General features: G+C 68.2%; 48 protein-coding genes and 1 riboswitch (2 of these 49 running past the window's edge). Of the genes, 26 read left to right on the forward strand and 22 right to left on the reverse strand.

Annotated features, from left to right (window positions below; all coding sequences use genetic code 11):
- From V5F59_RS05305 to V5F59_RS05320, 4 genes are all read left to right on the forward strand, one after another.
- Window positions 1–140: the end of a heavy metal translocating P-type ATPase gene (locus V5F59_RS05305; RefSeq protein WP_393979826.1), read on the forward strand. It extends 2080 nt beyond the left edge of the window; 140 of the gene's 2220 nt are visible here — the last part of the coding sequence; its start codon lies beyond the left edge, outside the window; the stop codon is at window positions 138–140.
- Window positions 137–316 carry a cbb3-type cytochrome oxidase assembly protein CcoS gene (gene ccoS / locus V5F59_RS05310; RefSeq protein ID WP_393979824.1) on the forward strand — a complete coding sequence of 60 codons (180 nt, stop codon included), beginning with the start codon at window positions 137–139 and terminating at the stop codon, window positions 314–316. The genes V5F59_RS05305 and ccoS overlap by 4 nt, the downstream gene beginning before the upstream one ends.
- Window positions 317–351: 35 nt before the next feature.
- Window positions 352–1437, forward strand: coding sequence for an MFS transporter (locus V5F59_RS05315; protein ID WP_393979822.1), 1086 nt, complete (start codon window positions 352–354; stop codon window positions 1435–1437).
- 86 nt (window positions 1438–1523) lie between these two features.
- Window positions 1524–2279 (forward strand): SDR family oxidoreductase, encoded by a 756-nt coding sequence (locus V5F59_RS05320; RefSeq protein WP_393979820.1) that lies wholly within the window; start codon window positions 1524–1526, stop codon window positions 2277–2279.
- A gap of 69 nt (window positions 2280–2348) precedes the next feature.
- Here the strand turns inward: V5F59_RS05320 and V5F59_RS05325 are convergent, their stop codons facing one another.
- The 3 genes from V5F59_RS05325 to V5F59_RS05335 form a co-directional block, all read right to left on the reverse strand.
- Entirely contained in the window at window positions 2349–3842 is a 1494-nt protein-coding gene (locus tag V5F59_RS05325; RefSeq protein WP_393979818.1) for a TrkH family potassium uptake protein, read from the reverse strand.
- Between the two features lie 23 nt (window positions 3843–3865).
- A complete protein-coding gene (gene apaG / locus V5F59_RS05330; RefSeq protein ID WP_393979816.1) occupies window positions 3866–4258 on the reverse strand; it encodes a Co2+/Mg2+ efflux facilitator ApaG/CorD in 393 nt (130 codons plus the stop codon).
- A gap of 111 nt (window positions 4259–4369) precedes the next feature.
- The gene (locus V5F59_RS05335) at window positions 4370–5605 is read right to left on the reverse strand and encodes an O-succinylhomoserine sulfhydrylase (protein ID WP_393979814.1); all 1236 of its coding nucleotides are present in this window, start codon (window positions 5603–5605) and stop codon (window positions 4370–4372) included.
- 76 nt (window positions 5606–5681) lie between these two features.
- Window positions 5682–5762, reverse strand: a riboswitch (SAM riboswitch).
- Between the two features lie 75 nt (window positions 5763–5837).
- Between V5F59_RS05335 and V5F59_RS05340 the strand changes: the two genes are divergently transcribed.
- The gene (locus V5F59_RS05340) at window positions 5838–6965 is read left to right on the forward strand and encodes a 2'-deoxycytidine 5'-triphosphate deaminase (RefSeq protein WP_393979812.1); all 1128 of its coding nucleotides are present in this window, start codon (window positions 5838–5840) and stop codon (window positions 6963–6965) included.
- Between the two features lie 46 nt (window positions 6966–7011).
- Here V5F59_RS05340 and V5F59_RS05345 read toward each other — a convergent pair whose 3' ends face one another.
- Window positions 7012–9246 (reverse strand): FUSC family protein, encoded by a 2235-nt coding sequence (locus tag V5F59_RS05345; protein ID WP_393979810.1) that lies wholly within the window; start codon window positions 9244–9246, stop codon window positions 7012–7014.
- A gap of 274 nt (window positions 9247–9520) precedes the next feature.
- Here V5F59_RS05345 and zapE point away from each other — a divergent pair, with 274 nt between their 5' ends.
- Complete coding sequence (gene zapE, locus V5F59_RS05350; protein WP_393979808.1) at window positions 9521–10708, forward strand: cell division protein ZapE; 1188 nt, start codon at window positions 9521–9523, stop codon at window positions 10706–10708.
- Between the two features lie 55 nt (window positions 10709–10763).
- On the opposite strand, the gene V5F59_RS05355 is transcribed toward zapE, so the two are convergent.
- Together V5F59_RS05355 and gltB are read right to left on the reverse strand one after the other, a co-directional pair.
- Window positions 10764–12185 carry a glutamate synthase subunit beta gene (locus tag V5F59_RS05355; RefSeq protein ID WP_393979806.1) on the reverse strand — a complete coding sequence of 474 codons (1422 nt, stop codon included), beginning with the start codon at window positions 12183–12185 and terminating at the stop codon, window positions 10764–10766.
- Between the two features lie 203 nt (window positions 12186–12388).
- On the reverse strand, window positions 12389–17092 hold the full coding sequence (gene gltB / locus V5F59_RS05360) for a glutamate synthase large subunit (RefSeq protein ID WP_393979804.1): 4704 nt from the start codon (window positions 17090–17092) through the stop codon (window positions 12389–12391).
- 559 nt (window positions 17093–17651) lie between these two features.
- On the opposite strand from gltB, the gene V5F59_RS05365 reads away from it, so the two are divergent.
- On the forward strand, window positions 17652–18530 hold the full coding sequence (locus tag V5F59_RS05365) for a hypothetical protein (RefSeq protein ID WP_393979802.1): 879 nt from the start codon (window positions 17652–17654) through the stop codon (window positions 18528–18530).
- 39 nt (window positions 18531–18569) lie between these two features.
- Here V5F59_RS05365 and V5F59_RS05370 read toward each other — a convergent pair whose 3' ends face one another.
- Window positions 18570–19151 carry a YqaA family protein gene (locus tag V5F59_RS05370; protein WP_393979800.1) on the reverse strand — a complete coding sequence of 194 codons (582 nt, stop codon included), beginning with the start codon at window positions 19149–19151 and terminating at the stop codon, window positions 18570–18572.
- Between the two features lie 437 nt (window positions 19152–19588).
- Here V5F59_RS05370 and V5F59_RS05375 point away from each other — a divergent pair, with 437 nt between their 5' ends.
- Window positions 19589–19720, forward strand: a complete 132-nt coding sequence (locus tag V5F59_RS05375; protein ID WP_393979798.1) for a hypothetical protein — start codon at window positions 19589–19591, stop codon at window positions 19718–19720.
- 151 nt (window positions 19721–19871) lie between these two features.
- Here V5F59_RS05375 and V5F59_RS05380 read toward each other — a convergent pair whose 3' ends face one another.
- Window positions 19872–20912 (reverse strand): 2-dehydropantoate 2-reductase, encoded by a 1041-nt coding sequence (locus tag V5F59_RS05380; RefSeq protein ID WP_393979796.1) that lies wholly within the window; start codon window positions 20910–20912, stop codon window positions 19872–19874.
- 212 nt (window positions 20913–21124) lie between these two features.
- Here V5F59_RS05380 and V5F59_RS05385 point away from each other — a divergent pair, with 212 nt between their 5' ends.
- From V5F59_RS05385 to V5F59_RS05445, 13 genes are all read left to right on the forward strand, one after another.
- Window positions 21125–21979: an IclR family transcriptional regulator gene (locus V5F59_RS05385; protein ID WP_393979794.1), complete on the forward strand. Its 855-nt coding sequence runs from the start codon at window positions 21125–21127 to the stop codon at window positions 21977–21979.
- Window positions 21980–22353: 374 nt separating this feature from the next.
- Complete coding sequence (locus V5F59_RS05390) at window positions 22354–23367, forward strand: Bug family tripartite tricarboxylate transporter substrate binding protein (RefSeq protein ID WP_393979792.1); 1014 nt, start codon at window positions 22354–22356, stop codon at window positions 23365–23367.
- A gap of 99 nt (window positions 23368–23466) precedes the next feature.
- Window positions 23467–23991 (forward strand): tripartite tricarboxylate transporter TctB family protein, encoded by a 525-nt coding sequence (locus V5F59_RS05395; protein WP_393979790.1) that lies wholly within the window; start codon window positions 23467–23469, stop codon window positions 23989–23991.
- A 359-nt stretch (window positions 23992–24350) separates the two neighbouring features.
- On the forward strand, window positions 24351–25862 hold the full coding sequence (locus V5F59_RS05400) for a tripartite tricarboxylate transporter permease (RefSeq protein WP_393979788.1): 1512 nt from the start codon (window positions 24351–24353) through the stop codon (window positions 25860–25862).
- 280 nt (window positions 25863–26142) lie between these two features.
- Window positions 26143–26844, forward strand: coding sequence for a GntR family transcriptional regulator (locus tag V5F59_RS05405; protein WP_393980422.1), 702 nt, complete (start codon window positions 26143–26145; stop codon window positions 26842–26844).
- A gap of 46 nt (window positions 26845–26890) precedes the next feature.
- A complete protein-coding gene (gene oxc, locus V5F59_RS05410) occupies window positions 26891–28654 on the forward strand; it encodes an oxalyl-CoA decarboxylase (RefSeq protein WP_393979786.1) in 1764 nt (587 codons plus the stop codon).
- Window positions 28655–28786: 132 nt separating this feature from the next.
- Window positions 28787–30064 carry a formyl-CoA transferase gene (frc, locus tag V5F59_RS05415; RefSeq protein WP_393979784.1) on the forward strand — a complete coding sequence of 426 codons (1278 nt, stop codon included), beginning with the start codon at window positions 28787–28789 and terminating at the stop codon, window positions 30062–30064.
- Between the two features lie 98 nt (window positions 30065–30162).
- Window positions 30163–30609, forward strand: a complete 447-nt coding sequence (locus V5F59_RS05420; RefSeq protein WP_393979782.1) for a PAS domain S-box protein — start codon at window positions 30163–30165, stop codon at window positions 30607–30609.
- 130 nt (window positions 30610–30739) lie between these two features.
- Window positions 30740–31993, forward strand: a complete 1254-nt coding sequence (gene frc, locus V5F59_RS05425) for a formyl-CoA transferase (protein WP_393979780.1) — start codon at window positions 30740–30742, stop codon at window positions 31991–31993.
- Between the two features lie 564 nt (window positions 31994–32557).
- Window positions 32558–33760, forward strand: a complete 1203-nt coding sequence (gene sucC / locus V5F59_RS05430; protein ID WP_509211189.1) for an ADP-forming succinate--CoA ligase subunit beta — start codon at window positions 32558–32560, stop codon at window positions 33758–33760.
- The gene (gene sucD, locus V5F59_RS05435) at window positions 33760–34644 is read left to right on the forward strand and encodes a succinate--CoA ligase subunit alpha (RefSeq protein WP_509211125.1); all 885 of its coding nucleotides are present in this window, start codon (window positions 33760–33762) and stop codon (window positions 34642–34644) included. Before sucC ends, sucD begins: the two co-directional genes overlap by 1 nt.
- 242 nt (window positions 34645–34886) lie before the next feature.
- Window positions 34887–35660, forward strand: a complete 774-nt coding sequence (locus tag V5F59_RS05440; RefSeq protein ID WP_393983113.1) for a fumarylacetoacetate hydrolase family protein — start codon at window positions 34887–34889, stop codon at window positions 35658–35660.
- Window positions 35661–35806: 146 nt separating this feature from the next.
- Window positions 35807–36247: a hypothetical protein gene (locus tag V5F59_RS05445; protein ID WP_393983114.1), complete on the forward strand. Its 441-nt coding sequence runs from the start codon at window positions 35807–35809 to the stop codon at window positions 36245–36247.
- 272 nt (window positions 36248–36519) lie between these two features.
- On the opposite strand, the gene V5F59_RS05450 is transcribed toward V5F59_RS05445, so the two are convergent.
- From V5F59_RS05450 to V5F59_RS05460, 3 genes are all read right to left on the reverse strand, one after another.
- Window positions 36520–36771 (reverse strand): GlsB/YeaQ/YmgE family stress response membrane protein, encoded by a 252-nt coding sequence (locus V5F59_RS05450; protein ID WP_393983115.1) that lies wholly within the window; start codon window positions 36769–36771, stop codon window positions 36520–36522.
- 216 nt (window positions 36772–36987) lie between these two features.
- On the reverse strand, window positions 36988–39648 hold the full coding sequence (ppdK, locus tag V5F59_RS05455; protein WP_393983116.1) for a pyruvate, phosphate dikinase: 2661 nt from the start codon (window positions 39646–39648) through the stop codon (window positions 36988–36990).
- A 129-nt stretch (window positions 39649–39777) separates the two neighbouring features.
- Complete coding sequence (locus V5F59_RS05460) at window positions 39778–39918, reverse strand: DUF3096 domain-containing protein (protein ID WP_393983117.1); 141 nt, start codon at window positions 39916–39918, stop codon at window positions 39778–39780.
- A gap of 211 nt (window positions 39919–40129) precedes the next feature.
- On the opposite strand from V5F59_RS05460, the gene V5F59_RS05465 reads away from it, so the two are divergent.
- Window positions 40130–40996, forward strand: a complete 867-nt coding sequence (locus tag V5F59_RS05465) for an MBL fold metallo-hydrolase (protein WP_393983118.1) — start codon at window positions 40130–40132, stop codon at window positions 40994–40996.
- Window positions 40997–41009: 13 nt separating this feature from the next.
- Here the strand turns inward: V5F59_RS05465 and V5F59_RS05470 are convergent, their stop codons facing one another.
- From V5F59_RS05470 to V5F59_RS05490, 5 genes are all read right to left on the reverse strand, one after another.
- The gene (locus V5F59_RS05470; protein WP_393983119.1) at window positions 41010–41513 is read right to left on the reverse strand and encodes a TIGR00645 family protein; all 504 of its coding nucleotides are present in this window, start codon (window positions 41511–41513) and stop codon (window positions 41010–41012) included.
- Window positions 41514–41654: 141 nt separating this feature from the next.
- Window positions 41655–42545, reverse strand: coding sequence for a carbohydrate ABC transporter permease (locus V5F59_RS05475; protein ID WP_393983120.1), 891 nt, complete (start codon window positions 42543–42545; stop codon window positions 41655–41657).
- Between the two features lie 48 nt (window positions 42546–42593).
- Window positions 42594–43535 (reverse strand): carbohydrate ABC transporter permease, encoded by a 942-nt coding sequence (locus tag V5F59_RS05480; protein WP_393983121.1) that lies wholly within the window; start codon window positions 43533–43535, stop codon window positions 42594–42596.
- A gap of 159 nt (window positions 43536–43694) precedes the next feature.
- Window positions 43695–45008 (reverse strand): ABC transporter substrate-binding protein, encoded by a 1314-nt coding sequence (locus tag V5F59_RS05485; RefSeq protein WP_393983122.1) that lies wholly within the window; start codon window positions 45006–45008, stop codon window positions 43695–43697.
- Window positions 45009–45121: 113 nt separating this feature from the next.
- Entirely contained in the window at window positions 45122–46198 is a 1077-nt protein-coding gene (locus V5F59_RS05490) for an ABC transporter ATP-binding protein (RefSeq protein ID WP_393983123.1), read from the reverse strand.
- A gap of 330 nt (window positions 46199–46528) precedes the next feature.
- Here V5F59_RS05490 and V5F59_RS05495 point away from each other — a divergent pair, with 330 nt between their 5' ends.
- The 3 genes from V5F59_RS05495 to V5F59_RS05505 all read left to right on the forward strand — a co-directional run bounded on the left by V5F59_RS05495 (window position 46529) and on the right by V5F59_RS05505 (window position 49611).
- Window positions 46529–47485: a 2-hydroxyacid dehydrogenase gene (locus tag V5F59_RS05495; RefSeq protein WP_393983124.1), complete on the forward strand. Its 957-nt coding sequence runs from the start codon at window positions 46529–46531 to the stop codon at window positions 47483–47485.
- 97 nt (window positions 47486–47582) lie between these two features.
- Window positions 47583–48368 (forward strand): protease inhibitor Inh/omp19 family protein, encoded by a 786-nt coding sequence (locus V5F59_RS05500; protein ID WP_393983125.1) that lies wholly within the window; start codon window positions 47583–47585, stop codon window positions 48366–48368.
- A 316-nt stretch (window positions 48369–48684) separates the two neighbouring features.
- Complete coding sequence (locus tag V5F59_RS05505) at window positions 48685–49611, forward strand: TorF family putative porin (RefSeq protein WP_393983126.1); 927 nt, start codon at window positions 48685–48687, stop codon at window positions 49609–49611.
- A gap of 247 nt (window positions 49612–49858) precedes the next feature.
- Here V5F59_RS05505 and radC read toward each other — a convergent pair whose 3' ends face one another.
- Complete coding sequence (radC, locus tag V5F59_RS05510) at window positions 49859–50563, reverse strand: RadC family protein (protein WP_393983127.1); 705 nt, start codon at window positions 50561–50563, stop codon at window positions 49859–49861.
- Window positions 50564–50579: 16 nt separating this feature from the next.
- Window positions 50580–51407, reverse strand: a complete 828-nt coding sequence (gene map / locus V5F59_RS05515) for a type I methionyl aminopeptidase (RefSeq protein WP_393983128.1) — start codon at window positions 51405–51407, stop codon at window positions 50580–50582.
- A 174-nt stretch (window positions 51408–51581) separates the two neighbouring features.
- Between map and mutL the strand changes: the two genes are divergently transcribed.
- A complete protein-coding gene (gene mutL, locus V5F59_RS05520; protein WP_393983129.1) occupies window positions 51582–53432 on the forward strand; it encodes a DNA mismatch repair endonuclease MutL in 1851 nt (616 codons plus the stop codon).
- Window positions 53433–53442: 10 nt separating this feature from the next.
- Here the strand turns inward: mutL and V5F59_RS05525 are convergent, their stop codons facing one another.
- The 4 genes from V5F59_RS05525 to V5F59_RS05540 form a co-directional block, all read right to left on the reverse strand.
- Window positions 53443–54231 carry an inositol monophosphatase family protein gene (locus tag V5F59_RS05525; protein WP_393983130.1) on the reverse strand — a complete coding sequence of 263 codons (789 nt, stop codon included), beginning with the start codon at window positions 54229–54231 and terminating at the stop codon, window positions 53443–53445.
- 124 nt (window positions 54232–54355) lie between these two features.
- Entirely contained in the window at window positions 54356–55453 is a 1098-nt protein-coding gene (locus tag V5F59_RS05530; RefSeq protein WP_393983131.1) for a tetratricopeptide repeat protein, read from the reverse strand.
- Window positions 55450–56079, reverse strand: coding sequence for a thiamine phosphate synthase (locus V5F59_RS05535; RefSeq protein WP_393983132.1), 630 nt, complete (start codon window positions 56077–56079; stop codon window positions 55450–55452). The genes V5F59_RS05530 and V5F59_RS05535 overlap by 4 nt, the downstream gene beginning before the upstream one ends.
- A 266-nt stretch (window positions 56080–56345) precedes the next feature.
- Window positions 56346–56797, reverse strand: partial view of a class I fructose-bisphosphate aldolase gene (locus V5F59_RS05540; protein ID WP_393983133.1) — the end only. It continues 574 nt past the right edge of the window; 452 of the gene's 1026 nt are visible here — the last part of the coding sequence; its start codon lies off the right edge, out of view; its stop codon occupies window positions 56346–56348.

The raw sequence follows: 56797 nt of genomic DNA on the forward strand, positions 1-56797 counted from the left end.
CGCTGATCGCTGCGCTGGCCATGTCCGGCTCTTCCATTCTTGTGACCGTGAACGCCTTGCGCGCCGCGCGCCCGGGGCGCATGGATGAGGCGGCTGACGCCGGCAGCTCGGTCCAAACCCTGGAGGAGGCGGTCGCGTGAACGTCCTCGTCTATCTTCTTCCGCTTGCGCTCATGCTCGGGCTCGGCGGGCTCCTAGCCTTTCTGTGGAGCCTGAAGAGCGGGCAATATGACGACCTCGACGGTGCCGCGGTGCGCGTGCTGTCCGACGATGACCTGCCCCCGGACCCCGCCCCGAAAGGTCCCGCCAAGTCATGAGACGCGCCGTGCCCGCCCCGGAGCCGCGCGCAGGCATGCTCGTTTGCGTGTGCGACCCGCAGCTCGACGCGCCGGCCAATGACAACGGAGCCCGTCCGGTCTCCACCTTCGGCTTGGCCATGGGCTTCGCCTTCGCCGTGCTGGCGCAGACGGTGGCCTCGGCCGCATTGCCGCTGGCCGGCGCGCAGCTCGCGCCGCGGCCGGACCTCGTCACCTGGCCGTTCGCGGCCATGCTGCTCGGCGCGGCACTTTCCTCTTTCCCGGCTTCGTTCCTGCGGGATGCCTTCGGACGCCGCACGGGCTTCGCGCTCGGGGCCTCGCTCGGCATCGCCGGCGGGGCGCTGCTGGCGGCGGCGCTGATCCAGCGGCAGTTCGCCTGGGCCTGCCTCGGCGCGCTGTGGCTGGGGATGGCGCAGGGCTTCTCCTTCTTCTACCGGCATGAGGCTGCGGCCGCGAGCGGGCGCCCCGCAGCCGCCACCGCCGGAGTGCTGGCGGGCGGCGTGCTCGCAGCGCTTGCCGGGCCGACGCTGGCGAGCTTTGCGGAGCAGCTGGTGGCGCCCTTCTTCCTGGTGGGCGCGGCGCTGCTGGCGGCGCTGGCCCACACCTGCTCGCTCGGGGTCGCGGTGACGCTGGCGGCCGATCCCACCACGCAGTTCCGTCCCCGGGCCACGGCGCCCCTCTCCGCCATCCTGTGGCCGACGCTGGTGGGCGGCGCGGCCTGGTTCGGGATGAACGCGGTCATGTCCGGCGCACCGCTGGCGCTGGTGGGCTGCGGCATCGGCGGGGCGGCGGTATTCGGCTTCATTGCCCTGCATGTGGCGGCCATGTATGCGCCTGCCGTGCCCCTCGCTTTCATCGGGGACAAGGTGCCCGCGGTGGCCATTGCCGTGTCCGGCGCCCTGCTGGTGGCGCTGGGCGTTCCGCTGCAGCGCCTCGGCACGCCGGAGACCATCACCGCTGCGCTCATCTGCGTGGGTGCCGGCTGGTCCATCGCCACCGTGGGCGCCACCGCCTGGATCTATCGGGCGGGCACGCCGAGCCGCGTTGCCCTCGCGCTCCACGACGGCGGGCTATTCCTCGGCGCCATCTGCGGCGCGCTGCTGGGTTATCTCCTGGCCTGACCTCGGCCCGGCTTGTCCTGCCCCTTGGCCTCGCGGCCAGTCCGGAGGTAGGGAAGGGGCCTTCGCGTCGTCCGGAGGCCTGTAGCGTGATCCATCCCTTTTCGCTGGAGGGCCAGACGGCCCTCGTCACCGGCTCGGTGGCCGGCCTCGGCTTCGAGATCGCCGCCGGGCTGGCGGTGGCGGGCGCGCATGTGCTGGTGAACGGGCGCGACGCGGGTCGCCTCGGCAAGGCGGTCACCGCCATTCATCACCGGGGCGGAAAGGCCGAGCCTTTTGTGCTCGACGTGTTCGATGCCGAGGCAGTGACCCGGGCCATCGCCGCCGCGCCGCCCATCCATATCCTCGTGAACAATGCCGGCGCGCGGGACCGGCGCGGCTTCCTCGACATGGAGGACGCCGATTTCCGCCGGCTGCTCGAGCTGGATCTCCTCGCGCCCGCGCATCTCACGCGGGCGGTGGCGCGGGGCATGGTGGGGCGCGGGGCGGGCGGGCGCATCATCAACATCACCTCCATCGCCGGGCCGCTGTCCCGGGCGGGGGATGCCGCCTACACGACGGCCAAGGGCGGGCTGGAGGCGCTGACCCGGGCTCTCGCCGCCGACCTCGGGCCGCACGGCATCACCGTGAATGCCATCGCCCCCGGCTATTTCCTCACCGAACCCAATGCGGAGCTCTCCCGCGACCAGGCGGTGGGCGAGTGGCTGTCGCGCCGCACCTCCCTCGGCCGCTGGGGGCGGCCGGACGAGGTCGCCGGGGCGGCGGTGTTCCTGGCCTCGCCAGCGGCGTCCTATGTCACCGGCCACGTGCTGGCCGTGGACGGCGGGTACATGGCGCACTTTTGATGGGTCTTGCTCTGGCGCCGCGCGGGCCCGGGCGTGGACTTGGCCTGCAGCGGGCCCGAGGCGCGCGCCTCAGCGCCTCCAGAAGCGCGGCAGGAACAGCACCAGCACGGTGAGGATCTCCAGCCGCCCCAGCAGCATGGTGGCGGTGAGCAGCCACAAGGCGGCGTCCGGCAGGCCGGCGTAATTGGACGCGGGTCCGATGATCGGACCGAGGCCGGGCCCGATGTTGGCGAGGCAGGCGATGGCTGCGGAGAAGGCGGTGCGCAAGTCCAGCCCCATCACGCTCAGCGCCGCGCCGACGATGAGGAAGGTGAGGATGAAGATGTAGACGAACGACAGCACCGAGGTGACCACGTCATCCGGGACCGGCGCGCCGCCATAGCGCAGGGGGAACATCCCGGACCGGAACGAGATGCGCTTCAGGTGCTGGCGGATCGCCTTGCCGGTGATGGCGATGCGCAGCGCCTTGATGCCGCCGGAGGTGGAGCCAGTGCAGCCGCCCACGAACATCAGCACGAAGAACAGCGTGTCGGAAAAGGCGCCCCAGTTGGTGTAGTCCGCCGCCATGAAGCCGGTGGTGGAGATGATGGAGGCCACCGTGAACAGCGCCCAGCGGAACGCCGTCTCGCCGGAGGCGACCCCCTGCAGGGTGAGCTGGAGGAAGGACAGCGCCGTGAACACCGCCACGATGGCGAGGAACAGGCGGACCTCCGGATTGGTGAACAGCCGCCGCGCATCCCCGCCCATGGCCCGCACATAGAGGGGAAATGGCAGGGCGGCGACCAGCATGAAGACGGTGGCGACATAGTCCACCGCCGGCTTGGAGAAGACGGTGATCGACTGGTCCGAATTGGCAAAGCCGCCGCTGGACAGGGTCGACATGGCGATGGTCACCGCGTCGAACGGGCCGAGCCCGGCAGCGATGAAGGCGAGGGCGCACGCCAAGGTGAGCCCCACATAGGCGATGAGCAGCCTTTTCGCGATTGCCCCCGCCCGCGGCAGGAACTTCTCCGACTTGTCGGAGGATTCGGTGCGGAACAGCTGCATGCCGCCCACCGAGAGCACCGGCATGACCGCGATGGCGATGGCGATGATGCCGATGCCGCCGAACCAATGCAGCAGCGCCCGCCACAGGAGGATGCCGGGGGACATGGCGTCCAGCCCCGACATGACGCTCGCCCCGGTGGTGGTGAGGCCGGACATGCTCTCGAACATGGCGCCGGTGAAGGACAGGCGCGCGTGCCCCCACATCAGCGGCAGAGCGGCGAAGATGGAGAGCACCACCCAGGCGGAGGTGGTGAGCAGGAAGGCCTGCCGCAGGTCCAGCTTGCCCATGGTGGCGCCGCGGCCGGACATCCACAGGAGCACGCCCACGAAGATGGTGATGGCCGCTCCGCCGACGAAGGCGCCCTGGCCGCCGGAGCGGGCGGCGAAATCCACCGCCGCCGGCGCCAGCATGGCGGCGCCGAGAATGGAGAGGAGGATGCCGAGCGTCGTCGCCACCGGGCGCAGGCTGAGCACCGAAACGGCCTCTGCCTCCACCTTGGGAATGCGCGCGTGCATGGCTCCTCCTCTCATGCGGGGGGTCAGTTCAGCACGCGCCGCGCATCCGGCACGTCGAGCGAGAAGGCCGGGATCTCGATGGAGAAGGTCTCGCCCTGTTCGGTCTTCATCTCATAGTGGCCGCACATGATTCCCGTGGCGGTGTTGAGCGGGACGCCGCTCGTATATTCGAACCTGCCGCCCGGGGGTAGGAGGGGCTCCTCCCCCACCACGCCGGCGCCGTACACCTCCTCGGTGCGGCCGTTGGCGTCGGTGATGATCCAGTGGCGGCCCTTCAGCTGCACGGTCTCCTGGCCCAAATTGGCCACTTCGATGGTATATGCCCAAAAATAACGGCCCTGGTCGGGCTCCGACCGCTCGGCCACGTAACGCGGCGTCGCGGTCACCTGAATATTCCGTGTGATGGCGCGGTACATACCCGCTCGAGCTCCCCTCACCGCGGGAGAAAATGCTCCCACGGCACTAGTGAACCCGCGTTGCCGCCCGCGCGCAACAGGCCCTGCCGTCGCGCGTGCGGAAGCCTTGCCTCACAAGGCTTCCGCACCGGCCGCAAGGTCCGCGATCAGGTCGTCGGGGTGTTCGAGGCCGACCGAAAGGCGAAGCAGCCCGTCGGAAATGCCCATCTCCGCCCGCGCCTCGGGGGTGAAGCGCTGGTGCGTCGTGGTGGCCGGATGGGTCAGCAGGCTCTTGGCGTCGCCGAGATTGTTGGAGATGCGGATGAGCCCCAGCGCGTTGGCGAAGCGGAAGGCCCCCTCCTTGCCGCCCTCCACCACGAAGGTCACCAGCGTGCCGCCGCCCTTCATCTGCCGGCGGGCGAGCTCGGCCTGGGGATGGTCGTCGCGGCCGGGGTAGATCACCTTCTCCACCTTGCCGAAGGCGGCGAGGGCGTCCGCCACCCTGGCGGCGCTCGCCTGCATGCGCTCCACGCGCAGGGCCAGCGTCTCCAGCCCCTTCAGCATGATCCAGGCGTTGAAGGGGGAGATGGAGGGGCCGGTCTGCCGCAGGAAGGTCTGCAGGTGGTCGGTGACGAACTGCTGGGAGGAGAGGATGGCGCCGCCGAGGCAGCGGCCCTGACCGTCCACGTGCTTGGTGGTGGAATAGACCACCACGTCCGCGCCCAGCTCGAAGGGGTGCTGGAGGAGGGGGGTGGCGAACACGTTGTCCACCACGAGGCGCGCCCCCGCCGCATGGGCGATCTGCGCCACCGCGGCGATGTCGATCAGCTCAAGCGTCGGGTTGGTGGGGCTCTCCAGGAAGAAGATCTTGGTGTTCGGCCGCGCCGCGGCCTGCCAGGCGGAAAGGTCCTTGCCGTCCACCAGCGTCGTCTCGACGCCGAAGCGGGGCAGGAAGTCCTCCAGGATCCAGCGGCAGGAGCCGAACAGGGCCCGCGCCGCGACCACATGGTCGCCGGCCGAGAGCTGGCAGAGCAGAGCGGCATTCACCGCCGCCATGCCGGAGGCGGTGGCGCGGGCAGCCTCCGCCCCTTCGAGCAGCGCCATGCGCTCCTCGAACATGGCGGTGGTGGGGTTGGAATAGCGGGAATAGACGAAGCCCGGATCCTCGCCCTTGAAGCGTGCCTCGCACGATTCGGCATTGTCGTAGACGAAGCCCTGGGTGAGATAGAGCGCCTCGGACGTCTCCCCGAACGGCGAGCGCGTGGTCCCGCCATGGACTAGGCGCGTCTCCGGGTGGAGTGTAAGGGGGTCCTTCGGGACGAAGCGGGAGGGAGAAGGGCTGGAGGCAGGCTTGGATGCCGCGGACATGACGGTCTCCGGAGGAGGCCGAGGGGATCAGGCGTGTGGATGCCTACAGCCGCCGTCCGGCGCGTGCGGGCTCCCCGTCTCATCGTCCCCGGCCTTTTAGCATGGTTCTTTAACGTGGCTGCAAGCCGGCCGGCTCAAATTCACCACAGGCACAAGGCAGTTAACTCCCGGCCTCCCCTTGGCGTCAAGGGTTTCGTCCGGTAAAGCGAACAAAAAGGACGGGAAAGCGGATATGTCGGTGCGTGCGAGCGAGCATCTGAAGCCCGGGATCCTGCCCGCCGAGGCCATCGCGGCGCTGAAGGCGTCGGGAGCCATTTCCTGCCGCAAGGCGCTGGACGACGACCAGATCCAGCCCGCGAGCCTGGACCTGAGGCTGGGCAAGACCGCGTGGCGCATTCGCGCGAGCTTCCTGCCGGGCGCGGGCGTGTCGGTCAAGGACCGGCTCGAAGACCTGGCGCTGCACGATTTCGATCTCACCAAGGGCGCGGTTCTGGAGACTGGCTGCGTCTATCTGGTGGAGCTGTTCGAGCGCATGAAGCTGCCGGCGGACCTCGCCGCCGCGGCCAACCCCAAGAGCTCCACCGGCCGGCTCGACGTGTTCGTGCGCGTCATCACCGATGGGGCGCGGGCGTTCGACACCATTCCCGCCGGCTACAACGGCCCTCTCTATCTGGAAATCTCGCCGCGCACCTTTCCGATCCTGGTGCGCACCGGCTCGCGTCTGTCGCAGGCGCGGTTCCGCCGCGGCGTCGCCCGCCTGTCGGACCTGGAACTGCTCACCCTCCAGTCCGCCGAATGCCTGGTGGATGCGTCGAGCCCGGACGTGGCGGCAGGGGGCATCGCCCTGGGCGTCGATCTGGCGGGGGATGCGCTGGGCGGCCTCCTCGGCTTCCGCGCCAAGAAGCATACGGGTGTCGTCGACGTGGACGAGGTGGGCGCCCTCGACGTGGAGGACTTCTGGGAGCCCATCCGCGTCCGGGAGGGCCGCGCCGCGCGGCTCGTGCTCGATCCGGATGCCTTCTACATCCTCGCCTCGCGGGAGGCGGTGCACGTTCCGCCGGACTATGCGGCGGAGATGGTGCCGTTCGATCCGCTGGTGGGCGAGTTCCGGGTGCATTACGCCGGCTTCTTCGATCCCGGCTTCGGCGATGCCGCCGCCGGCGGACGCGGTGCCCGCGCCGTGCTGGAGGTGCGCTCGCGGGAGGTGCCCTTCATCCTGGAGCACGGGCAGATGGTGGGCCGGCTCGTCTATGAGCGGATGGCCGGGCGCCCCACTACCCTCTACGGCGCCGACATGCGCTCCCATTACCAAGGGCAGGGGCTGAAGCTCTCCAAGCATTTCAGGCCGCTGGCCATCTGAGGTCCTGCGGCCCCGTCTCCGGCCGGCGCCGGGCGGGTGATGCGTCTCAGCCCTTGCGGCCGGACGGCGCGACGGCGCCGGCGGCGATGACATCCTCCTTGCGCCACGGCGTATTGTCCTTGAGCGCCTGCCGCAGCTCGCGCAGCGGCCGCAGCACCGCGTCCGAATAGGCGAGATAGTCGGCCACCAGCGGCAACACCTCCTTCACCGCCGTGTCGTCCGCGAGACCGAGGACGGTGGAGACGGCGGCATCCACCGCCGGCGTGGCGGCATCCGCGCTGCCCGCGCCCGCTTCACCCAGCACAACCTCGAAACCGGTGAGGGTGCGCGAGCGCGCCGCCTCCACCACCGCCATCACCTCCTCCTTCCCCCCCGCGGCGGCGAGGCGGTGGGAGACGTCTTCCATGAGGGCGAGATAGGTGATGAGCACGTCGAGGGTGGAGACGATGTTGGCCACGTCCCCCGCCGAATGGCCGAAGACGGATTCGGCGCCGAGCTGCGGCAGGCGCGCCCCCAGCAGCCGCACGTCCTGCACCAGTGGCGCGACGGAGGAGCGCTCCCCGGAATGGGGCCACCAGGAGGAAAAGGCGGTTCGGCAGCGCGTCAGCAGGCGCCGCACCTCCGGCCGCACCTGCTCGGTGAGATAGACCGGCAGCACCACGTAGGACACCACCAGGGCGATGCCGGCGCCGATGGCGGTCTCGTAGATGCGCGCCACCATGCCCTCCGGGCCGAGGCCGGAGATGATGTGCAGTCCCAGCACCACCGAGAGGCCCACGGCTGCGGAGGCCACGTCGTAGCGGTCCTTCTGCGTCACCAGGGCGACCATCTGCGCGCCCATGCAGAAGGCGGCGAGCAGCCAGATGTGCTCGCCCAGCGCCAGGAACATGCCGATGCCCACCCCCACGCCGATGAGCGTGCCCACCGTGCGGTAGCGCACCCGCATGTAGGTTTCGCCCACGCTGTTGCCGATGACGAACATGACCGTCATCGTCGCCCAGTAGGCATGGTCGAGCTGCACCACCAGGTCCAGGGCGGTGGTGGCGGCCGTGGCGACGGCGCCCTGCAGCGCCACCTTGAGCGGAGCGGAGAGCATGGGCTTGCCGTCCGGCCCCGGCACCCGGAAGGGGATGGTGCGCGGCGGCGGCGGGGGGGCCTCCTCGCTGTCCGCATGCGGGGGCGGGAAGGGCGCGAGCTCGGCGGCGGCGATGCCGGTGACGAGCAGGGACAGCCGGTCGAAGGCGGTCAGCGCCCGCAGCAGGGCGAAACGCGCCGAGGCGGGAAGCTCCGGCGCGAAGGCCACCTCCCGCAGCCGCGCCACCGCGCGCTCGAACCGTTCTTCCGCATGCACGTCGGAGACGTCCACCGATTCCAGCCGGCGGGCAATGTGGTCGGCTGCGGCGGCGAAGGGGTGGCGCCAGTCCGGTGTGTTGGGCGCGCCCTGGGGCACGCAGCCCGCCAGCAGCTGCACCGCCACGCGCAGGCGATAGAAGCGCACCCGCAGCAGCTCGAAATCCGCATGGGCGCCGGGGTCCTCGGCGGTGGCATTGGCGAGGGCGCTCCAGATGCGCCCGCGCAGGGCCTCCAGCTGGTCGGCGGTCTCCTCAGGGAAGGCCTGGCCCTGCCGCACCGCCTCCGACAGCTCGCGCAGGAAGCCCGCCACCGCAGTTTGCAGGTCGAGGGTGGTTTCCACGAAGGCATGGACGGCGGAGGGCCGCCAGGGCGACAGCCGCACCGCCGCCGCCACCATGGCGCCCTGGCAGAAGGCGAGCAGCAGCAGGGCGGCCTCGATCCGCGTCGGGCGGATGATGGTGCCCACCGTCGCCACCACGATGAGGGCGAGGCCCGCCCGCTGCCCGTCCATGCCGTAGCGGCGCAGCACCAGGGCGGTGAAGGACAGGGGGATGAGGAGCAGCTTCTGCACCATGTTGTTGGCCGCCCCCTCGCCGGGGCCCACTGCGGTGAGCAGGGCGAGGAAGACAACCGAAAGGCCGAACAGGCGCGCCATGGTGCGTGCCTCGACCTTCACGCTCGCGGCGGGGTTGAAGCTGATCATCACCAGCGCGGCGCAGCCCGCCATCATGGGGAAGGTGACATCCATGCCCAGCCGGAAGCCGGAGGAGGTGGCATAGCCCGCAAGGATGACGATGACGAACGACACGCCGAGGTGCAGCGCCCGCGTGGTGTCGACGCCCCCGGGGTCGTGGTCGGCGAGCCAGGCCTTGATCCGCCCGGCAAGGGGCACAGGACGGCGTACAGGGATGGGGGAGGGGGGCTCCATCGACGGGGTCAACCTTCCTTGGCCTCGCTGCAAGCCTGATCTTATGGTTCCGCGCTCTTGTCCAGCACGCAATGGCGCCGCGACGGCTGCCCTTCGGATCCGCGGCGCGCCCATCCGCGCTCCGATTTGGGCGAGGGGAAGGCGATGCCCGCCGATCGCGCGGGCCATCCCCCGCCCCCCAGCGGGCGTGGCAACGCTTCAACTTTGCGCGGATCTGATCTAAGCGGTGCAGCATCAAGGCCGGCGCCACGCCGGATCGAGCGGGGACCGTTTGATGGTGGGTGAGACGACGGCGCGGGTCACGGAACTTTATGCGGCCAAGCTCGCGGCAGGCGAGATTTCGGAAGACCCGGCGCAGGCGGCCGTGGTGGAGGAGTTCGCCCGCCTGGAGATGGAGCTGCGGCAACGGGCGCTGGCGCAGAAATCCTCGGCGCTGGGCTGGCTGTTCCAGCGCCGCGCGCCGGTGGCGCCCAGGGGCATGTATGTCTACGGCAGGGTGGGCCGGGGCAAGACCATGCTCATGGACCTCTTCTATGACGCGCTGCCGCCCAAGGGGAAGCGGCGCGCCCACTTCCACGAATTCATGGGCGATGTCCACGAACGCATCTTCCGCGAGCGGCAGGCCCAGAAGGAGGGAAGCCGAAAGGCCGCCGATCCGATCGCCCCGGTGGCGGCGGCGCTCGCCGACGAAGCGAAGCTCCTGTGTTTCGACGAATTCCACGTGACCGACATCGCCGATGCGATGATCCTCGGCCGGCTGTTCGAGAAGCTGTTCGCCGACGGCGTGGTGGTGGTGGCGACCTCCAACGTGGCGCCGCAGGACCTCTATGCCGGCGGCCTCAACCGCGCGCTCTTCCTGCCGTTCATCGGCATGATCGAGGGGCGGATGCAGGTGATGACGCTGGATTCCCGCACCGACTACCGCATGGAGAAGCTGGAAGGCGTCTCCACCTGGCACACCCCCCTCGGTCCGGCGGCCGACGAGGCGGTGAACGTGGCGTGGCGGCGGCTTGCCGGGCCGGGCGGCGGGATGCCCAGCGAGATCCTGCTGAAGGGCCGCAGGCTCGCCATTCCCGCCATGGCCAACGGTGCGGCGCGCTTCTCCTTCGCCAACCTGTGCGAGGCGGCGCTGGGGCCGAACCCGGACTACCTCAGCCTCGCCCGCATGTTCCACACCATCATCGTGGAACACATCCCCATCCTGGGGCCGGACCAGCGCAACGAGGCCAAGCGCTTCATTTCGCTGATCGACACGCTCTACGATGCCAACGTGAAGCTGGTGGCCTCCGCTGCCGCGGAGCCGGACCGGCTCTATCTCGGCACGGACGGGGCGGAGGCGTTCGAGTTCGCCCGCACCGTCTCCCGCATCCACGAGATGCGCTCCGGCGAATATCTGGCGAAGCCTCACGGCCGCGTGGATTCCGCGGCTTCCGGCGACACCACGGGTCTCGTCGAGACGTAAAAAAGGCGGCCCGCAGGGGCCGCCCTTCTGTCTCAGCGCAGCGACGCGACCGCGGTCAGCGCGGCAGCGTGGTCGCGCCCATCAGGTCCTTGTCGATGGCATGGGCGGCCTGGCGGCCCTCGCGGATCGCCCAGACCACCAGGGACTGGCCGCGCCGCATGTCGCCCGCCGCATAGAGCTTCGGCACCGAGGTGGCGTAGGCAAGGTCGTCCGCCTGCACGTTACCGCGCTTGTCCAGCGCCGCGCCGGATTGCTCCACGAGACCCTGGAAGAGCGGGTGGGCGAAGCCGATGGCGAGGAACACGAGATCGGCCCGCAGCACGAACTCGGTGCCCTGGATGGGCTGGCGCTTCTGGTCCACGCGGGCGCACTTCACGCCGGTGACGTGGCCGTTGCGGCCCTCGATGCCCAGGGTGGCGCAGGCGAACTCGCGCTCGGCGCCCTCGGCCTGGGAGGAAGAGGTGCGGAACTTGGTGGGCCAATAGGGCCACACCGCCAGCTTGTCCTCCTTCATGGGAGGCACCGGGCGGATGTCGAGCTGGGTGACGGAAAGCGCCCCCTGCCGGAAGGCGGTGCCGACGCAGTCGGACGCAGTATCGCCGCCGCCCACCACCACCACATGCTTGCCACCGGAGAGGACCGGAACCTCGTGGATCTGCTCGTCGCCCTCGCGGCGGTTGGATTGCACGAGATAGGGCATGGCGAAGTGCACGCCTTCCATCTCCTGGCCGGGCAGCTGGGGATCCCGCGGGGCCTCGGAGCCGCCGGCGAGCAGCACCGCGTCGTGGCCGTCCAGCAGCTCCTGGATCGGGCGGGTGACGCCGATGTTCTCGCCGTAATGGAACGTCACACCTTCCGCCTCCATCTGCTTCACGCGGCGGTCGATGTGGTGCTTCTCCATCTTGAAGTCGGGGATGCCATAGCGCAGCAGGCCGCCGGCCTTGGGCTCGCGCTCGTAGACATGCACGTCATGGCCGGCGCGGGCGAGCTGCTGGGCGGCGGCGAGGCCCGCCGGCCCGGAGCCGACGACGGCCACCTTCTTGCCGGTCTTCACGGCGGCCGGCTCGGGCTTGATCCAGCCCTTCTTCCACGCCTTGTCGGCGATGGCCTGCTCCACTGTCTTGATGGTGACCGGCATGTCCTCGAGGTTCAGGGTGCAGGCCTCCTCGCACGGGGCGGGGCACACGCGGCCGGTGAACTCCGGGAAATTGTTGGTGGAATGGAGGTTGCGCGCAGCTTCCTCCCACTCGTCGCGATAGACGAGGTCGTTCCAGTCGGGGATCTGGTTGTGGACCGGGCAGCCATTCGGCCCATGGCAGAAGGGGACGCCGCAATCCATGCAGCGCGCCGCCTGGTTGGTCACCTCGGCGTCGGGGAGCGGCAGCGTGAACTCGCGGAAATGACGAATGCGGTCGGAAGCGGGCTGATACTTCTGCTCCCGCCGGTCGATCTCCAGAAAACCCGTGACCTTGCCCATAAAAAAACCTCGTAGGCGAACCTGTTGAGGGAACCGCCGCGCGCACCGCCTCATTCCGCGTGCCGCACCACGTGCTCCATTACAAGAATTGTTCCAGCTTGAGGACTCGGAATTCGCGCGCCTGACCTGCGCGCCCGTCCGAGCCGGGCATGCCATCCGGGCGCCCTCTCCCGCAGGCGGGGGAGGGCGCCGCCGGGATGTGTCTACTCCGCCGCCTGGAGGCCGCGGCGCTTCTCCATGTCGCGAAGCGCCCGGCGGTATTCCACCGGCATCACCTTCACGAATTTGGAGCGATACTCGGCCCAGTTGTCGAGGATCATCTGCGCCCGCGCCGAGCCTGTGTGGTGCAGGTGCTTGGCGATGAGCTGGTGCAAGCGCTCCTCGTCGTGCCGGGACATGTCGCCCTGCACGTCGATGCGGCCCTTGAACTCCAGGTCGCCGCCGTGGTGGTGGAGGCGCTCCAGCAGGTCCTCCTCCTCCTCCACGGGTTCCAGGTCCACCATGGACAGGTTGCAGCGCTTGGCGAAGCTCTTGTCCTCGTCGAGCACATAGGCGACGCCGCCGGACATGCCGGCCGCGAAATTGCGCCCCGTGGGGCCGATCACCACCACGATGCCGCCTGTCATGTACTCGCAGCCGTGGTCGCCGGTGCCTTCCACGACGGCGATTGCCCCTGAATTGCGCACCGCGAAGCGCTCGCCGGCGATGCCCCGGAAGTAGCATTCGCCCTCGGTGGCCCCGTACATCACCGTGTTGCCGACGATGATGGAGTTCTCCGGCACGATGGCCGAATGGGCCGGCGGCCGCACGATGATGCGCCCGCCCGACAGGCCCTTGCCCACATAGTCGTTGGCTTCGCCCACGAGGTCGAAGGTGACGCCGGTCGCGAGGAAGGCGCCGAACGCCTGGCCGGCGGTGCCCGAAAGGGTGACGTGGATGGTGTCGTCAGGCAGGCCGGCGCCGCCGTAGCGCTTGGCCACCGCGCCGGAGAGCATGGCGCCGGCAGAGCGGTCCACCGAGCGGATCGGCGTCTCGATGACCACCTTCTCGCCGCGCTCCAGGGCCGGCGCCGCCTTCTCGATGAGGGTGCGGTCGAGCACCTTCTCGATGGGGTGGTGCTGGCGCTCGGTGTGGCGGATGCCCACGTCGGCCGGAACCTGCGGCACGGCGAAGATGCGCGAGAAGTCGAGCCCCTTGGCCTTCCAGTGGTCGATGGCGGCCTTCTGGTCGAGCACGTCGGCGCGACCCACCATCTCCTCCAGCTTGCGGAAGCCGAGGGAAGCCATGATCTCCCGCACCTCTTCGGCGATGAAGAAGAAGTAGTTGATCACGTGCTCGGGCGTGCCCTTGAAGCGCTTGCGCAGCACCGGATCCTGGGTGGCGACCCCCACCGGGCAGGTGTTGAGGTGGCACTTGCGCATCATGATGCAGCCGGCCGCGATCAGCGGCGCGGTGGAGAAGGCGAACTCGTCCGCCCCGAGCAGGGCGCCGATGATCACGTCCCGGCCGGTGCGCAGGCCGCCGTCCACCTGGAGGGCGACGCGCGAGCGCAGGCGGTTCGCAACCAGCGTCTGCTGGGTCTCGGCGAGGCCCATCTCCCACGGCGAGCCGGCATGCTTGATGGAGGTGAGCGGGGATGCGCCCGTGCCGCCCTCGAAGCCGGAGATGGTGATGTGGTCGGCGCGCGCCTTGGCGACGCCGGCCGCCACCGTGCCCACGCCCACCTCGGAGACGAGCTTCACCGACACGTCCGCGTCCGGGTTCACGTTCTTGAGGTCGTAGATGAGCTGCGCCAGATCCTCGATGGAATAGATGTCATGGTGCGGCGGCGGGGAAATGAGGCCGACCCCCGGGGTGGAGTGGCGCACCTTGGCGATCACCGCGTCCACCTTGTGGCCGGGCAGCTGCCCGCCCTCGCCGGGCTTGGCGCCCTGCGCGACCTTGATCTGCATCACGTCGGAGTTGACGAGGTACTCCGCCGTCACGCCGAAGCGGCCGGAGGCCACCTGCTTGATGGCCGAGCGCATGCTGTCGCCGTTGGGCAGGGGCTTGAAGCGCTCCGGCTCCTCGCCGCCCTCGCCGGTGTTCGACTTGCCGCCGATCCGGTTCATGGCGATGGCGAGGGTGGTGTGCGCCTCCCGCGAGATGGAGCCAAACGACATGGCGCCGGTGACGAAGCGCTTCACGATCTCCGTGGCGGGCTCCACCTGCGCGAGGTCAACGCTGGCCTGGCCGATCTCCTGCGCATCCTTGATCCGGAACAGCGAGCGCACCGTGAGCAGGCGCCTGTCCTCGTTGTTGATCATGGAGGCGAAGGCCCGGTACTTGTCCCGGGCGTTGCCGCGCACGGCGTGCTGGAGCTCGGCCACCGTCTCCGGCGACCAGGCATGGTCCTCGCCGCGCATGCGGTAGGCATACTCGCCGCCCACGTCGAGCGCCATGCGGAAGATGGGGTTGTCCGAGAAGGCCATGGTGTGACGGCGCACCGTCTCCTCGGCGATCTCGGAAAGTCCCACGCCCTCGATGGTGGTGGCGGTGCCGAAGAAGTACTTGCTGACCAGCTCCGAGGAGAGGCCGACCGCATCGAAGATCTGCGCGCCGCAATAGGACTGGTAGGTGGAGATGCCCATCTTGGACATCACCTTCAGCAGCCCCTTGTCGATGGACTTGATGAAGCGCTTGACGATCTCCTTGTCGTCCACCTCCTCCGGGATCTCGTCCTTCATGGAGAGCAGGGTCTCGAAGGCGAGATAGGGGTTGATGGCCTCGGCGCCATAGCCCGCGAGGCAGGCGAAGTGGTGCACCTCGCGCGCCTCGCCGGTCTCCACCACCAGGCCCACCGAGGTCCTGAGGCCCTTGCGGATGAGGTGGTGGTGCACGGCCGCGGTGGCGAGCAGCGCCGGGATCGGGATGCGGTCCGGGCCGATCATGCGGTCGGACAGGATGATGATGTTGTAGCCGCCGTGCACGGCCGCCTCGGCGCGCTCGCACAGCCGCTCGACGGCATCCTCCAGGCCCGCCGCGCCCTTGTCGGAGGGGTAGGTGATGTCGAGGGTGCGGGTGTCGAACCGCTCCTCCATGAAGCCGATGGAGCGGATCTTCTCCAGGTCCTCGTTGGTGAGGATGGGCTGGCGCACCTCAAGGCGCTTCCTGCGGGCGGTGCCCTCCAGGTCGAAGATGTTCGGCCGCGGCCCGATGAAGGAGACGAGGCTCATCACCAGCTCCTCGCGGATCGGGTCGATGGGCGGGTTCGTCACCTGGGCGAAGTTCTGCTGGAAGTAGGTGAACAGCGACTTCGACTTGTTGGACAGCACGGAGATGGGCGTGTCGGTGCCCATGGAGCCCACGGCCTCCTGGCCGGTGATGGCCATGGGGGCCATGAGGAGCTTCAGGTCCTCCTGGCTGTAGCCGAAGGCCTGCTGGCGATCGAGCAGTGACACGTCGGTGCGCACCTCGCGCGCCTCCACGGGGCGCAGGTCCTCCAGCACCAGCTGGGTGTGCTTCAGCCATTCCTTGTAGGGATTGGCGCGGGCGAGGGTGGTCTTGATCTCCTCGTCGGGGACGAGGCGGCCTTCCTCAAGGTCCACCAGCAGCATCTTGCCGGGCTGGAGGCGCCACTTGGTGACGATCTTCTCCTCCGGCAGCGTGAGCACGCCCATTTCCGAGGCGAGCACGATGGTGTCGTCGCTCGTCACCATATAGCGGGCGGGGCGCAGGCCGTTGCGGTCCAGCGTCGCGACGATCTGGCGGCCGTCGGTGGCGACGATGGCGGCGGGACCGTCCCACGGCTCCATGAGGGAGGCGTGGTACTCGTAGAAGGCGCGCCGCTCCTCATCCATGAGCGGATTGCCCGCCCAGGCCTCGGGCACCAGCATCATGGCCGCGTGGGGCAGCGCGTAGCCGCCCTGCACCAGGAATTCGAGCGCGTTGTCGAAGCAGGCGGTGTCCGACTGGCCCTCGTAGGAGATGGGCCAGAGCTTGGAGATGTCGGCGCCGAACAGCTCGGAATCCACCGAGGCCTGCCGGGCCGCCATCCAGTTGACGTTGCCGCGCAGGGTGTTGATCTCGCCGTTGTGCGCCACCATCCGGTAGGGGTGGGCCAGCGGCCAGGCGGGGAAGGTGTTGGTGGAGAAGCGCTGGTGCACCAGGGCGAGCGCGCTCTCGAAGTCCGGATCGTGCAGGTCCGGATAATAGGCGCCCAGCTGGTCGGCCAGGAACATGCCCTTGTAGACCAGCGTGCGGCAGGACAGCGACACCGGATAGTAGCCGGCGGTGCGCGGGTCCTTCGCATTATAGACGGTGTTGGAGATCACCTTGCGCAGCACGAACAGGCGACGCTCGAAGCCATCCTCGTCGCCCGCGAAATCGCCGCGGCCGATGAAAATCTGCACGTGCTTGGGCTCGGTCGGCAGCACGCTGACGCCGAGGGAGGAATTGTCGGTGGGCACGTCGCGCCAGCCGATCAGGGAAAGGCCTTCCTCCGCCACAACGCGCTCGTAAGTGGCGCGCACCATCTGCTCACCTTCCGCGTCGCGCGGCATGAAGATGTGGCCGACGGAATACTGCCCCGGCTCGGGCAGCTCGAAGCCGAGGCGCGCGGCCTCCTTCGCGAAGAACTTGTGCGGGATCTGCACCAGCATGCCCGCGCCGTCGCCGGCGCGCGGGTCCGCGCCCACGGCGCCGCGATGCTCGAGGTTGAGCAGGATGTTGATGCCGTCCTGGATGATGCGGTGGGACTTGCGGCCCTTGATGTCGGCGATGAAGCCGACGCCGCAGGCGTCCCGCTCGTGCGCCGGGTCGAACAGGCCGGACGGTTCCGGACGGCCGACGATCGCCGTGTCTTTCACGGCGGCGGTGCTCAGGGCCTCGCGTCCGTTCAAGCCATCCTTGCGATCATGCGCTGCCATCTTCCAGTTCCTTCTCTAGCCAGTCGGCGGCGGTCGAGGACCTGCCACCCTTTCCCGTTCTCACGCGCGCTCCGTCGCGGCGGAGCACACGTCTCCCTTGCCCGCTGTAGCGGAGCCGCCCCCGGCGCTGCAACTTTTGCACCACACGTCCCGCCTCGCATGGCGCGCTTGCTCTGCGCGCGCGGGTCGTCGCTCAACCGGTCGATCCGGAAGGCGGCCACGCGTGCGCGCACCCTGGGCCATCGATGCAGGAGATAGGGAAGCACGGTTTCCCTATCTCTGGGAAGATGCCAGAAAAGAGGCAGCCTCACAAGCGTCTCAATGGCGCGGATGTGGTCAACGTGATGAAAAGTTGCGTCCAGCCGGCAATGGACGCAAGAACGGTACGGCTCCGGGCCTTTATGCGCAATGGCGTTTCGGCGCCGCAGCCCCGGCCGGCAGGGGCGGGCGGGCTCCAGCGGTCGTGGGGCGGACCGAATGCGGTCCCACCGCCGCCGCATTGGCGGGCTCTAGTGCGGCAGACTCACCCGCACGCGCACCGATCGCCCGAGACGTGACCATGTCGCACATCCTCGCCCGGCCCCTTCGCCTCGCCGTTTCTGCCCTTTTTCTGGGCGCTGTCCTCATCCCTGCGGCAGCCTCGGCCCAGGTTCTCATCTATGAGGAGCCCTACGGCCCGCCGCCGGGCTATTACGGTGGCCAGGTGCCCTCCCGGGTGCCGCGCTATCCCATCCTCGCGCCGCGCGAGATCATGAACATCGTGCGCGGCATGGGCTATTGGCGGGTCTCGGTCCCCCGTCTCGCGGGGGGCACCTACGTGGTGGCCGCGGCGGACGAGGAGGGGCCCGTCATGCTCCGCATCAACGCGGCCACGGGCCGGGTGCTGAGTGCCCGCAGCGTCAATGGCGGCCCGACCATCGCGGTGCCTTCGCCGCAGCCGCACCGGCAGGCACCGCCCTCAGCTCAGCCTCGCAGCGCGGCGCCTCCGGTGGCGCGCCTTGCGCCTAACCCTGCACCAGGCGCGCCGATGCCGCCGTCCCGCCCGCCCGAAGCGTCGGTGGCGGCGGTGACGCCGGCACCCGGCGATGTGCCGGCGCCCGGTGCGGTCCCGGCTGCGCCCGGAACACCGCCCGCGGCCTCGCCCTCTGCCGTGTCACCTTCGGCCTCTCCGGCCGCGCCTCAGGCGACCGCGCCGGCCAGCGCTGCCCCCTCCGCGCAGACTCCCTCGGTTGCCGCGCCGCCCGCCGCGACAACGAGCGCGCCCGCGTCCCCGGTCGATGCGTCGGCCAAGCCGGTGGTCTCGCAGGAGGCGCAGGCCAATCCTGCACCGACAGCCTCCCGGGGGCCGGTCAACCGCAAGGCGGGCACCGGGACGACCCCAGGCTCCGCCTCCGCCGGGACGGCATCCGTCTTGTCCAAGCCCAAGACCGCGAACTGAGGATGCAAGGGTCCGCCGCCCCAAGGGGCGGCGGACGGCTCAGACGAGGTAGACGGCGGCCATCAGGCCCAGCACCACCACCGCCAGCAGCCCGAGGGTGACGAGGCCCAGCCGCTTCTCGATGAACTCGCGCGCGGATGAGCCGAAATGGTGCAGCAACGCCGCGAGCAGGAAGAAGCGCGCGCCGCGGGTGATGATCGAGAGCACCACGAACCAGAACAGATTGTATTGGGCGAAGCCCGAGGTGATCGTCACCAGCTTGTAGGGGATGGGCGTGAGGCCCTTCAGCAGGATCACCCAGTGGCCGTAATGGGCGTAGGCGGCCCGGAACTGGTCCACCTTCGCGCCGTAGCCGTAGAGGTCGATCAGGAACTTGCCCACGCTCTCATAAAGCAGCGCGCCGATGGCGTAGCCCACCAGGCCGCCCAGCACCGAGGCGACGGTGGCGATGAGCGCATAGCGCCAGGCCTTGTCGGGGCGCGCCAGCGTCATGGGCACCTGCAGCACGTCCGGCGGCACCGGGAACACCGAGCTCTCCGCGAACGACACGAGGGCCAGGGCCCACGGCGCGGACGGCTTCGCGGAATAGGCGATGATCCAGTCGTAGAGCTTGCGGAGCATGGGGACCTTGTGCTTTGCGAAGAAGGGGGCTGCCAGGGGCGGGGATGCCGGCGCTTCCAGCTTCGGCGAGGGTTCAGGGCGGTCTTCTGCGCTTCCCGGACGATGCCGTCCATACTCTGTTTACCGCACTGCCCACATGGCCGTGCCGTGTGACTCGCCGGACACAGACACACCGTTCTGGCGGGTGTAATACCTGCATCGCTGCAGCCGAGTCGCGCGGGGCGACGCCCCGGTTGCAGAACGGCCGGGGCCTCTGGCGCCGCCCCACCTTCGGGCGGGGAACGCACGGAAATCCGTTCCGTTCAGCCTTTATGAACCGATGCTGACTATTGCATTCAGCCTTGATGCGGCGCGGAAGGTGTAGAACCCCGCCTGCGTTCTGAAAGGGTGCTGGGTCCGTTCCGGTTCGTGCCGCGACGCGATGTCAGGGGATGAGTATGTTCAAGAGAATCGCTGTGTTTGCTGCCCTGGTTCTCGGCTATGTGCTGACCGGGATGGCGCTGAACGCCAGCCAGCCGGATGCGTCCACCTCGCCGCTCGCCGCGCGGGCGCTGGAGCAGGCGGACTGAGCACGCCTCGCGGCCGGGTGCCTGTGAGAGGCGCCGCAGGCACCATGAAGGTTCAGACAACGAAACGGCCGGGCATGTCCCGGCCGTTTCGTTTTTGCATATGGCTAATGAAGCGTAACGGCCCTCCCGCAGGAGGGCCTATGGGCGAATCTCAGTTCGCCGCGCGCTTCTTCTGGGGCTCCAGGTCGGCCGCGGTCACCGGCGGCACGGAGAGGATTTCGCCAAGGCCGGCCGTGGCGGCCCGCTGGCGCACCAGGGCCAGCACCACGTCGAGGGTGGGGGTCGGCAGGTCGAGCATGCGGCCCATTTCCTGGACGACACTCACCAGCGGGTCGATCTCCATGGGGCGGTCGCGCTCGAGGTCCTGGAGCATGGAGGTCTTGTGCGCGCCCACGGCGCCGGCGCCATTGATGCGGCGCTCCACGTCCACGCGGAACTTCACCCCCAGCTTCTCGGCGATGGCCTGAGCCTCCAGCATCATGGACCGGGCCACGGCGCGGGTGCCGGGATCGGCGGCGATCACCTCCAGGGTGGCGTGGGTGAGGGCGCTGATGGGGTTGAAGCAGAGGTTGCCCCACAGCTTCAGCCACAGCTCGTCGCGGATGTTGGTCATCACCGGCGCGCGCAGGCCGCCCTTCTCCATCAGCTGGCTGAGCGCGGTGACGCGCGGGGTGATCTCGCCCGAGGGCTCGCCGATGGGGAACTTGTCACCATACATGTGCTGGATGACACCCGGCGCCACCACCTCGGTGGCGGGATAGACGATGCAGCCGATGGCGCGTTCCGGTCCGAACACCTCCCACTGCTTGCCGTTCGGATCGATGGTGGCCAGCGTCCGGTTCTCCAGGGCGCCGCCGTGCTTGTAGAAATACCAGTAGGGCACGCCGTTCACGGCGGTGACGATGGAGGTGTTGTCGCCGATGAGGGGGCGCATCTTGTCCACCACGCCCGGCACGGAATGGGCCTTGAGGGCGATGAACACATAGTCCTGCGGGCCCAGCTCCTGGGGGTTGTCGGTGGCGCGCACCCTGGCCACGCGCTCCTCGCCGTTGATGAGGAGCTTCACGCCATTGGTCTGCATCGCCTCCAGATGGCCGCCCCGGGCCACCAGGCTCACCTCGGCCCCGGCTTGCGCCAGTGCGACGCCGAGATAGCCACCGATCGCCCCGGCCCCGTAGATGCAAACCTTCATGGCAGATCCTCCTGTGTTTTCGATTGCGTATTATGTATGCCAGATTGGCGGACGCAACCGAGGTCATGCATGAAACATGGCGCCAATCCTATTGTTGGAAATTAATTCCATAAAGCGGAAAATTTGTCACAGGCTGGACGCCGCCTGCCGGACGGCTAACGTGGACCGGCCGGTGCCCCTGCGGTGAGGGGCCCCGCGGACAGGAGCTGCAGATGCCAGAGACCGAAGTCGCGCCCCGGCGCCGGGGGCGTCCCGCTTCCGGTGCCGCCTCGGAGGGCGGGACGGAAGTTCAGTCGCTCGACCGCGCCATCGCCCTGCTCCGGGTGGTGGCGGATGCGGACGGGATGGCCCTGGCCGAGATCGCGCGCCGTGCCGAGCTGCCGGTTTCCACGGTGCACCGGCTCCTGACCACGCTGGAGAAACGCCAGCTGGTGAACCACGACCAATCCACCGGCCTCTGGACCGTGGGGCTGGGCCTGTTCCGCATCGGCTCCGCTTATCTGCGCATCCGCAAGCTGCCGGACATCGGCCGCCCGGTGATTCGCCGCCTGCTCCACGAGACCGACGAGACCATCAACCTCGCCATGTTCGACGCCATGGAGCTGGTGGTGGTGGCCCAGGCGGAGGCGCATGCCCCCGTGCGCGCTTTCTTCCGCCTGGGCGCGCGGCTTCCCCTGCATGCGACGGCGGCGGGCAAGGCGGTGCTGGCGGCGGCGAGCCCCTCGTTCCGCGGGGCGTGCCTCGCGCAGGTCCGCTACGAGCCCTTCACCACCGCCACCCACCGGGAGGAGCGGGCGCTGATGGATGATGTGGCGGGCATCCTGGAGCGCGGCTTCGCGGTGGATCGAGAGGAGCATGCCCCGGGCATGCGGGCGGTGGCGGCAGCGATCCTCAACGAATGGCGCGAGCCGGTGGGTGCGGTGTCTGTTTCCGCTCCCGCCGTGCGCATGAGCGAGGACCGCATCCAGCGGCTGGGCCGGCGCGTCGCCGCTGCGGCCGAGCAGATGACCCGGCTTTATTGCGGTGCGGACGAAACGCTGCCGCAGGACTACGCGCCCTACCGATAGCGCGGGAAGCGCCCGGCGCGGCCGGGTCTTGCCTCTCCATCGTCCGAGCCGCCTTCCGTAACAAGAGCTTGTCCGCCGCGGGCTGTTCCGGCGGATTGGGCCGGCCGTCCCACACCTGCCTCCGGATTTTCCGCCCGACAGGCGCGCCTGCGTCTGAAGGATGGTGCGCTGCGGTAGTATTGGCATACATAATACAATAATATGGAATGCAAAGCACGTAATGCGGAATTGAAAATTCCATTGACAGCTTTGGCATGCGTTATACTCTTTCCGAGCCGCCGTAACGTAAGCGGAAAAAGTGCCAAATAAAGCAATAAGTTAGGTCACGATCCGCAAAAACAATCAATGCGGACGATCCCGGGAGGACGCCGACCATGCATTTGGCAATCGCCAGGATTTTCAGGAGAAGTGTGGCTGCGCTCGCCGTCGCGGCTGCCCTGTCGCCGATGGGGGCCCAGGCTTGGGAACCCACGAAGACCGTAGAGTTCATCGTCCCCGCCGGCACCGGCGGTGGCGCCGACCAGATGGCGCGAATGATTCAGGGCATCGTTCAGAAGAACAACCTGATGGCCCAGCCGCTCGTCGTCATCAACAAGTCCGGTGGTGCCGGCGCCGAAGGCTTCCTCGACGTGAAGGGATCGAATCGGAACCCTCACAAGATCATCATTTCTCTTTCCAACCTCTTCACCACCCCGCTCGCCACCGGCGTGCCCTTCTCCTGGAAGGACATGACGCCGGTGTCCATGCTGGCGCTCGACGAGTTCGTCCTGTGGGTGAACGCCAAGGCGCCCTATGACGACGTGAAGGGCTTCCTTGCGGCCCTCAAGGCCGCCTCAGGCGACCAGCTGTTCAAGATGGGCGGCACCGGCTCCAAGCAGGAAGACCAGATCATCACCGCCGCCATCGAGCAGAAGACCGGCGCGAAGTTCATCTACGTTCCCTACAAGGGCGGCGGCGACGTGGCCGCGCAGCTGGTGGGCGGGCATGTCACCGCCTCCGTCAACAACCCCATCGAGGCGGTGTCCCAGTGGCGGGCGGGCGAACTGAAGCCGCTGTGCGTCTTCGATGACAAGCGCCTGCCCTACAAGGAGCCCGTCACCAACGGCAAGTCGTGGGGCGACATTCCCACCTGCAAGGAAGCCGGCCTCGACATCGAATACCTGATGCTGCGCGGCATCTTCATGCCGCCGGGCGCCTCGAAGGATCAGGTCGACTATTTCGTCGAGCTGTTCAGGAAGGTGCGCGCGACGCCCGAGTGGCAGGAGTTCATGCAGAAGGGCGCCTTCAACACCACGGCGCTGACCGGCCCCGAATATGCCGCCTGGCTCGGCAAGGCCGAGACCACCCACAAGGATCTCATGGAGAAGGCGGGCTTCGTCGCCAAGTAAGGCGGCCGGGCGAGGCGGAGGCGCCGTCGGTCCCGGCGACGTCTCCCCCCGCGCGGCGGGCTTGCGCAACGTCTTTCCAGCCGTGGGAGGAGCAAGGTCATGAGCAGCGAGACCGGACATTCCGGACATACCGCACACAATGAGAAGACCGTCACCAACCGCACCATGGACCTGGTGGTGGCGGCGCTCTTCATGGGGCTTGCGGCCCTCGTGATGTCGGACAGCTGGCGCATCGGCGCGCGCTGGGCCGACGACGGGCCGCAGGCGGGCTACTTTCCGTTCTACGTGGGCCTCATCCTGTTCATCGCCAGCACCGCCACGCTGGTGCAGAACCTGGTGACGCGCCATCCCGACCTCGGAAACTTCGTGGATCGCTCGCAGCTTTATTCGGTGCTGCAGGTCCTCGTGCCGACGACGGTCTATGTGGGCCTGATCTTCCTTCTGGGGATCTATGTGGCGTCCGCCATCTTCATCGCCTTCTTCATGTGGTGGCTCGGCAAATACCCGCTGGCGAAGATCATTCCCGTCGCCATCGGCGTGCCGCTGATGCTGTTCATGATGTTCGAGGTCTGGTTCCTGGTGCCGCTGCCCAAGGGGCCGCTCGAGACGGCGCTCGGCTATTGATGGCGGCCGCAGGCGCCGTCCCGCGGGATCGCGCCCCGGCCTGAGGACACGCCGGGAAGGCGGCCCGCCGCCAGCCTTTGCACGTGAAGAAAGAGAATGCGTTGCGTCCGCGGCTCCTCCCTCAGGAAAGGGGCTGGCCGCCACGCCGCAGCAAGACAGAGCGAGGCGCGCAGGCTCAGCCGCGACGCTTCCCGAGCACGCCGCCGACCCGCGTGCCGATCCGGCCCGGTACGGTCGCGCGTTCTCCTCCGGTCGAGGGCCTCCGCCGGCCCTCGCCAGCCACACCCGAACATCGAGCAACGCGCCGCCCCTGAAGACCGCCGCGAGAAGCCGGTCGTGGAGGCGCAACGGAGGACCCCGTGGAAGCGCTCACGTCACTCATCGGAGGGTTCGGCGTCCTCGCCGACCCCATGAACATCGTCTACATGTTCGTCGGCATCACGCTCGGCGTCCTCATCGGCGTGCTGCCGGGGCTCGGCGGCGCCAACGGCGTCGCCATCCTCCTGCCGCTCACCTTCTCCATGACGCCGGTGTCGGCCATCATCATGCTCTCCTCCATCTATTGGGGAGCGCTGTTCGGCGGCGCCATCACCTCCATCCTGTTCAACATTCCCGGCGAGCCATGGAGCGTGGCCACCACCTTCGACGGGCATCCCATGGCCCAGAAGGGGAAGGCGGGCGAGGCCCTGACCGGGGCCTTCACCGGATCCTTCATCGGCGCCTTCTTCGCGGTGCTGCTCATCACCTTCCTCGCGCCGGTGATCGCCAAGTTCGCCCTGCAATTCGGTCCAGCCGAATTCTTCGCGGTCTACCTGCTCACCTTCTGCGCCTTCGTGGGCATGGGGCGCGAGCCGCCGGCCAAGGTGATCGCCGCCATGATGCTGGGCTTCGCCCTCGCGGCGGTGGGCATCGACACGGTGACGGGCCAGCTGCGCATGACCTTCGGCTCGGTGGAGCTGCTGCGCGGCTTCGACTTCCTGGTGGCGGTCATCGGCCTGTTCGGCGTGGGCGAGATCCTGCTCACCATGGAGGAGGGCCTCGCCTTCAAGGGCAAGAGCGCCGCCATCAATCCGAAGGTGGTGTTCGAGACCTGGGCCAAGCTGCCGAAATACTGGATCGGCTGCCTGCGCTCGGCCATCGTCGGCTGCTGGATGGGCGTCACGCCCGGCGGCGCCACGCCCGCCTCCTTCATGAGCTACGGCCTCGCCAAGAAGTTCTCGAAGAACGGGCGCAACTTCGGTAAGGGCGAGCTGGAAGGCGTGGTGATGCCGGAAGTGGCGGCCCATGCCGCCGGCACCTCGGCGCTGCTGCCCATGCTGACGCTGGGCATCCCCGGCTCGCCCACGGCGGCGGTGCTGCTGGGCGGCCTGCTCATCTGGGGCCTCCAGCCGGGACCGCTGCTGTTCGTGGAGCAGAAGGACTTCGTGTGGGGCCTCATCGCCTCGATCTACCTCGGCAACATCGCCGGGCTGATCGTGGTGCTCACCACGGTGCCGATCTTCGCGGCCATCCTGCGCATTCCGTTCAGCGTCATCGCGCCCATCATCCTGGTGATCTGCGCGGTGGGCGCCTACACGGTGCACAATGCCGGGCTCGACATCGCGGTGATGCTGATCTTCGGCGTGATCGGCTACCTGTTCAAGAAGCTGCAGTATCCGCTGGCGCCGCTGGTGCTGGCCCTGGTGCTGGGCGACATGGCCGAATCCTCGTTCCGGCAGGCCATGCTGGTTTCCCAGGGCCACCTGTCCATCTTCTGGTCCAACCCGCTGGTGGGCTCCATCGTCACCCTCGCTCTGGTGATGCTGGCGTGGCCGCTCATCTCCCTGCTCCTCGCCCGCCTCAAGCCGGTGAAGCCCGCTGCCGCGGAGTGATGCCGGCGGCTGGAGCCATCACGTCGATGCGCAGGGGGCGGCCATCGCGCCGCCCCCTGTCCGGGCCCCGCAGCCGCCCGCCGAAGGGGCGGGCGGCTGCCTTCCGGCGCCGTCCCGGGCCTTGCTGTCCCTTGGGTCATGCTGCGCCGCGCAACAGAATTCCTCGATCACGCCATTGCTTTGGCGTTATGGACACCGTATACAGTATTTCACGGCAATGGACCCCTCGTCAGAAGGTGGCCATTTCCAGGGAGAGGAACCCGAGGTCGTGCATCAGCCCATGCATCAGCTCACCGACCCGCCGAAGCTGAACGTGGAGCCGCTGGAGGCGGCCTCGAGCCTGCGCATGCTGGCCTACGAGGCGCTCAAGCGGGCGATCACGCAGATGGACATCTACGGGTCGACCGCGGAATTCCGGCTGGACGAGCGCCAGCTGTCCGAGACCCTGGGCGTGTCGCGGACCCCGATCCGCGAGGCCATGACGGTGCTGGAGCAGGAGGGCTTCGTGCGCTCCGTGCCGCGCCGGGGCATTTTCGTGGTGCGCAAGACGAAGCGGGAGATCCTCGATCTCATCGTCGTCTGGGCGGCCCTCGAGAGCATGGCGGCGCGCCTTGCCGCGACCCATGCCTGCGACGAGGACATCGCCGGCCTGCGCCGGCTGTTCAACGAATTCGAGGCCCAGCCTCCAGCCGCGCACATGCACGAATATTCGGAGGCGAACATCGCCTTCCATCAGGCCGTGATCCGCATGGGCGGGTGCCGGCTGATCGTGGACATGACCGGGAACCTGTTCCTGCACATGCGCGCCATCCGCGCGGTGTCGGTGCGGCAGGAGAACCGGTTCGAAATCTCCATGCGGGAACACATGGCGATCATCGACGCGCTCGAGAGACGGGACCCAGATCTCGCCGAGCGCCTGGTGCGGGAACACACCATGGGCCTCGCGGCCCATGTGGAACGGCACGGTGTCTTCCCCGAATAGGCCGACCACAGGCCGAACCGGGACGACACAGCAAGGAGACGCCTCTATGGCTACGGCGGAAAAGACCAAGATCGAAGACAACGTGGTGCATCTCGACGCCGCCGGCGAGGCGGAGCGCGAGCTCACCGACGGCTTCCACCTCGTCATCGATGCCCTGAAGCTGAACGGCATCGAGACGATCTACGGCGTCCCCGGCATCCCGATCACCGACCTCGGCCGCATGGCCCAGGAGGAGGGGATCCGCGTCATCTCCTTCCGTCACGAGCAGAATGCCGGCAACGCGGCGGCGATTGCGGGCTTCCTCACCAAGAAGCCGGGCATCTGCCTCACCGTGTCCGCCCCGGGCTTCCTCAACGGCCTGACCGCCCTCGCGAACGCCACCACCAACTGCTTCCCGATGATCCTCATCTCGGGCTCCTCGGAGCGTGAGATCGTCGACCTGCAGCAGGGCGACTACGAGGAGATGGACCAGCTCGCCATCGCCAAGCCCCTCTGCAAGGCCGCCTTCCGCGTGCTGCACGCGCAGGACATCGGCATCGGCGTGGCGCGGGCCATTCGCGCGGCGGTGTCCGGCCGTCCGGGCGGCGTCTATCTCGACCTGCCGGCCAAGCTCTTCTCCCAGGTGGTGGACGCTGCGGAGGGCGCGCGCTCCCTCGTGAAGGTGATCGATCCCGCCCCGGCGCAGATCCCGGCCCCGTCCGCGGTGGATCGCGCCATCGACCTGCTGAAGGGCGCGAAGAAGCCGCTCATCGTCCTCGGCAAGGGTGCGGCCTACGCCCAGGCGGACGAGGAGATCCGCACCCTCGTCGAGAAGAGCGGCATCCCCTTCCTGCCCATGTCCATGGCCAAGGGTCTCCTGCCGGATACGCATCCCCAGTCCGCCGGCGCGGCGCGCTCCACCGCGCTCAAGGATTCGGACGTGGTGCTGCTCATCGGCGCGCGCCTCAACTGGCTGCTCTCCCACGGCAAGGGCAAGACCTGGGGCGAGCCCTTCTCCAAGAAGTTCATCCAGGTGGACATCGAGCCCCGCGAGATGGACTCCAACGTGGAGATCGCCGCGCCGCTGGTGGGTGACATCGGCTCCGTCGTGGCGGCGCTCAACGCCCGCATCGACGGCAGCTGGCAGGCGCCGCCGGCCGAGTGGGTGGAGTCCATCCGCTCCAAGAAGGACGCCAACATCGCCAAGATGGCGCCGAAGCTCCTTCAGAATTCCGTGCCCATGAACTTCCACTCGGCGCTCGGCGCGCTGAAGAACGTGGTCAAGGAGCGGCCCGACGCGATCCTGGTCAACGAGGGCGCCAACACCCTCGACCTCGCCCGCGGCATCATCGACATGTACCAGCCGCGCAAGCGCCTGGACGTGGGCACCTGGGGCGTGATGGGCATCGGCATGGGCTTCGCCGTCGGCGCGGCGGTGGAGACGGGCAAGCCCGTGCTGGCGGTGGAAGGCGACAGCGCCTTCGGCTTCTCCGGCATGGAGGTGGAGACCATCTGCCGCTACGGCCTGCCGGTCACCATCGTCATCTTCAACAACAACGGCATCTACCGCGGCACCGACACCGATCCCACGGGCCGCGATCCCGGCACCACCGTGTTCGTGCCCGGCGCCCGCTACGACAAGATGATGGAAGCCTTCGGCGGGGTGGGTGTGAACGTCACCTCCCCGGACGAGCTCTATCGTGCGGTGAGCGCTGCCATGGACAGCGGCAAGCCTACCCTCATCAACGCGGTCATCGACCCGGCGGCGGGCTCCGAGAGCGGCAACATCGGCTCGCTCAACCCGCAGAGCGTGGTCAAGAAAAAGAAGTGACCGCTTCGATCTGAGACAAGACCGGCGGCCGGGAGACATCCCGTCCGCCCAAGCCCGACAAGCACAACAACAATAAATGTGAAACCGGGAACGAGAAACAGAACGGCAAAATCCTGCCGGAGTGAGGACGAAATGGGCAAGGCATTAGAGGGAGTCCGCATCCTGGACTTCACCCACGTGCAATCCGGGCCGAGCTGCACCCAGCTCCTCGCCTGGTTCGGCGCGGATGTGATCAAGGTGGAGCGGCCGGGTGAAGGTGACGTGACGCGTGGCCAGCTGCGCGACGTGCCGGACGCCGACAGCCTCTATTTCACCATGCTCAATTCCAACAAGCGCTCCATCACGCTCGACACCAAGAACAAGGATGGCAAGGCCGTCCTCGAGGATCTGGTGAAGAAGTGCGACGTGCTGGTGGAGAATTTCGCGCCCGGCGCGCTCGACCGCATGGGCCTCACCTGGGAGCGCCTGTCCGCCATTAATCCGCGCCTCATCCTCGCCTCGGTGAAGGGGTTCGGTCCCGGCCCGTTCGAGGATTGCAAGGTGTATGAGAACGTCGCCCAGTGCGCGGGCGGCGCCGCCTCCACCACCGGCTTCCGCGACGGCCTGCCCATGGTGAGCGCCGCGCAGATCGGCGATTCGGGCACCGGCCTGCACCTGGCGCTCGGCATTGTCACCGCCCTGTTCCAGCGCGAGCACACCGGCCGCGGCCAGAAGGTGCTCTGCGCCATGCAGGACAGCGTGCTGAACCTGTGCCGCGTGAAGTTGCGCGACCAGCAGCGCCTCTCCCATGGTCCGCTGAAGGAATACAGCCAGTTCGGCGAGGGCGTGCCGTTCGGCGACACGGTTCCGCGCGCCGGCAACGATTCCGGTGGCGGCCAGCCGGGGCGCATCCTGCGCTGCAAGGGCTGGGAGCACGATCCCAACGCCTACATCTACTTCATCACGCAGGGGCCGGTCTGGGAGAAGATCTGCGACGTCATCCACGAGCCGGAGTGGAAGACCGACCCGAACTACGCGACGCCGGCCGCGCGCCTGCCGCACCTCAACGAGATCTTCACCCGCATCGAGGCGTGGACCATGGCCCACACCAAGTTCGAGGCCATGGAGATCCTCAACCGGTACGACATTCCCTGCGGCCCGATCCTCTCCATGAAGGAGATCGCCGAGGACAGGTCGCTCTACGCCACCGGCACGCTGGTGGAGGTGGAGCACCCGGTGCGCGGCACGTACCTCACCGTCGGCAATCCCATCAAGCTGTCCGACAACGAGGTCGAGGTGGAACGCTCGCCGCTGCTCGGCGAGCACACGGAAGAGGTGCTCGGCGACGTGCTCGGCTTCTCGCCCGACCAGATCGCCACGTTGCGCCAGTCCGGCGCGCTCGGCGCGCTGCCGCGGATGGCGGCCGAATAGCTCCAGCGCCTCCGGGCGGCGCCCTGAGGGGCCGCCCCTGCCGCCGGTCCTCAGCGGCCGGCGGGGAGGTTCAAACGGTTACGGGAAAGAATGGTTCCATGACTACGGCCCTAGATCTTGCTCAGCTGCTAGATGCCATCGGCGACGCCATCGTCGTCTGCGACAGCACCGGCGCCATCACCTTCTGGAACCCGGCGGCCGAGCGCATGTTCGGCTTCGCCCCGGGCGAGGCCCTTGGCCAGTCGCTCGACATCATCATCCCCGAGCGCCAGCGCCAGCGGCACTGGGACGGCTATCACCAGACCATGCGCACCGGCATCACCCGCTACGGAACGAGCCTCCTGCGCGTGCCGGCCGTCCACAAGGACGGCCATTCCCTCTCCATCGCCTTCACGGTCGCTCTCGTCTCCTCGGCGGAAGGGCAGGCGACCCACATCGCCGCGGTCATCCGCGACGAGACGGCGCGATGGAAGGAGGAGCGCGATCTTCGCAAACGCCTCGGCGAGCTCGAGGCCCGGTTGAAGGAGAGTTCACAAGCACAATAGCCGGGGCAACCGGCAGGGGGCGGCCTTCCGACGGTCCTCGACCGCGGCGGCCGCAAGGTTCTCGGGAAAGACGGGCACTAAGGCCCTTCTCGCACCGATCTCGAAGGCACTGTTGAAAGGGAACGCGACAATGACTGGCAAGCCTTTGGAAGGCATCAAGATCATCGATTTCACGCACGTGCAGGCCGGGCCCGCGTGCACGCAGCTCCTCGCCTGGTTCGGCGCGGACGTGATCAAGGTGGAGCGCCCCGGCTCCGGCGACGTGACGCGCAACCAGCTGCGCGACATCTCGAATGCCGACGCGCTCTACTTCACTATGCTGAACTCCAACAAGCGCTCCCTCACCCTCGACACCAAGACCCCCGAGGGCAAGGAAGTGCTCACGAAGCTCATCAAGGAGAGCGACGTGCTGGTGGAGAATTTCGGCCCCGGCGCGCTCGACCGCATGGGCTTCTCCTGGGAGCGCATCAACGAGCTCAATCCGGGCATGATCGTCGCCTCGGTGAAGGGCTTCTCCGACGGCCACCACTATGAAGACCTGAAGGTGTACGAGAACGTCGCCCAGTGCGCGGGCGGCGCGGCCTCCACCACCGGCTTCTGGGATGGCCCGCCCACCGTGTCCGCGGCGGCGCTCGGCGACTCGAACACCGGCATGCACCTCGCCATCGGCATCCTCACCGCGCTGCACGCCCGCAACAAGACCGGCAAGGGCCAGAAGGTGGCCGTGTCCATGCAGGACGCCGTCATCAACCTGTGCCGCGTGAAGCTGCGCGACCAGCAGCGCCTCGACCGCGTGGGCTACCTGGAGGAATATCCCCAGTACCCGCACGGCACGTTCTCCGACGTGGTTCCGCGCGGCGGCAACGCCGGCGGCGGCGGCCAGCCGGGCTGGGTGCTGAAGTGCAAGGGCTGGGAGACCGATCCCAACGCCTACATCTACTTCACCGTGCAGGAGCAGGCCTGGGCCAAGGTGGCGGAAGCCATCGGCAAGCCGGAGTGGATCAACGATCCGGCCTACAACACCGCCCGCGCCCGCCAGGACAAGATCTTCGACATCTTCGCCGTGATCGAGGCGTGGCTGGCCGACAAGACCAAGTTCGAGGCGGTGGACATCCTGCGCAAGTTCGACATCCCCTGCGCGCCGGTGCTCACCATGAAGGAGATCGCCGAGGACAAGTCGCTGCGCGAGAGCGGCACCATCGTCGAGGTGGACCACAAGCAGCGCGGCAAGTACCTGACCGTCGGCAGCCCCATCAAGTTCTCCGACATGTCGGTCGAGATCACCGGCTCCCCGCTGCTGGGCGAGCACACGGACGAGGTGCTGTCCGAGCTCGGCTACTCGGCCGATCAGATCAAGTCCATGCACGAGGGCCGCGTGGTCTGACGCATCCGGCTTTGCCGGTCTTCGCCCCCTCCCCGGCGGGGGAGGGGAGCAGGGCGAAGGGCACACGGCGGGCACGCCTCGCCGTGGCGCCCCCCATCTTTCCGGCCGTGGGCGGGGGATCCTTTTGAACGAGCCTGTGAGGTGCTCGCCGGTTTCCTCCTGTCGCCGACAGGGTGGCGCCCCCGGCTGCTCGGGGAGCTCCGGCGAAATGTCCCGCCGCCCGGCCTTGCCTGGATGCTGAGCGTCCCGGCCGCCGGCTGAGCGCCGCCCCTGAGGGGGCTGGCGAACGATCCGAAAACGACCCTGCCGAGTGCGTCACGCCTTGGAGCGCCGTCCCGCGAGCCGGATGCCGGCAGAGTGCGGGACGCGATTTGTATCGACGACCTGGAGAGGTTTCCGCGCGCCCGGTGCGAGCGGAACGCAGCCCAGGCCTCCATTGACGCCGTGTCGCATTGGTGCCCGCCGCGGAATGCGTGCACACTTCGACTTTAGTCGGAGCGTGCTGTCCGAATGGCGCGCCGGAGCCGCGGCGAAACGTGGCCCATCGACGAGGGAGGAGATCCGATGAACATTCACGAATACCAGGCGAAAGCCATCCTCAAGGACTTCGGCGCTCCGGTCTCCCGCGGTTTCCCCGCCTTCACGCCGGAGGAGGCGGAAGCCGCGGCCAAGACGCTCGGCGGCATCGCCTTCGTGGTGAAGGCGCAGATCCATGCCGGCGGTCGCGGCAAGGGCCAGTTCAAGGAACTGCCCGAGGGGGCGAAGGGTGGCGTGCGCGTGGTGAAGACCGCCGCCGAGGTAAAGGCGAACGCGGCCGAGATGCTCGGCAACACGCTCGTGACCTTGCAGACCGGCCCGGAAGGCAAGCAGGTGAACCGCCTCTATGTCGAGGAAGGCGCGTCCATCGACAAAGAGTTCTACCTCTCCATGCTGGTGGACCGGGCCACCTCGCGCGTCGCCTTCGTGGTGTCCACCGAGGGTGGCATGGACATCGAGGAGGTGGCCCATTCCACCCCTGAGAAGATCGTGACCTTCTCCGTGGACCCGGCCACCGGCATCCAGCCTCTGCACGGCCGCAAGGTGGCGCAGGCCCTCGGCCTCGCCGGCGATCTGGGCAAGCAGGCGGTGGCGCTCACCCAGAGCCTCTATTGCGCCTTCACGCAGAAGGACATGAGCCTTCTGGAGATCAACCCGCTGGTGGTGACGAAGGATGGCCGCCTGGTCTGCCTCGACGCCAAGGTGGGATTCGATTCCAACGCTCTCTTCCGTCATCCGGACGTGGCCCAGCTGCGCGACGAGACGGAAGAAGACCCGAAGGAGATCGAGGCCTCGCGTCATGATCTTTCCTACATCGCGCTCGATGGCACCATCGGCTGCATGGTGAATGGCGCGGGCCTTGCCATGGCCACCATGGACATCATCAAGCTCTACGGCATGGAGCCCGCGAACTTCCTCGATGTGGGCGGCGGCGCCACCAAGGACAAGGTGACGGCAGCCTTCAAGATCATCACCGCCGATCCCAATGTGGAGGGCATCCTGGTCAACATCTTCGGCGGCATCATGCGCTGCGACGTGATCGCGGAGGGGGTCATCGCCGCGGTCCGCCAGGTGGGGCTGACCGTGCCCCTCGTGGTGCGCCTCGCCGGGACCAATGTGAACGAGGGCAAGAAGATCATCCGGGAGTCGGGTCTGAACGTGATCCCGGCCGATGATCTGGATGATGCGGCGCAGAAGATCGTGGCCGCTGTGAAGAAGGAAGCTGCGTGATGTCCGTGCTGATCGACGCCAACACCAAGGTCATCACCCAGGGCTTCACCGGCAAGAACGGCACGTTCCACGCCGAGCAGGCCATCATCTATGGGACCAAGATGGTCGGCGGCACCTCGCCGGGCAAGGGCGGCTCCACCCACCTCGGCCTGCCGGTGTTCGACACCGTGATCGAGGCGAAGGAGAAGACCGGGGCCGACGCCTCGGTGATCTACGTGCCGCCTCCGGGGGCGGCCGACGCCATCCTGGAAGCCATCGACGCCGAGATCCCGCTCATCGTCTGCATCACCGAGGGCATTCCGGTGCTGGACATGGTGAAGGTGAAGCGGGCGCTGTCGGGTTCGAAGTCGCGGCTGATCGGGCCGAACTGCCCGGGCATCGTGACGGCGGGCGAGTCGAAGATCGGCATCATGCCGGCGAACATCTTCAAGAAGGGCTCGGTGGGCGTGGTGTCGCGCTCGGGCACGCTGACCTACGAGGCGGTGTTCCAGACCTCGCAGGAGGGCCTGGGGCAGACGTCGGCGGTGGGCATCGGCGGCGACCCGGTGAAGGGGACCGAGTTCATCGACGTGCTGGAGATGTTCCTGGCCGATCCGAAGACCACGTCGATCATCATGATCGGCGAGATCGGCGGCTCGGCGGAGGAAGAGGCGGCGCAGTTCATCGCCGACGAGGCGAAGAAGGGGCGCAAGAAGCCGATGGTGGGCTTCATCGCCGGCCGCACGGCGCCTCCCGGCCGCCGCATGGGCCATGCGGGCGCGATCATCTCCGGCGGCAAGGGCGGCGCGGAGGACAAGATCGCGGCCATGGAGGCGGCGGGCATCCGCGTGTCTCCCTCTCCGGCCCGCCTCGGCAAGACCCTCGTCGAGGTCCTCAAGGGCTGACGGGCGGGGCCCGCGCCCCGGACAAGCGACGGCGACAGCCGGAGCGCTGATCCGGGGCCCAGGGGAAAAGTCGGCGGAGCCGGCAGAAGCTGCGACGTTGCGAGATGAAGCCGCCTGCGGCGACGTCTCGCGCTGGGCCACGGCTCTCCTTCCACTTCGTTTCAGTCGGCCGAGGCACGAGGGCGGGTCGATCCCCAACTCCGGGTGCGAACGCTCCCAACAATCACCAGAGGAAACACCCCATGACCACCTGGCTGCGCTTCGCCGCCGACGGAAAGACTGGCTTCGGCACGCTGGAGGGCGACACCATCGCCGTGCACGAGGGCTGCATGTTCAATGGCGCCGCCCCGACCGGCGCCTACCTGCCCCTCGCCGGCGTGACGCTGGAGGCGCCCTGCGCGCCCACCAAGATCGTGGCGCTGTGGAACAACTTCCACGAGCTCGCCGCCAAGCTGAAGGTGACTGAGCCCGCCGAGCCGCTCTACCTGCTGAAGGCGACCACCTCGGTTGCCGCCCCGGGCGCGGTGGTCCGCCGCCCGGCAGGCTATGAGGGCAAGACGGTGTACGAGGGCGAGCTGGGCATCGTCATCGGCAAGCCCACCACCAACGTGTCCGAGGAAGAGGCTGCCGCCCATATCTTCGGCTACACGGTGGTGAACGACATCACCGCCGCCGACATCCTCAATCGCGACCCCACCTTTCCGCAGTGGGCGCGGGCCAAGGGCATCGACGGCTATGGCCCGTTCGGCCCGTGGATCTCCACCGATTTCGATCCGGCGGCGGCGCGGGTGCGCACCATCCTCAACGGGCAGGAGCGGCAGAACTATCCGCTGGCCGACATGATCTTCCCGCCGGCACGGCTCGTCTCGTTGCTGTCCAAGGACATGACACTCAACCCTGGCGACCTGATCGCCTGCGGCACTTCGGTGGGGGTGGGCACCATGAAGGAACCGGAGAACGACGTGGTGATCGAGATCGACGGGCTGGGGAGCCTGCGGAACAGGTTCATCCAATAATACCATCGGCCCCGGTCCTCGCCCGGTGCCGCGCAGGCCTTTGGCATAAGTGCAATAACCCAACGTCACTTTATCTTGGATTGTGACCGGGGGTGGCTGTACACCCTTTCCCGCCGCACGCTGCGGTTGGGGAAGGGGCGAGCGTGATGCGTGTCAGGGGATGGTTGGCGGTGCCGGCTGTGCTGGCGCTCTCGGGCTGCGCGTCGGAGGAGGCCATCAGGAGGCGGGATGCGCCCTATGAGCGCGCCTCCGTGCGGGGCGGGGAGCTGCTCACGCCGGCCATCACCGAGGCCTGCCGCGACCGGCTGCTCGAGCGCATCAAGGACATGGAGCAATCCACCGCCTTCGCGCCCTCGGTCCTCGGCGCCCGCATCATGATGTTGAAGCGCTACTCCGACTTCTTCACCGGCGAGCCGAAGGTGCCGGCGGACCAGCTCCTCGTCATCGTCGCCCAGTTCCGCGGCCCCTCGCTGGGGCTCAAGCAGAAGGGCACGTTCGGCTGTTCCTACCGCATCGAGGGGGACAGGCTGGTGCTCCTGGACGTGTTGCTGTCCGGGGATTTCTACATTCAGCGCGGCTATATCTAGAGCCGGATCCGCCCCTGTCGAGCCGTCCGTAGGGCTCCCCATGGGCTGTTACGCCGCCGTCGTTCACTAAGCCAGAAGGTGATTCACCGACGCAGAGGCCCCGCGGTGCGTCTCTATATGATCGGTGGATCGCGCTCCAGGGAATGTGCCGACCAGATTGCAAAGCAACCTGATCGGATCACTTGACCCATTCTTAACGTGCGCAAGGATGAGCCGACCGGCTTGCGATGCAGGCTGGCCGGTTCGATTCCCGAGCGGTTTCGGCGCGCGCTCTAGCTTCTGACTGCCCGCGCGCCGCCGATGAGGATGCAGGCGCCGACGATGCCGGCCACCAGATAGCCGAGCCACCCGCCGAAGCTCACCCCCAGCAGCCCGAACAGGAAGCTGGCGATGGCGGCGCCGATGATGCCGAGAAGGATATTCATGAAGAGGCCGGTGTCGCTCTTCATGAAGCTGGAGGCGATCCATCCGGCAAGGCCGCCGATGATGATGGCGGCGATCCAGCCGATTTCCGCGTTGTCCATTTCATGCCTCGCCCGTTGGCCCGCCATACGGCGGACGCAAGGAAAAACGGCGGACCTGCCAAGCTGGTTCCGGTCCAGCTTTGCGAACGCGGCATGTCTCGGGCGGCATGTCCGGCACGGCACCAAAGAAAAAGGCCATCCGGGGATGCCGGATGGCCTTTTCTGTTCCATGCCCCCGCACCAGGCGGGGGAGGGCGGCCCGGCGGGCCGCCGGGCTCACTTCTTGAGCGCAGCCTGCGCCGCCGCGAGGCGGGCGATCGGCACGCGGAAGGGCGAGCAGGACACGTAGTCGAGGCCGACCTCGTGGCAGAAGGCGACGGAGGCCGGGTCGCCGCCGTGCTCGCCGCAGATGCCGAGCTTGATGTTGGGACGCGACTTGCGGCCGCGTTCCACGCCGATCTTCACCAGCTCGCCCACGCCGTCCACGTCGATGGAGACGAAGGGGTCGGTCTCGATGATGCCCTTCTGCACATACGGGCCGAGGAAGGTGCCGGCATCGTCGCGGGACACGCCGAAGCAGGTCTGCGTGAGGTCGTTGGTGCCGAAGGAGAAGAATTCGGCGCCCTTGGCGATCTCCTCGGCGCGCAGCGCGGCGCGGGGCAGCTCGATCATGGTGCCCACCTGGAAGGTAAGCTTGGCGCCGGTTTCCTTCTCCACCGCCGCGGCGGTTTCGCGGATGACCTTCTCCACGATGTCGAACTCGGCCTTGGTGGCGATGAGGGGCACCATCACCTCGGGCACCACCGCCTCGCCGGTCTTCTTGGCGGCGATGACGGCCGCCTCGAAGATGGCGCGGGCCTGCATCTCCGCGATCTCGGGGAAGGCGATGGCGATGCGGCAGCCGCGGAACCCGAGCATCGGGTTCACTTCATGCAGCTCCTTGTTGCGCCGCTCGATGCGCTCCACGTCCACGCCCAGGCTCTTGGCCACCTCGGCGGTCTCCTCCGCCGTGTGGGGGAGGAACTCGTGCAGCGGCGGGTCGAGCAGGCGGATGGTGACCGGCAGGCCCTTCATGATCTCGAACAGCTCGACGAAGTCGTCGCGCTGCATGGGCAGCAGCTTGGCCAGCGCCGCGCGGCGGCCGGTCTCGTCGTCGGAGAGGATCATCTCACGCACGGCGAGGATGCGGCCGGCGTCGAAGAACATGTGCTCGGTGCGCGAGAGGCCGATGCCCTCGGCGCCGAACGAACGGGCCATGCGGGCGTCCGCCGGGGTCTCGGCATTGGCGCGGACCTTCAGCTTGCGCACCTTGTCGGCCCAGCCCATGAGGGTCGCGAACTCGCCCGACAGCTCCGGCTGGAGCATCGCCACCTCGCCGGCGAGCACCTGGCCGGTGCCACCGTCGATGGTGATGTGGTCGCCCTTCTTGAAGGTCTGGCCGTTCACCGTCAGCGTCTGGGCGGCGGTGTCGATGCGCAGGGCGCCGGCGCCGGACACGCAGGGCTTGCCCATGCCGCGCGCCACCACGGCGGCGTGGGAGGTCATGCCGCCGCGGGCGGTGAGGATGCCCTGGGCGGCGTGCATGCCGTGGATGTCCTCAGGCGAGGTCTCCACGCGCACCAGGATGACCTTGCGGCCCTGCTCCTTCCACGCCTCGGCCTCGTCGGCGGAGAAGACGATGGCACCGGCGGCCGCGCCCGGGGAGGCGGGCAGGCCGGTGGCGATCACCTTGCGCTCCGCCTTGGGGTCGATGGCGGGGTGCAGCAGCTGGTCGAGGGCGGCGGGATCGACACGGCCGACCGCCTCCTGCTCGGTGATCAGGCCCTCGGCGGCAAGCTCCACGGCGATGCGCAGGGCCGCCTTGGCGGTGCGCTTGCCGGAGCGCGTCTGGAGCATCCAGAGCTTGCCCTTCTCCACCGTGAACTCGAGGTCCTGCATGTCACGGTAGTGGTTCTCGAGCACGTGGGAGATGCGCTCGAATTCCTTGAAGGCGTCGGGCAGGGCCTTTTCCATGGACGGCTTGTCCGAGCCGGCGGCGATGCGCGCCTTCTCGGTGAGGTCCTGGGGGGTGCGGATGCCCGCCACCACGTCCTCGCCCTGGGCGTTCACCAGGAACTCGCCATAAAGCGCGTTCTCACCGGTGGACGGGTTGCGGGTGAAGGCGACGCCGGTGGCCGAGGTCTCGCCCATGTTGCCGAACACCATGGACTGCACGTTCACCGCCGTGCCCCAGCTCTCCGGAATGGTGTGCAGGCGACGGTAGGTGATCGCGCGGGCGTTCATCCAGGACGAGAACACGGCGCCGATGGCGCCCCACAGCTGCTCGTGCGGGTCCTGGGGGAAGGGCTTGCCGAGCTCGGCATTGACCTTCTCCTTGTACTTGACCACCAGGGCGGCCCAGTCGTCGGCGGAGAGCTCGGTGTCGAGGGTGAAGCCCTTCTGGAGCTTGTAGTGCTCCAGAATCTCCTCGAAATGGTGGTGGCTCACGCCAAGCACCACGTCGGAATACATGGTGATGAAGCGGCGGTAGCTGTCGAAGGCGAAGCGCCGGTCACCGGCGAGCTTGGCCACCGCCTCCACGGTCTCGTCGTTGAGGCCGAGGTTCAGCACCGTGTCCATCATGCCCGGCATGGAGGCGCGGGCGCCCGAGCGCACCGAGACCAGCAGCGGGTTGGCCGCATCGCCGAACGACTTGGCCGCCAGCTGGCCGACCTGGGCCAGCGCCGCTTCCACCTCGCCCTTCAACTCAGCCGGGTAGGTGTTGCCGTGTTGATAGTAATAGGTGCACACCTCGGTGGTGATGGTGAAGCCGGGAGGGACAGGCAGGCCGAGGTTGGACATCTCGGCGAGGTTCGCGCCCTTGCCGCCGAGCAGGTTCTTCATGTCGGCTTTGCCCTCGGCCTTCCCGTCGCCGAAGGTGTAGACCCATTTCGTCATGTGGCAGATCCCTGTGGCCCCGTGGGTGGGATGTCGGAATGGGCTGATGCTTTAGCGTGCAGCGCAACAGGCTTCAACAGCGCATTCGTCTTGCGGCGGTGCCCGGGCTCACGCAGCGGCCGGCCGGTTTCAGTGGCCCATGAGGCCCGTGATGCCGATGATGATGAGATAAACGGCCACGAGCACGTTCAGCAGGCGCGGAAAGAGCAGGATCAGGACGCCTGCGACGAGGGCCACGGCCGGCTGAACGATGACCATGTTGAAAGACATTGTGAAGCTCCCCTTGGCCCGGATGCCCGCTCGACACCTGTCGCCTTGCGGAAGGCTTGCGGGCGCGCGCACCTTCGGCGAACTGGCGGCAAACTTCCATCCCCCCGTCGCGTCATCTGCCGGGCGGGGCTCACGCCGGCGTGAGGGGCGCGGCGATTGCAAGCGGAAGGAGGGGTGGCACAATCTGGTCCTTTCCTTCCGGAGCGGGATCATGCCTGTCCCTGGCCGTGCCTGCCCGCCGGGCGTTCTCCCGGTGGTCGCCTCCCTCGTGCGGCTCCTTGCGGTTGCGCTGGGCCTGCTCGCCATGCTGGGCAGCGCGCGGGCCGCGCCGGAAAAGTGCCCCCGCATGGTGGCCGGGGCGAAGCCGCTGCGCCTCGCTGCCCTCGATCCGCCGCGCGGCATCGGGCTCCTGCGCTTCGCCGAGGCGACCGGCGAGGTGCGCCTGACCTTCCTCGGCCATGCGAGCTTCCTGATCGAGAGCCCGGCCGGGGTCACCATCGTCACCGACTACAGCGACTATATCGGCACGCCGGTGCTGCCCCGCGTGGTGACCATGAACCACGCCCACGACACCCACTACACGGACCATCCGGACCCGCGCATCGCCTATGTGCTGCGCGGCTGGAACCCCGGCGGCGGCCCGGCGCACCACGAGCTGACGCTGGATGACGTGTGGATCCGCAATGTGCCCACCAACATCCGCAACGGCGCGGGCACCGAATATGACGGCAATTCCATGTTCGTGTTCGAGGTGGCCGGGGTGTGCATCGCCCATCTGGGCCACCTCCACCACCTGCTGACGCCCGAGCATCTGGAGGTGCTCGGCCGTATCGACGTGGTGCTGGCGCCGGTGGACGGCTCCTACACCCTCGACCTCGACGGCATGGTGGAGACGCTGAAGGCCATCAACGCGCCGGTGGTCATCCCCATGCACTATTTCAGCCGCTGGGGGCTGGACCGCTTCCTGGCGCGGCTCGGCAAGGAGCGGCAGGTGGAGGAGGCGGCCTCGCCCACCGTTACCTTCTCGCGCCAGACCTTGCCGAAGGTCCCGACCCTGCTGGTGCTGCCGGGGCGGTAGCTGTGTCCGGACCTCAGTGCTTGTTGGCGGAGAGCTTGTCCGACCATGCCAGCACGAGGCTCGATCCCACGAACACCACGTGGATGATGACCAGCCACATGAGCGTCGTCTCGTTGATCCCGCCCTTGTCGAGGTTCATGAACGCCTTCAGCAGCTGGATGGCCGAGATCGCCACGATGGAGGCGAGCAGCTTCTGCTTGAGGCCGGTGAAGTCCACCCGGGTCATCCACTCCGGCCAGTCGGGATGGCCTTCCGGGTCGATCTTGGAGACGAAGTTCTCGTAGCCCGAGAAGATCACGATGAGCACGAGGTTGCCGGTGAGCGTCAGGTCCACGAGCGCGAGGATGCCGAGGATGACGTCGCTCTCGCTCGCGGCCGGGACGTGGAGCACGAAGTGCAGCACCTCGGCCCCGAACTTGAACAGCAGCACCAGCAAGGACACGACGAGGCCGAGGTAAAACGGCGCCATGATCCAGCGGCTGCGGAACAGCACCGATTCGATCGCACGTTCGATCATCCCTCTCGCCCTCTTGCCCAGCGGTGACCCGGCGCATGACGCGCCGCAGCGAAGGCCGCAAGGGGTGCCATGGTCGCGGCCCGAGGGCAAGCGGGCAAAGCTTCGCAGCGTAAGCCCGGCGGCCTCCCGGTGCGTGCGTCGCTACTCCTTTACTGCTCCGGTCATGGAGGACACGTAGTAATCCACAAAGAAGGAGTAGAGTATTACTACCGGAAGCGACCCGATCAGCGCCCCGGCCATCAGCGAGCCCCACTCATACACGTCGGAGCGCACCAGTTCCGTCAGCACGCCCACGGGGACGGTCTTGTTCTCCGACGACTGGATGAAGGTGAGGGCGTAGATGAACTCGTTCCACGACAGGGTGAAGGAGAAGATGCCCGCCGAGATCAGGCCCGGCACGGAGAGCGGCAGCAGCACCTTGATGAGGATCTGCCAGCGCGAGGCCCCGTCCACCAGCGCGCATTCCTCCAGCTCGAACGGGATGGAGCGGAAGTAGCCCATCAGCAGCCAGGTGGAGAAGGGCACCAGGAAGGTGGGGTAGGTGAGGATGAGCGCCAGCTTGGTGTCGTAGATGCCGAGCCCGAACACCATGATGGCGAGCGGGATGAACAGGATCGACGGCGGCACCAGATAGGCGAGGAAGATGCCGAGCCCCACCCAGCGCGCGCCGTGGAAGCGCAGCCGCTCGATGGCATAGGCCGCGAACACGGACGTCACCAGCGAGATGAAGGTGGCCGCCACCGAGATGTAGATCGTGTTCCACAGCCAGTGCGGATAGGAGGTCTCGAACAGGAGGTACTTGATGTGCTCCAGCGTGGGCTCCACCACCCACAGGGGCGAGTAGTTGTTGTAGTCCGTGAGCTGGAAGTTCGGTTTGATGGCGGTGATGGCCATCCAGTAGAACGGGAACAGCAGCACGAAGACAAAGACGAGCAGCGGCAGGATGACCGTGACGAGGCGCTTTGGCAGGCTGTCGAGATAGCTCATGCCGGTGGAGTTGTCGGTCATCTGGGCGGGCTGGGGCTGGGCCATGGCGGTCCTCGCAGAAGGGGTTCCGGGGCGCGGAGGGGCGGGGGATGGTCAGTCCGCCCCGCCCTGCTGCCACTTGCGGCGCTGCAGGCCGAAATAGCTGAACAGGATGGCCGACAGGAGGAAGGGGATCATCGCCACGGCGATGGCCGCGCCCTCGCCCAGCGAGCCGCCGGGAATGGCGCGCTGGAAGGAGAGCGTCGCCATCAGGTGGGTGGAATTCAGCGGGCCGCCGCGGGTCAGCACGTAGATCAGCTGGAAGTCGGTGAAGGTGAACAGCACCGAGAAGGTCATCACCACCGCGATGATGGGCGACAGCATGGGCAGCGTGACATAGCGGAAACGCTGCCAGGAGGTGGCGCCGTCCAGGGTCGCCGCCTCGTTGAGCGAGGCGGAGATGGTCTGCAGGCCGGCCAGCAGAGAGATCGCCACGAAGGGAATGCCGCGCCAGACATTGGCCGCGATCACCGAGGCGCGGGCGTTGGCCACGTCGCCGAGGAAGTTGATGGGGGCGGAGATGAGCCCCATCTTGATGAGCGCCCAGGAGATGATCGAATACTGGCTGTCGAAGATCCACCAGAAGGCGATGGCCGAGAGCACGGTGGGCACCACCCACGGCAGCAGCACCACGGCGCGGAAGAACGACTTGAAGGGCAGGTTCTGGTTCAGCAGCAGGGCCAGCCACAGGCCGAGCGCGAACTTAAACACCGAGGCCACCGTGGTGTAGAGGACGGTGTTGAACACCACCAGCCAGAACAGGCTGTCCCCCATCAGGGATTCGTAGTTCTCGAGGCCGATGAACACGCCCTCGCGGCCGATGCGGGTGTCGGTGAAGCCGAGCCATACGCCGAGGCCGAGCGGGTAGGTGAGGAAGAACAGCAGGAAGATCGCGGCCGGCAGCATGAAGGCGATGCCGAGCACGTGCCGGCCCTGGCCGATGCCGGCCCAGAAGGACCGCTTGGGGGACGGCGCAGCCGCTGCGACATTGGCCATGAACGTTTCTCCGGAGGGTCTTTGCTTTGGCCTCCCCCGCATGCGGGGGAGGACGGGCGGGGGGTGATCTCCCGGCCGCCCGGCGACGCGCGCCCCCAGGCGGAGGGCGCGCGTCCGGTCAGTGAAGCCCTTCTCCGGAGAGGAGGGACGGGATCCGCCTCAGCGGTAGATGCGCTCCGCGCGCTGCTGGGCGCGCTTGGCGGCTTCCTCGGGCGTGCGCTGCCCGGTGGAGGCCTCGGCCACCATGTCCACCACGATCCAGTCGGCCATGGCGGCCGCGGACTTCGGGCCGAGCGGGCCGGCGTAGCCGTTGGGCTGCAGGGTCTCGGAGGCGACCGCATAGGCGGCGTGGATCGGCTTGGAGGTCCACACCGGATTGTTGGCGAAGGCCTTCAGGGTCTGGCAGCAATAGGCGCTCGCGCCGGTCAGCCACGCATTGTACTGGTCGGCGGCGAACATGTAGGCGAGGTAGGCCTGGGCTGCCTTCGGGTACTTCGTGTACTTGAAGATGCAGGCGGAGGTGGTCTGGTGCAGCTCCACCTTCTTGCCCACCGGGCCGACGGGGAAGTTGGTGGACCGCATGTCCGCCGCCATGTCGGCCAGCTTCGGATCATTGGCCGCGGCATAATAGATGGACACGCCGTTCGCGGTGACCGAGAGGTCGCCGGCGATGAAGGCGCGGTTGTTGTTCACGTCCAGCCAGCTCTCGGTGCCGGGGATGAAGGTCTTGTAGAGCTCGGCGGCGTAGCGCAGGGCCGCGACGGTCTCCGGCGAGTTGATCACCACCTTGCCGTTCTCGTCGACCATGCGGCCGCCGTGGCTCCACAGGACCCAGTGGGTGTAGTTGTTGCCGTCGCCCACGCCGTGGCCGAGGGTGAAGCCCATGGGGTGGTTGATGGCCTTCAGCGCCTTGCCCAGCTCCAGGAGGCCCTTGGTGTCCTTCGGGAATTCGGAGAAGCCGGCCTGCTTCACCCAGCTGTCGCGGTAGACCACCGCATTGCCGATGGTGGCGAGGGGCAGGCCGACGAAGCGGCCGCCCGACTTGGCATAGGCCTCGCTGGCCGGATAGTAGCCGCCGTACTGCGCGGCGAGGCCCTTGGCGAGGTCGCTCACGTCGAGAAGCTTGTCGGGATACTGCTGGGCGTCGTCGAACCAGACCCACACGATGTCCGGGCCGGAGCCCACGTTGGCGGCGACGGCGGCCTTGGGACGGATGTCCTCCCAGCTTTCCTTGTCGATGCGCACCTCGATGCCGGTGGCCTCGGTGAACTTCTTGGTGTTGGCGATCCAGGCGTCTTCCTCGCCCTTCACGAAGGGGGACCAGCGCAGCAGGCGCAGCGAGGCGCCGGGCTCCGGCTCGAATTTCGGCACGGCCTGGCCGAGGGCCGGCGTTCCGCCGAGAAAGGGCAGGGCCATGCCGCCGGCGGCAAGGCCGGCGCCGCCCATCAGCAGGTCGCGTCTGGAAAGGGTCATTCGTCTTCCTCCCGTGAAGATCGGTCTTGTTCTGTTTCCGGCGCCCGCGTCGGCGCTGTTTCGGCGTGCGCCGCGCGGGTCTTGTGCCGGGCCTGGGGTACCCGTCGAGTGTGTCAGAGGCGCCGGCCGGTGGCCTCCTCAAAAAGATGTGTCAGTCCCGGCTGGGTGGCGATGTGGATGGTCTCGCCCGGCTTGAAGGACAGGCGCTCGCGGAACAGGCAGGTCACCTCCTGGCTCTCCCGCCCGCCCGCGCCCAGGCGGGCGATGACGAGGATCTCGGACCCGGTGGGCTCGGTGACCACCACCTGGGCCGGGGCGCCGGCGGGATCGAGACGGATGTGCTCGGGCCGCAGGCCGTAGATCACCGCCTGTCCGTCGGTGAGGCCGGCCGCGTCGGGCAGGGGCACCAGCACGCCGCTGTCCGTCTCCAGCCTGGGGTCGGCACCGAGGCGCACCTTGCCCTTGATGAAGTTCATGGAGGGCGAGCCGATGAAGCTGGCCACGAACTGGTTGGCCGGCCTGTCATAGAGATCGAGCGGGGCGCCGATCTGCTCGACGATGCCGTCGCGCATCACCACGATCTTGTCGGCCATGGTCATGGCCTCGATCTGGTCGTGGGTGACGTAGACCGTGGTGGTCTTCAGGCGCTGGTGCAGCTCCTTGATCTCGGTGCGCATCTGCACGCGCAGCTGGGCGTCGAGGTTGGAGAGCGGCTCGTCGAACAGGAACACCTGCGGGTCGCGCACGATGGCGCGGCCCATGGCCACCCGCTGGCGCTGGCCGCCGGAGAGCTGGCGCGGGTAGCGGTCGAGCAGCTTGGTGAGGTTGAGGATCTCCGCCGCCCGCGTCACCCGGGACTGGATCTCCGCCTTCGGCGCTTTGCGCAGCTTGAGCGAGAAGCCCATGTTGTCCGCCACCGTCATGTGCGGATAGAGGGCGTAGTTCTGGAACACCATGGCGATGTCCCGTTCCTTCGGCGGCATGTCGTTGATGACGCGGTTGCCGATCAGGATCTCGCCGCCGGAAATGTTCTCAAGGCCTGCGATCATGCGCAGGAGCGTGGACTTGCCGCAGCCCGACGGGCCGACCAGGACAACGAACTCGCCGTCGCGGATGCTCACATCCACCCCGTGGATGACCTGCGTCGCGCCATAAGCCTTCTTCACACCGCGAATATCCACGGTCGCCATGAAGCGTCCTCTCCCTAATCCTCGACTGCGCGGCCGGCGGATCTGGAGCCCGCCTGCGATGCCGCACCCTCTCCGGTTCTGTTCTTGGGCCTTTTCGTTGCCGGCCCGCCGATTCTTGGACCCGTCGCGGGCCGGCGCCCCGTCGGACGCGGCGCGATCATGGTGCGAGGCGCCGTCGGGATCAAGGGGGAATTTAAAACGATTGAACTTTCGTTGGGCAGGGGCCATCAGTCGCGCTACAAGGGGTTTACTCCCGGGCGCGGGCCAGCGGTGGCCCGGCGTCATTTCCGAAGCCCCGTCCTGGCGCGGGGCAGACCTGCGAGCCAAGCGATGACCGAGACTGTCCGCCCCGCCGTCCTCTTGACCGGCCCCGTGATGGAAGACGTGGTGGAGCGCCAGCTCGCCTCCCGCTTCACCCTGGTGCCCATCGAGCGGCTCGCTGATGTGAACCCCTCGACGGTTCAGGCCATCGCCACGCGCGGCAAGGTGCGCGTGGACGCGGCGTTGATGGAATCTCTGCCGAACCTGCAGATCGTCTCTAACTTCGGCGTCGGCTACGACACGGTGGACGCGGCCGCGGCGGGCCAGCGCGGTGTCGTCGTCACCAACACCCCGGACGTGCTGAACGAGGAGGTCGCGGACCTCACCCTCGGCCTCCTGCTCGCCACGGTGCGGCAGATTCCCCAGGCGGACCAGTTCGTTAGGTCCGGGGCCTGGCTGAAGGGCGCCTATCCGCTGGGGCCCACCCTGCGCGACCGCACCGTGGGTATCCTCGGCATGGGCCGCATCGGCAAGGCCATCGCCCGGCGGCTCGAGGCGTTCTCGGTGCCGGTGGTCTACCACACCCGCCGCCCGCAGCCGGACGTGGCCTACCGCCACTATCCGAGCCTCGTCGAGATGGCCCGGGACGTGGATGTGCTGGTGGTCATCGTGCCCGGCGGGCCCGCCACCCGGCATCTGGTGAATGCCGACGTGCTGGCGGCGCTGGGGCCGAACGGCATCCTCGTCAACGTGGCGCGCGGCACCGTGGTGGACGAGGACGCGCTGCTCGCGGCTCTGGAAGCCCGCACCATCCTCGCGGCCGGGCTCGACGTGTTCGAGGAGGAGCCCAACGTGCCGCCTGCCTTCTTCGGCCTCGACAATGTGGTCCTGCTGCCGCACGTCGGCTCCGCCACCCACTATACCCGTGCGGCCATGGGCCAGCTGGTGGTGGACAACATCCTCTCCTGGTTCGACGGCAAGGGGCCGCTCACTCCCGTGGTGGAGACGCCCTGGCCCAGGCCCTGAGGCGTTTCATCCCGGCTCCGCTCCGGTACCGGCAGGAGGGTGAACCTCCGGCCCCGAGGTGGTACCTTCCCCACCCCGTATCGGCATCGAGGGCAGGATGGCTCGCAGGCATCTTCTCGGTCTCGCCCTGGCGTTTGTCCTCGGCGTCCACCCGGCTCTGGCTCTGGACGCGGTGGGGGACGGCGCGGGCCGCACATCGCCGCCGCAACTGGCGCAGAAGCCGCCGGCAGCTCCTGCCGCGCCGAAGATCGATCCCGCCATGCGCGAGGCGGGAGCCCGCATGGCCGGCGACTTCCGCCTGACCAGCGCGGACGGCACCCGCGCCTGTGCCTTCACGCTGAAGCCCGACGCGTCCGGCTCGGCGCTGGCCGTCGATTTCGACAAGGAAGCCTGCGCCGTCATCGGCTTCTCCGGTCAGGTGTCGGCCTGGCTGCCGGATCCTTCTGGCTCCATCCGCCTGCTCAACGCCCAGGGGCGCACCGTCGCGGAGTTCACCGAGGGCGCCGGCGGCAGCTACGAAGCCCTCAAGGAGGGCGATGGCGTCTACTTCCTGACCAATCCGTCGGTCGCTGATGCGACGGAGGTGAATGTGGAGGAGGTCGTCGGCGATTGGGACCTGTCGCGCACGGCCGGCGCGCCCGTTTGCCGCTGGACCTTGCAGAACGTGCCCGCGGGTAAGGGCGAGGGGCGCGTCGTTTCGGTGGCGGCGGGCTGCGATTCCTCGATGCTGCGCTTTGCTCCCGTGGCCTGGGACATCGAGGGCGGAAACATCCTCGTCCGCGGCGTCGCCTCCGGTGCCGTGATCCGGTTCGCGCGCCAGGAGGACGGCAGCTGGGCCCGCACGCCGGAGCGCGGCCGGCCTTTGCTGATGACTCGCCCCTGAAGCGGGACACCGGGCCCGAATCCCCGCCCGGTCGATCCAAGTGTGTCCCAACGAACGCAGTCCGATAGGCACATCCCAGTTAAGCGGTATTATGTAGCGGTCGGGCGAGGCGGCATATCAGGCGCCGGCTCATTATTTTCCTGGCAGGAAGCAGCCTCTCATCGCTTTCCAGCGGATGCGTTGCCGTGGCGCAACACCAGAATCGTGTGTTCATGCGGGTTTGCCTAAAGCAGCGTCAGCCGATGCCTTTTTTTTCCCATTGGACAGAAGGCAAGGACCTGATTTTTATGTCTCTAAATCGCTGCGGGGTAACATTATGAAGAAGATTGCAGTCGTCGCCGCCTCTCTGCTCCTGACCGGTGCCGCCTCGGCCGCCGACCTCAGCTCGCCGATGCCTGTGAAGGCGGCCCCGGCTCCCGAGCCGACCCCCCTGTGGGACGTCGCGTTCGGCGCGAAGCTCACGAGCGATTACGTGTTCCGTGGCCTGACGCAGACCGATGGCAACCCGGCCATCCAGGGTTATGCCGAGCTGCGCCTGTTCGACTGGATCTACGGCGGCATCTTCATGTCGAGCGTCGATTTTCCGGTCACCAACCAGTTCGGTGGCGTCACCGGCCTGACGGGCCCCGCGGCTGAGGTCGACCTCTACGGCGGTCTGCGTCACACCTGGGGCGGCCTGACCCTCGACGTCGGCTACGTCTACTATTATTATCCGGGCGAAGTCGCCCAGAACACCTTCGGCCCCGGCCTCCCGGCGACCAACATTGATTACTGGGAAGTGTACTTCAAGCCGACCTACGTCATCAACGACGTGTTCACCGTGGGCGGCAACCTGTACTACTCCAACAGCTATGCGGGTTCGGGCTCCAACGATACCTACCTCTCTGGTACCCTGAAGGTCGACTTCTCCAAGTGGAGCCCGGTCAAGGACGTCGGCTTCTACGTCTCGGGTGAGCTCGGCTATCAGTGGCTTGGCTGGACCAGCTACAGCAACGTGTTCGCTGCCAACTACGAGCTGCCCTCCTACGCGACCTGGAACGTTGGCGCCGCCTTCACCTACAAGGCCGCGACCCTCGATCTGCGCTACTACGGCAGCCAGCTGAGCGACTCCCCGTCCTACGTCCCCGGCCTTGGTCTGGCCGCTACCGGCACCTGCGGCGCCGTCACGGGCCTTTCCAACGCCTGCGGCAACCGCTTCGTCGCCAGCCTGTCCTTCGACACCAGCCTGCTGGCTCTGAAGTGATCTGATCCCACGTCTCTGACGTGACGACGGCGCCGCGCGAAATGCGCGGCGCCGTTTTGTTTTCAGGCCGAGAGATGAGGACGCGCGCCCCTGCCAAAAGCTGGAGCCAGCATCCGCGCCGGGGCATCCTTCTTCGACGCAAGACGCGTCAAGGCCTGGCGTGCTGGATGTCGGACATCAACTGCGGCGGGCAGCCCTCCGGAGCAGGCGCAGCAGAACCGATACAGCGGCCCCCCTGTCGCGCGGATCAGATCAGCCGCAGGCCCTTGAGGCTGGCGTGGCCGTCCTTCCCCACGATGATATGGTCGTGCACCTCGATCCCGAGCGGCTTTGCCACATCGATGATCTTGCGGGTCATGTCGATGTCGGCCCGGGAAGGGGTGGGGTCCCCCGACGGGTGGTTGTGGCAGAGGATGAGGGCGGAGGCAGACACCTCCAGCGCCCGTTTCACCACCTCACGCGGATAGACGGGCGCATGGTCCACCGTGCCGGTCTGGAGCACCTCGTCGGCGATCAGCTGGTTGCGCTTGTCGAGGAACAGCACCCGCACCTGCTCCCGCTCGGCATAGGCCATGGCGGTGCGGCAATAGTCGATCACGGCGCTCCAGGACGAAAGGGCGGGCCGCCTTTTCACTTGCCCCTTCGCGAGGCGCTGGGCGGCCGCTTCCACGACCTTGAGCTCGGTGATGATGGCGTCCTTCACGCCGGGGATCTCGGCCAGCAGCCCGGGCGGCGCCGCCACCACCTCGGCGAAGGAGCCGAATCGATCCACGAGGGCCTTGGCGAGCGGCTTCACGTCCCGCCGCGGCACGGCGCGGAACAGGATCAATTCGAGCAGCTCATAGTCGGCGAGGGCCTGCGCCCCCGCCTCGCGGAAGCGCGCCCTGAGGCGGTCGCGATGCCCGTGGAAATGGGGCGCCTCGTTCAAGCCCTCGTCCGGCACCTCGGCCATGCGGGTTCCCGGTGGTTCAGGCGGTGACGTAAGGTGGCTTGTGGTAGCCCTTGGGGCTGAGGGTGAAGATCTCCACCCCGGTCTCGGTCACGCCCACCGCGTGCTCGAACTGGGCGGACAGGGAGCGGTCGCGGGTCACGGCGGTCCAGCCGTCGGACAGCACCTTCACGTGGGGGCGGCCGAGATTGATCATCGGCTCCACGGTGAAGATCATGCCCGGCACCAGCTTCGGCCCCTCGCCGCGCCGACCCACATGCACGATGTTCGGCTCGTCATGGAACACCTGGCCGACGCCATGCCCACAGAAGTCGCGCACCACGCTCATGTGCTGGGGTTCCACGAAGTCCTGGATGGCGGCGCCGATGTCGCCCACGTGTCCGCCGGGCCGGATGACCTCGATGCCACGCATCATCGCCTCGTAGGTCACCTCCAGCAGGCGCTCGGCACGGCGGGGGATGGCGCCCACTGGATACATGCGGCTCGAATCGCCGTACCAGCCGTCCAGAACCAGGGTGACATCCACGTTCACGATGTCGCCCTCGCGCAGCGGCCGGGCATTGGGCATGCCGTGGCACACCACGTGGTTCACCGAGGTGCACACCGAATAGCGATAGCCGCGGTACATCAGCGTCGCCGGATAGGCGCCGTGGTCCATGGCGAAATCGAAGATGAGCTTGTCGATGGCCGCGGTGGTGACGCCCGGCGCCACCATCTCCGCCACCGCATCCAGTGCCTTGGCCGTGAGCGCGCCGGCACGGCGCATGCCCTCGAAGCCTTCCTTGCCGTAGAGCTTGATGTGCCCGGTCTTTCGCAGCGGCGCCTGGGCCGCCTCCACATAGGTCATGTCGTCACCTTCGGGACCAAGCTTGAGCTTCGCCCGTATGAGAAATCTCTGGACAGAGATTTATGCCAAGCCGTCGGCAAAGCAAGCGTGGACGACCGCCGTGCCGCTGCAGGGCCGCAATTCCACCGGCTCTTCCGTCGCACTAATATCATGTCCCGAATCCCTAGAGACGCCATGGCCATCCGTCGCCTTCCCCCCGTTCTCATCGACCGCATCGCCGCCGGCGAAGTGGTGGAGCGCCCGGCTGCTGTGGTGAAGGAGCTGGTGGAGAACGCCCTCGATGCCGGGGCCCGCGCCATCGAGGTGGTGATCCAGGGCGGCGGGCGGCGGCTGGTGCGTGTCACCGACGATGGCGGCGGCATGGGGCCGGACGACCTCGCCTTGTGTGTGGAGCGCCACGCTACCTCCAAGCTCGACGGGGAGGATCTGCTCGCCATCTCCACTTTGGGTTTCCGCGGGGAGGCGCTGCCCTCCATCGGCGCGGTGGCGCACCTTGCCATTACCAGCCGGCCGCGGGGGGCGGAGCATGCGTTCGAGATCCGGGTGGACGGCGGGGTGGTGACGCCGCCGCGCCCGGCGGCGCTCTCCGGCGGCACGCGCGTGGAGGTGCGCGACCTGTTCTTCGCCACACCCGCCCGCCTGAAATTCCTGAAGTCCGATCGCGCCGAGGGGGCGGCGGCCGCCGACGTGGTGCGTCGGCTCGCCTTGGCCCGGCCGGACGTGGCCTTCACCCTGGCCACGGAGGAAAAGGCGGCCGTCACCTTCCCCGCCCGCAGCGACGATTCGCAGGGGCGCAACGCCCGGCTTGCCGATGTGCTGGGGGCGGATGCTGGGCGCAATACCATCCCGGTCTTCGGCGTGCGCGATGAGGTGACGCTGGAGGGACTTGTGGGCCTGCCCACGTTCTCCAAGGCCAATTCCCTCAGCCAGTTCCTGTTCGTGAACGGCCGGCCGGTGCGGGACAAGCTGCTGATGGGCGCCGTGCGCGCCGCTTATTCCGATCTCCTGCCGTCGGACCGCTTCCCCGTGCTGGCGCTGTTCTTCGTCCTCGATCCGCGGGACGTGGATGTGAACGTCCATCCCGCGAAGACCGAGGTGCGCTTCCGCGACGGCGGGAATGTGCGGGCGCTGGTGGTGCGTACCCTCACCGACGCCCTGGGCGCGCGGCTGCCCTCCACCTCGGCCACCATGGCGGAGCGGCTCGTTGCCCTCGCGCGGGTGCCGGAGCTTGAGCCGAGGCCGGCGCCCCTGATGGTCCAGGCCCCGCGCGTCTCGTCCTTCGCGGTGCCGCGGCCCGCCACGCCCATGCTCGATTATGACTGGCGCGCCTCTTCCTCCCGCCCGATCTTGCCGGGGCTCGGCGAGGAACAGGCCGACCTCGACATCGCCCCGCCCTCGGCCGATGCGCGCGCCGATGCGACGCCCATCGCGGCGGGCGACCTCGACCGCCCCCTGGGAGCGGCGCGGGCGCAGTTGCACGAGACCTATATCGTTGCCCAGACCCGCGACGGCCTGGTGCTGGTGGACCAGCACGCGGCGCACGAGCGCCTGGTTTATGAGAAGCTGAAGGCGGCCCTCGCCCGCGATGGCGTGGCCCGCCAGGGCCTGCTGATTCCGGCGGTGGTGGATCTCGACCCCGCGGATGCGGATCGCCTCGCCGAGCGGGCGGCGGACCTTGCGGCGCTGGGCCTGGTGCTGGAGCCATTTGGCCATGGCGCGGTGCTTGTGCGCGAGGTGCCGGCCTTGCTCAAGGACGCGGATGTCTCCCGCCTCGTCGCCGACCTCGCCGAGCATGCGGCGGAGTGGGACGATGCGTTGCCGCTGGAGCGCCGGCTCCTGCACGTGGCCGCGACCATGGCCTGCCATGGCTCGGTGCGCGCCGGCCGCCGGCTGAGGGTGGAGGAGATGAACGCCTTGCTGCGGGAGATGGAGGAAACCCCCAACGCCGGCGAATGCAACCACGGCCGGCCGACCTTCGTCACCCTCTCGCTCAAGGACGTAGAAAAGCTGTTCGCCCGGCGGTGAGGCCGCGGTCTCAGGCGCTTTTCAGCAGGCGCAGCAGGTCGCGACGGATCAGCTCGTTGCCGGCGATGAGGTCGCCCTTTTCCAGCATCTTGTCGCCGTCGTTCATATCGGAGACGTAGCCGCCCGCCTCCCGCACCATGATGATGCCGGCCGCCATGTCCCAGGAGGAGAGGTTGCGCTCCCAGAAGGCGTCGAACCGGCCGGCGGCGACCCAGGCGAGGTCGATGGCGGCGGAACCGGTGCGGCGCAGGCCGGAAACCTGCGTCTGTACCTTCTCCAGCTCCCGGTTGAAGAGCTCGTGGCTGCCCCGGCCCATGTGGGGCAGGCCGCAGCAGACCACGCTGTCCGCGAGCTTCTTGCGGGCGGCCACGCGCAGGCGCCGGTCGTTGAGATAGGCGCCCTGGCCGCTTTCCGCGACGTAGAGCTCGTCCATCACCGGATTGAAGATCACGCCGGCCACCGGCACGCCGTTGCGCACCAGGGCGAGGGAGATGGAGAAGATCGGGATGCCGTGAAGGAAGTTGGTGGTGCCGTCCAGCGGGTCCACCACCCAGGTGTTGGCAGGATCGGTGCCCTCGATGGCGCCGCGCTCTTCCATCAGGAAGCCATAGGCCGGGCGGGCCTTGGAGAGCTCCGCATGGAGCGTCTCCTCCGACTTGCGGTCGGCGGCGGAGACGAAATCGGCCGGCCCCTTCATGGACACCTGAAGCTGCTCCACCTCGCCGAAGTCGCGGGCGAGGGCGCGGCCAGCCTTGCGGACGGCCTGGACCATGACGGTGATGAGGGGCGAGCGGATCATCAGGAACCTTGAGCGTTCAGGGGCATCTTGCAGCGCGGGCTGCCGGGCAGCGACGTGTGCCCCCCCAAGGCGCGCCCGTCAAGGCGCGTTCGGCCGCAACGGGCGGCCAGGCTTGGGTCAGGACCTAGGAGCGGCCCAGCTGCCAGCGGATGGCCTGCTCCTCGGCCTTCTTGCGGTCGGCCTCCGGCAGCTGGGCCATCACGTCGTCGAGCATGGGGTCGCCGAGGCCGCGCTTCTTGGCGAGCAGGTGCCAGGCGACCGCCATCACCTTGTCCTGCGGCACGCCGCGGCCCACGGCCAGAAGGCGGGCATAGCGGTTCTGCGCAATGGCGTTGCCGCCCAAGGCGGCGCGGCGGAAAAGGACGGCGGCGGCGCGCTCGTCCTTGGGGACGCCCACGCCGTTGAACTGCATGATGGCGAATTCCACCTGCGCGGTGATGTGGCCGAGCCGGGCGGCGGCGGCCATCAGGAGGGCGGCGGCGGGGATGTCGCGGTCCACCCCGTTGCCTTCCTTCAGCAGGACGGCGAGGGCGTATTGCGCGTCCTCCACGTCCTTGGAGGCCGCCACCTCGAACCAGCGGGCGGCCTCGGCCGGTTCCTTGGGCATCTTGCGGCCCTGGAGGTAGAGCAGTCCCAGATTATAAGCAGCTGGTCCGTGGCCCTTTTCCGCCGCCTGGCGGAAGAGTTTGGCGGCCTGCTGCTCATCCTGGCGCGTGCCCCCGTCGCCCGAGAGGGTCATGAGGCCGAGGGCGAAGAGGGCGGGCACGGAGCCGGCGTCGGCGGCCTTCTTGTACCAGTCATGGGCCAGCTTGCGGTTCTCGGGAACGCCGTAGCCGGTAAAGTAGAGCTCGCCCAGCAGTGTCATGGCGACGGGGTCGTTGCCTGCCTTGACCCGCTTCGTCGCCTCTTCGAAGGCGGTCAGGTAATACCCGCGCTGGTAGGCGCCGTAGGCGATGTCAGTGGAATCGATGCCGGCCGGTGTCAGGGCGGCGGTGCCGCCCTTGCCGTCGGCGGGCTTCGCGGAAGGCTTGCCGGGCGCGGGTTTGGCCGGGGCCGGCTTCGCCGCGGGCGCCGGCTTGGCCGGCTGAGGTTTCGCCGGCTTCGGGGCCTCCGGGTTCGGGGGCGTGGTCTGTCCGTATCCTGATACCGGCGCAAGGACGAGGAAGCCGGCCGCGAGCAGACCCGCCTGTCGCCGCCGCCCGCGCTGACGCCAACCCGTCATCGCGCCGTGCCCGCGGCGTCGAGCCGGGCCTGCGCCGCCGCGACGGTCGCCGCCGCATCCGACCCTGCCGTGAGCGTCTCGGCGAGGGCGACGAAATCCGCGCCGCCGGCGGCGAGCGCCTCCACCTCGTCCAGGGACGAGGCGACGCCCACGCACGGCACCTCGAACACTTCCGCCCACCAGGTCACGAGATCGAGGGTCCGGGCAAAGTCGCCGGGCATCGGGACGAGGGGGCCGAACTGCACATAGTCCGCGCCGCTCTCCCCCACCACCATGGCATCGTGGCGGCTGGCGAGGCCGCCGGCGCCGACGATGGCGTCGGGCTTCAGGGCCTTGAGCGCCGATTCGAGGCCGGGCAGGGCAGCCACGTGCACGCCGTCGAGCCGGGCGGCGACGGCGAGACGCTCCGGCCCGTCCAGCAGCACCGCCGCATCATGCTTCTGGATGGCCTCGGCCACCGCCGCGAGCTGGCCGGGCTCGGCCGCGCCGTCCGCCGCCGGGCGCAGCACCACGGCGGCCACGTCGCCGGCCGTCACGGCCGCCTCCACATGCGCCGCTTCGAGGGCGGGCGAGAGAGCGAAGACGAGCATGAGGCGCGCGCCGGGCGCGGGATGGGATGCAGACATGGCGTGATCGGTCACCCAAGAAACCGGCAAATTGGGGGCAGGCCGGCTTCGGCCACCGGCATGCCGAAGGGGAGGGCTCGCGCCCGAAGCGGATACCGGCGATGCCGGGAGGCGGAATATAAGCGATCTTATCGAGACAACGGATCTTCTTCACGCCGACCGGGCGCCGTCTCCATCGCCCGCGACAGGGGAGCCGCGCCGGCGGAAGATGCGAAAAGGGCCGGCGCAGGCCGGCCCTTCCACACGCTTGAGGAACGCAGGGCGCCTCAGGCGGCCTTGCGCTCGTCCTCGGCGGTCCACTGGCCGAGGGCGGCCAGCGAGTTCATGTGCGCGCGGTGGGTGAAGGCGGCCTGGGCCTTGCCCACGTTCTCCACCTTGCCGGACCACGCCTTCTGCGGCGCGGCCTGCAGGGCGCGGCCGTAGGAATAGGTCAGCTTCCACGGCAGGCCGCCGAGCTTCACCATGGCGTCGAGATGGGCGGTGGCGTCCTCGTCCGACTGGCCGCCGGAGAGGAAGGCGATGCCCGGCACGGCCGACGGCACGCAGGCCTTCAGCACCCGCACGGTCTTCTCGGCCACCTCGGCGACGGAGGCCTGCGTGGCGGCCTTCTTGCCCGGCACGATCATGTTGGGCTTCAGCACCATGCCTTCGAGGCGGACGCGCTGGTAGTACAGCTCCTCGAACACCGTCTTCAGCGCCCATTCGGTGACGCGGTAGC

The sequence above is a fragment of the Xanthobacter nonsaccharivorans genome (assembly GCF_043194755.2).
GTDB classification, from domain to species: Bacteria; Pseudomonadota; Alphaproteobacteria; order Rhizobiales; family Xanthobacteraceae; genus Xanthobacter; species Xanthobacter autotrophicus_G.

What these genes read in the sequence shown, in the direction of transcription:
- V5F59_RS05315 (WP_393979822.1), top strand. Translation starts at nt 352, where the DNA reads ATGCTCGTTTGCGTGTGCGACCCGCAGCTCGACGCGCCGGCCAATGAC.
- V5F59_RS05325 (WP_393979818.1), bottom strand. Translation starts at nt 3,842, where the DNA reads ATGCACGCGCGCATTCCCAAGGTGGAGGCAGAGGCCGTTTCGGTGCTC.
- apaG (WP_393979816.1), bottom strand. Translation starts at nt 4,258, where the DNA reads ATGTACCGCGCCATCACACGGAATATTCAGGTGACCGCGACGCCGCGT.
- V5F59_RS05335 (WP_393979814.1), bottom strand. Translation starts at nt 5,605, where the DNA reads ATGTCCGCGGCATCCAAGCCTGCCTCCAGCCCTTCTCCCTCCCGCTTC.
- V5F59_RS05340 (WP_393979812.1), top strand. Translation starts at nt 5,838, where the DNA reads ATGTCGGTGCGTGCGAGCGAGCATCTGAAGCCCGGGATCCTGCCCGCC.
- V5F59_RS05345 (WP_393979810.1), bottom strand. Translation starts at nt 9,246, where the DNA reads ATGGAGCCCCCCTCCCCCATCCCTGTACGCCGTCCTGTGCCCCTTGCC.
- zapE (WP_393979808.1), top strand. Translation starts at nt 9,521, where the DNA reads ATGGTGGGTGAGACGACGGCGCGGGTCACGGAACTTTATGCGGCCAAG.
- V5F59_RS05355 (WP_393979806.1), bottom strand. Translation starts at nt 12,185, where the DNA reads ATGGGCAAGGTCACGGGTTTTCTGGAGATCGACCGGCGGGAGCAGAAG.
- gltB (WP_393979804.1), bottom strand. Translation starts at nt 17,092, where the DNA reads ATGGCAGCGCATGATCGCAAGGATGGCTTGAACGGACGCGAGGCCCTG.
- V5F59_RS05365 (WP_393979802.1), top strand. Translation starts at nt 17,652, where the DNA reads ATGTCGCACATCCTCGCCCGGCCCCTTCGCCTCGCCGTTTCTGCCCTT.
- V5F59_RS05370 (WP_393979800.1), bottom strand. Translation starts at nt 19,151, where the DNA reads ATGCTCCGCAAGCTCTACGACTGGATCATCGCCTATTCCGCGAAGCCG.
- V5F59_RS05375 (WP_393979798.1), top strand. Translation starts at nt 19,589, where the DNA reads ATGTTCAAGAGAATCGCTGTGTTTGCTGCCCTGGTTCTCGGCTATGTG.
- V5F59_RS05380 (WP_393979796.1), bottom strand. Translation starts at nt 20,912, where the DNA reads ATGAAGGTTTGCATCTACGGGGCCGGGGCGATCGGTGGCTATCTCGGC.
- V5F59_RS05385 (WP_393979794.1), top strand. Translation starts at nt 21,125, where the DNA reads ATGCCAGAGACCGAAGTCGCGCCCCGGCGCCGGGGGCGTCCCGCTTCC.
- V5F59_RS05390 (WP_393979792.1), top strand. Translation starts at nt 22,354, where the DNA reads ATGCATTTGGCAATCGCCAGGATTTTCAGGAGAAGTGTGGCTGCGCTC.
- V5F59_RS05395 (WP_393979790.1), top strand. Translation starts at nt 23,467, where the DNA reads ATGAGCAGCGAGACCGGACATTCCGGACATACCGCACACAATGAGAAG.
- V5F59_RS05405 (WP_393980422.1), top strand. Translation starts at nt 26,143, where the DNA reads ATGCATCAGCTCACCGACCCGCCGAAGCTGAACGTGGAGCCGCTGGAG.
- oxc (WP_393979786.1), top strand. Translation starts at nt 26,891, where the DNA reads ATGGCTACGGCGGAAAAGACCAAGATCGAAGACAACGTGGTGCATCTC.
- frc (WP_393979784.1), top strand. Translation starts at nt 28,787, where the DNA reads ATGGGCAAGGCATTAGAGGGAGTCCGCATCCTGGACTTCACCCACGTG.
- V5F59_RS05420 (WP_393979782.1), top strand. Translation starts at nt 30,163, where the DNA reads ATGACTACGGCCCTAGATCTTGCTCAGCTGCTAGATGCCATCGGCGAC.
- frc (WP_393979780.1), top strand. Translation starts at nt 30,740, where the DNA reads ATGACTGGCAAGCCTTTGGAAGGCATCAAGATCATCGATTTCACGCAC.
- sucC (WP_509211189.1), top strand. Translation starts at nt 32,558, where the DNA reads ATGAACATTCACGAATACCAGGCGAAAGCCATCCTCAAGGACTTCGGC.
- sucD (WP_509211125.1), top strand. Translation starts at nt 33,760, where the DNA reads ATGTCCGTGCTGATCGACGCCAACACCAAGGTCATCACCCAGGGCTTC.
- V5F59_RS05440 (WP_393983113.1), top strand. Translation starts at nt 34,887, where the DNA reads ATGACCACCTGGCTGCGCTTCGCCGCCGACGGAAAGACTGGCTTCGGC.
- V5F59_RS05445 (WP_393983114.1), top strand. Translation starts at nt 35,807, where the DNA reads ATGCGTGTCAGGGGATGGTTGGCGGTGCCGGCTGTGCTGGCGCTCTCG.
- V5F59_RS05450 (WP_393983115.1), bottom strand. Translation starts at nt 36,771, where the DNA reads ATGGACAACGCGGAAATCGGCTGGATCGCCGCCATCATCATCGGCGGC.
- ppdK (WP_393983116.1), bottom strand. Translation starts at nt 39,648, where the DNA reads ATGACGAAATGGGTCTACACCTTCGGCGACGGGAAGGCCGAGGGCAAA.
- V5F59_RS05460 (WP_393983117.1), bottom strand. Translation starts at nt 39,918, where the DNA reads ATGTCTTTCAACATGGTCATCGTTCAGCCGGCCGTGGCCCTCGTCGCA.
- V5F59_RS05465 (WP_393983118.1), top strand. Translation starts at nt 40,130, where the DNA reads ATGCCTGTCCCTGGCCGTGCCTGCCCGCCGGGCGTTCTCCCGGTGGTC.
- V5F59_RS05470 (WP_393983119.1), bottom strand. Translation starts at nt 41,513, where the DNA reads ATGATCGAACGTGCGATCGAATCGGTGCTGTTCCGCAGCCGCTGGATC.
- V5F59_RS05475 (WP_393983120.1), bottom strand. Translation starts at nt 42,545, where the DNA reads ATGGCCCAGCCCCAGCCCGCCCAGATGACCGACAACTCCACCGGCATG.
- V5F59_RS05480 (WP_393983121.1), bottom strand. Translation starts at nt 43,535, where the DNA reads ATGGCCAATGTCGCAGCGGCTGCGCCGTCCCCCAAGCGGTCCTTCTGG.
- V5F59_RS05485 (WP_393983122.1), bottom strand. Translation starts at nt 45,008, where the DNA reads ATGACCCTTTCCAGACGCGACCTGCTGATGGGCGGCGCCGGCCTTGCC.
- V5F59_RS05490 (WP_393983123.1), bottom strand. Translation starts at nt 46,198, where the DNA reads ATGGCGACCGTGGATATTCGCGGTGTGAAGAAGGCTTATGGCGCGACG.
- V5F59_RS05495 (WP_393983124.1), top strand. Translation starts at nt 46,529, where the DNA reads ATGACCGAGACTGTCCGCCCCGCCGTCCTCTTGACCGGCCCCGTGATG.
- V5F59_RS05500 (WP_393983125.1), top strand. Translation starts at nt 47,583, where the DNA reads ATGGCTCGCAGGCATCTTCTCGGTCTCGCCCTGGCGTTTGTCCTCGGC.
- V5F59_RS05505 (WP_393983126.1), top strand. Translation starts at nt 48,685, where the DNA reads ATGAAGAAGATTGCAGTCGTCGCCGCCTCTCTGCTCCTGACCGGTGCC.
- radC (WP_393983127.1), bottom strand. Translation starts at nt 50,563, where the DNA reads ATGGCCGAGGTGCCGGACGAGGGCTTGAACGAGGCGCCCCATTTCCAC.
- map (WP_393983128.1), bottom strand. Translation starts at nt 51,407, where the DNA reads ATGACCTATGTGGAGGCGGCCCAGGCGCCGCTGCGAAAGACCGGGCAC.
- mutL (WP_393983129.1), top strand. Translation starts at nt 51,582, where the DNA reads ATGGCCATCCGTCGCCTTCCCCCCGTTCTCATCGACCGCATCGCCGCC.
- V5F59_RS05525 (WP_393983130.1), bottom strand. Translation starts at nt 54,231, where the DNA reads ATGATCCGCTCGCCCCTCATCACCGTCATGGTCCAGGCCGTCCGCAAG.
- V5F59_RS05530 (WP_393983131.1), bottom strand. Translation starts at nt 55,453, where the DNA reads ATGACGGGTTGGCGTCAGCGCGGGCGGCGGCGACAGGCGGGTCTGCTC.
- V5F59_RS05535 (WP_393983132.1), bottom strand. Translation starts at nt 56,079, where the DNA reads ATGTCTGCATCCCATCCCGCGCCCGGCGCGCGCCTCATGCTCGTCTTC.